Genomic DNA, 54,973 nt, shown 5'->3' on the forward strand with positions numbered 1-54,973 from the left:
CATCAGGGTAAGGAAGTCGCGCGGATAAACGGCGCACTGCCGGCGGGCGAATTTGATCGCTGGCTGCGCAGCCAGCTGCCTGCGCCAGCCTGAAAAAAGACACAAGAAGCCTTCGGCGCGGGCAAACCCGCGCTGCAGGTGTTGTGCTGCGCAGCTGCCACCGCAGCCGCGCCATCAGGACAAAAACCGGCTACAGCTTGGTGACGTCGTCCGCCTGCAGGCCCTTCTGGCCCTGCGAAACGCTGAACTCGACCTTCTGCCCCTCTACCAACGTGCGGTGACCGTCACCGCGAATGGCGCGGAAGTGCACAAACACGTCCGGACCGGACTCACGCTGAATAAAACCAAACCCCTTGGCATCGTTGAACCACTTGACGGTCCCCTGCTCCCGCTCTGCCATTACCGCAATCCTCGTCATACCTGATCAATTCCGTTATCCGCCTGCGGACAACGCGTGCGCGCCCACCGGGGGCATTCACCCGGTGGTCGTTTTTCGAGTCTAGTTCAGAGATTGGGAGCCGCAAGTAGCGCGGCAAGGCAGCAGCCGCCCAATCAGGCGGCTGCAAGGGGGAGGTCAGTTCTGTTCCGGTTGCCCGGCGGCATCGTCAGCTGTTTTCAGGTCTGCATGGCGCAGCACCATGCGATCATGCTGAGCCACACCCAACTGAAACGCCCAGCGTGCATCCGCGTTGACCGTCAGCGGATTTTCCTCACTCTGATCGAGCTGGTCGATAGTCAGCCAGTAGGCCCCGCCGACCTCGTAGAGCGATGCATCCAGCGTGGCACCGGACCAGCTGCCGAGCTGCATGACCAACACCGGCTCACCCAGCTCAAGGGCAGTGCGCGGGGACACGTTCTGCGCCCGCAGATCGGCCAGCGCCAGCACCATCGAGTTCAGCTTGCGCTCCTGACCGGCACCCTCGCCGTCCGCCAGCTTGAAGTTGTAATCACCCTCGCTGGCCTTGTCGAGCCGCAGCTCCTCGCCATCGGCATAACGCCAGTGCGCGGTGGCGACCTGCTCCAGCGGAATCTGGCTGACCTGCAGATCGAGCCAGTCCTGCGGGTTGGCCGACATGCTCAGCGCCCGATTAACCAGCCAGACCTGATCCTCATTGGCGAAACGCACCAGTTGATCACTGCCAACCTTGTTGCCGAAGAGCAGGCCAAAACCGCCTTCAGCGGCCTTGACGCTGACCCCTAGGGCACTGTCGTTACCCTCGCCCTCGGTCAGACCAAGGCGCGCGTGGTAATCGGGGTTGGACGTTTTGGCCTCGATCACCCGCGCCTCGCGCAGCGCCAGCAGCAGCGCTGCCAGACGCTCGCGCTGGAGCGGGAACTGGTCACGATTGGCGACCGTCCAGGCCTCACCATCACGCTGCAGCACTACTTGCTGTCCGGCGCGTGCCAGCTCGATCTGTTCAACCGCCGCCAGCTGCGACAGTTTCGCCTCGTCCAGCAACGGCTGGCTCTGCAGATCGGTCACCCGATCACTATTGCGTACCTGCAGGGCGACCGCCACAAGCGCCGCCGCGATCAGGGCCAACGCGATAAGAATGATCTTGCGCATATCGTCTCCTCAGCGTTTGCGGCGGGCGCGACCCAGCAGCCACCAGAACAGCACACCCAGGGTCAGCAGGGCTGGCACAGCTGCGGTATTGAGCCACTTCAGCCGGCTACCCAGCTCGTCAATATCGGCATTGAGCTGATAGCGCACATCACGCAGTTGCTTGCGAATGGCCAGCTTCTCGTCGAGGAAGGCCTGGATCGCATCGCGCTGCTCGGTGGTCAGCTCGGTCAACTGGCCGGGATCCTGGCTCTGCTGCAACTGCGCGAGTTTCTGGTCGGTCTCGGCCAGCCGTTGCTGCAAGCGCTCCTCGCTGGCACGGAAGCGGCTTTCGGCCTTGCGCTGCAGCTCTTCAACCACGGTGAACGGACGGCTGAAGTCGCCACGCGAACGCACACTGATCAGCGCTTCCGACCCGGACAGGTTATCCAGTGCGTTGACCAGCAGACCGGCGTTCTCCGCCCATGGCTGGGCAATTCGCTGACCGAACAGATCACGCACCTGGGTCCACATGCGGTCGGTCAGCATATCGGTGTCGGCGATAACCACCACATTGATGTTATCTGCCTGCGTCAAGCCGGGCTCATACCCTTCAAGCCCCTGCGGGTAGGCCGATTTGGCCGGCCCGTGCAGACGCGCAGCCAGGGTATAGACGTTGTCGTCCGGCGTGAACGCCTTGAGCAGGTCCTCGGGGTCCTGCAGGTTGGCGAAGGCATCGCTCGGTAGCAACGCACTGTCTTTAGTGCTCTGCAACAGCGGAGTAAAGCGGGTCTCACTGCCCTCGACCGGCACCAGCGCGCCACCGGTCGCGTAGGTCAACAACTGCAGCGGGGCGGTAATGGTATCGTCGGCATCGATTTGCGCGGTTTCCACCTCAAGCCAGCCGATGTGACGGGCCGGGCGCTGACCAGGGCCACGACCAACCGCCATGCCCTGCTGGGCGTCGACCACAACCCTGGTCGGATCATAGGCCACACCCCAGGCCTGCAGCAGCGGCCCAAGATCAGATGCCTTGCCGTCCGCCATGCCCTGAATCATCGCCTCCATGCCCTGATCGGCCTCAGCGAAGGGATCCACATAAGCCAGCAGCTTGCCGCCACGCAGCACAAACTGGTCAATGGCGTACAGCGCCGATTCGGTCAGTGCCTTGGGATGGATCAGCAACAGCACGCCGATATCCTCGGGAATACTGTCGATATCCTCGGCCAGCGGCTTGACCTCGAACACCTGCCGCACCTGCTCAATCGACATCCAGGGAGCAGCGGGCTGCTGGGTGTAGGGGTTCATGCCGCCATCCACCGGCAGGCCGGAGATAAGACCGATTGCCGGCTTGTCGGGCTTGGCCAGGGTGCTGACCAGACGGCTGAGCTCATACTCGAGCATGCCTTCCTGCTCGAGTGCGAAGAACGGAATCACCTCACGCTGGGCCAACTCGTTGGTACCGGCCAGACCGAAGTACAGCGATTCACCGCTGTCGCTCAGCGGAATCGCCTGAAGGCCGAACTCGGCAGCGCGATCCTCGGCCTCGGAGAACGGCTCGGGGTCGATAATGTGCAGACGAATCTGGCCATTGGCGCGGCGCTCATACTCCTTGAGCATTTCCTCAACCCGACGCTGGTAGTTGCGCAGCACGGTCAGGTCCTTGCTCGCCGAGTCGGAGAAAAAGAAGTACAGATCAATCGGCGCATCCAGCTCGTCAAGAATCTGCTTGGTGCCATCGGACAGGGTGAACAGCTTCTGTTCGGTCAGATCCAGTCGCGCGCCGGGCAGCAGCACGTTGGTTGCCATATTGAATGCAAAGAAGGCCAGCAGCAGCACCAGCAGACCGGCACCGGAATACATTAGACGTTTCATAGAGTCAGCTCCTCAGTCGGCCTTTTTCAGGTCGATGACAACCGCCGTCGCGAGCAGCCAGGCGCCCATCAGCGAGAAGAAATACAGCAAATCGCGCAAATCCAGCACCCCCTTGCTGATCGCTTCAAAGCGGGTCAGAAAGCTGAACGAGGCGAGCGTATCGAGCACCCACTGCGGTGCCCAGCCACTGAAGGCGTTCTGCACCATGGATACCCCGCTGACAACAAACAGGAAGCACACCACCACACTGAGAATAAAGGCGATGACCTGGTTCTTGGTCAGTGCCGACATGCAGGAGCCGATGGCCAGATAGCCGCCAGCCATCAGCCAGCTGCCGATATAGCCGGTCAGGATCGCGCCGTTATCCGGCGAGCCAAGGTAATTGACGGTCAACACCATCGGGAAGGTCAGCAACAGCGCGATACCGACGAACACCCAGGCGGCGAGAAACTTGCCCAGCACCATAGCGGCTCGGGACACCGGCAGGGTCATCAGCAATTCGATGGTCCCCGACTTGCGCTCCTCCGCCCACAGCCGCATGGCGACCGCCGGGATCAGGAACAGGTACAGGCCCGCATGGAAGTTGAAGAAGGCGATCAGATCAGCCTGACCCGCCTCATAGAAGCCACCGACGTCAAAGGTAAACAGCGACGCCATGACCAGAAAGATGACGATGAAGATATAGGCCAGCGGCGTGGCAAAGTAACTGCCCAGCTCGCGGCGGAAGATTACACCCAGATTGTTCATACCGACTCCCCCGAGGTCAGACTGCGGAACACGTCGTCCAGACGACCGCGCTCCACCGACAGCTCATTGACCTGCCACTGCTGCTCACGCGCCAGTTGACCGACCGCCGGGAAGATCACCTCACCCGGTTTGGCCAGTACGGTCAACGCAAGACCGTCTGCCGAGCGCTCAACCGCGACCACACCGGGCAGCGATTCGAGCGCAGCGCTGTCAGCGGGCGCAGCGAGCGACAGGGTCACCGCCTGGTGATAGCGCGAGCGCGCTTCCAGCTCGTCAGGCGTACCGTCAGCCAGCAGGCGGCCCTTGCCGATAATCACGGCACGCGAGCAGACTGCACTGACTTCTTCGAGGATATGGGTGGAAATCACAACAATCTTGTTGCTGCCTTCGGCCAGTTGCTGAATCAGCCGGCGAACCTGATGCTTCTGGTTTGGGTCCAGACCATCGGTGGGCTCGTCCAGAATCAGCACCTGCGGGTCGTGCAGAATGGCCTGGGCCAGACCGACCCGGCGCTTAAACCCTTTGGACAGCGTCTCGATCCGCTGGCCGAGCACGTCCTGCAGTTCGACCTGCTCAACGGCGCGCTGCACCTGACGCTGGCGCTCGGCACCAGTCAGGCCACGAACACTGGCGATAAATTCAAGGAAGCCCTTGACGCGCATGTCGCCGTAACACGGAGCACCTTCAGGCAGATAGCCCATCTTCTGCTGAGCCAGCAGCGTCTGGGTCTGAATATCGAAGCCGCAGACCGACGCCGAACCGCCATCAGGCGTCAGAAATCCGGTCAGCATCTTCATGGTGGTGGACTTGCCGGCCCCGTTGGGCCCGAGAAAACCGAGCACTTCACCCGGCTTGACGTCAAACGACAGATTGTCGACGGCGACGTGATCGCCGAAGCGTTTGGTCAGGCTGTTTATGCTTATCATGCCTTTTATTATTCCCCCAGAATGGTCTTTCGCGCGGTCTGCGGCTGGCTTCTGCGGCCAGCGATCGCCCCTGATACCCATGTCGGTTTACGACAATGCAACTGTGCAGTGGTTCACAATCGCGAGAGGCAAAATGCCCCGTCTCCGGCCGGATAAGGATGCGCACGAGGCAGTGACTATATGAATCCCCCCGGTGCATTTCAAGCAACCATTTGCCGGGCGGTGCCGCCGCCGCCATGACAGGCTGCGAGCGGCCGCCAAACCCGCTAAAATCCACCTCAAGCCGCCTTGCGAAATCCGGCTACCGCCCACGCTGCCACAGAGATGTCCATGTCCGCTTCCTATTCCTCATTGTTCGGTCGCCTGCGTTTCGGTCTGGCTCGCCGCCTGCTGTATCTGTGGGCACGCTCGCGCCGGATCGGCGAAGGCGATGACATCGGCATAGACCCGCAGCGACCGGTAATCTATGTTCTGCCCTACCGCTCTCTGAGTGACCTTATCGTCGCCGACCGCGAATGCGTGCGCGCCGGCCTGCCGCGTCCGGTGCGTGTCCCGCTGCCACCGCTCGACGAACGCGAATCCTACGTTTTCCTGAGTCACGAGCGCTCCTGGGTGGGCCGCCCGGACCCACGCGCGCAGTCGCCACGTCTGGGCAAGGTACTGGACTGCGCCCTGAGTGACAGCGCCGATGTTCAGTTGGTACCCGTGACCGTATTCTGGGGGCAGTCACCAGACAGTGAATCATCGCCGCTGAAGTTACTGTTCGCCTGGAACTGGGTGGGCGGCCGCCTGCGCAAGTTTCTCGCAATCCTGCTGCAGGGGCGCAAGGTGCGCGTACACTTCGGCCCGCAGGTGCCATTGCACACACTGCTTGAACCGGGAATGGACCGCCAGCGCGCGATACGCCGGGTCAACCGGGTGCTGCGCGTGCACTTCCGCCAGCAACGCGCCGCTGTGGTCGGCCCTGAGCTGGTTCACCGCCGCACTCTGCTCAAGGGACTGCTGCATGCCCCGCTGGTGCGCGAGGCGATCACCCGCGAGGCCAGCGAAAAGGGGATTGACGAGAGCAAGGCGCAGGCCATGGCCTCCCGCTATGCCAACGAGATCGCCTCGGACTTCACCTACACCATCATCCGCTTCCTTGAGGTAGTACTGAGCTGGTTCTGGAACAAGCTGTACGACGGCATTCGGGTCAATAACATCAAGCCGATCCAGGACATCGCCCGCGGCAATGAAATCATCTATGTGCCCTGCCACCGCAGCCACATCGACTACCTGCTGCTGTCCTACCTGCTGTTTCGCAACAGCATGACCCCGCCGCACATCGCCGCCGGCATCAACCTCAACATGCCGGTAATAGGAGGCATTCTGCGCCGCGGCGGCGCCTTTTTCATGCGTCGCAGCTTCAAGGGCAATCAGCTCTATACCGCCGTGTTCAACGAGTATCTGCACGCGCTGTTCAGCCGCGGCTTCCCGGTGGAATACTTCATCGAAGGCGGCCGCTCGCGCACCGGGCGCATGCTCAGCCCCAAGACCGGCATGCTGGCGATCACCCTGCGCAGCTTCCTGCGTTCCTCGCGCCGCCCCATCGTCTTCGTACCGGTCTATATTGGCTACGAGCGGGTACTGGAGGGCCGCACCTACCTTGGCGAGCTGCGCGGCCAGGCAAAGAAAAAAGAATCGGTCTTCGATATCTTCCGCGTGCTGTCAGCCCTCAAGTTGCCGTTCGGCCAGGTGGCGGTGAACTTTGGTGAACCACTGGCGCTGGCCGACTTCCTCGACCGCGAGCAACCCGGCTGGCGCAACCAGTCGATGGGGCCGGACTACCGCCCGGCCTGGCTGAACGACACCACCAACACCCTGGCCCGCGAGCTGACCAGCGGCATCAGCGCGGCCGCCGACGTCAACCCGGTCAACATGGTCGCGCTGGTCATGCTGTCCACTGCGCGTCTGGCGCTGGACGAGACCTCGCTGGCCCGCTCGCTGGATCACTACAAGGCGCTGCTGCAGGCGGTGCCCTACAGTGGCGGCGTGACCCTGCCGAATATCTCGGGCCAGGAAATGATCGAGCACGTTGAGGCCATGCAGATGATTGACCGCCAGTCCGATGCCCTCGGCGAAATCATGCGGCTGGACGAACCGCAGGCGGTACTGATGACCTACTACCGCAACAACGTCCTGCATCTGGTCGCATTGCCGGCGCTGATTGCCTGCCTGTTCCAGAACAACCCGCGCATGACCCGCGAGCAGATTGAGCGCCTGGTCATGGGTATCTACCCCTATCTGCAGGGCGAGCTGTTTCTGCGCTGGAAGGAGGAGCAACTACCCGGGGTAATTCAGCAATGGATCGACAGCCTGATCGCGCAGCAACTGCTGCGCGAGGCCGATGGCCAGATCCAGCGCCCGGACCTGAGCTCACCCGAGTTTGTCATGCTCAGCCTGCTGTCGCGCAGCATCATCCAGATTCTGGAACGCTTTTATATGGTCGCGGCGCTGCTGCTGAACTTTCCCAATGGCAGTCAGACTGCAGAGCAGCTGGAGGCCCGCTGTACGGTGATGGCACAGCGGCTGTCGATCCTGCACGGGTTGAACGCGCCGGAATTCTTCGACAAGACCCTGTTCCGCCAATTCATCCAGCGCCTGACCGCTGAACAGGTGCTCAGCGCCGACGCCGAGGGCCGACTGAGTTACGTAGCCGGACTCGAAGATATTGCCGAAAACACCGCCAAACGCGTCCTCAGCGCAGAGGTGCGACTGTCGATCCGACAGGTGGCACGCAGCGCCGAAGGCTAAGGCAAGCCGGCAAGCCGGCAAGCCGGCAAGCCCGGCATGACGGTACGTTACTCGAGTTTTTTCTTGCCGTAGATATCGTAGCGACTGGACTGGCCGGCCATCTCGGCGCTGGGGCGCTGGCCGGCAATGGCCGGCGCCTTGCGCGGCCGCTTGACCACGACCCGGTGACTGGCCAGCTGCAGCGCCGCCGCCAACAGCTCGGGCGCGTCATCGTCATCGCCGGCGAGCGGGCGGAACAAGCGCATTTCCTTTTTTACCAGCGCAGACTTGTCGCGGTGCGGGAACATCGGGTCCAGATGAATGACCTGAGGCACCTCCAACTGCCAATCCCCCATCGCGGCAATCGCATCGCAGTGCATCAGGTGCATGCGCGTGGCGATTTCCGCAACCTCTCCCCCTGCCGCACGGGCCCGCTGCAAACCGTCCTCAAGCAACGCAGCGATCACCGGCTGACGCTCAAGCAGCGTGACCTCGCAGCCCAGCGAGGCAATCACGAAGCCGTCACGCCCCAAGCCCGCGGTGGCATCGAGTACGGTGGGCCGGATACTGCCGCGAATACCCACCGCGCGCGCCACCATTTGCCCGGCCCCGCCGCCAAACTGACGGCGGTGCGCCATCGCCCCGTTGACAAAGTCGACCCGCACCGCACCGGGTGCGCCATCTGCAGTGCTGCGCAATGCCAGCCCGTCATCATCGAATTCCAACAGCAACCCCGCTCTGTCCGGCAGATCCGCCAGCACCGGCAACTGCAGCCGCGCCGCCAGCGCCTGGGCAGCGACCTGAAAGCGGCTGTCCCGCCAGTTGACCGCCAGGGTTAGGGGCATGTCGTCAGTCATGAGGTTTCCTGTTGCTATCAGAACAAGCCGCCCTGCTGCGGCATATCGACGGCCTCCTGCTCACCGGGCCAGAGCGGCATCGGTGGGAGGGTCGGCAGCCGCTCGCAGAGTGCGGCGTGAAAGTCTCGGGCCAGCTGAGGAGCGAGCAGGTTATCCGGGGTGTGCATAAACAGCATCGGCTGACGCCCTTCCTGCAGCCACTGCACACACTTGTCGAGCCAGGGCGCCAGTGCCTGCCAGTTGGCAGCCTGCTCCATGCCACCGATAAAGCGCACGCTGGGCCGCTCACTCAGCGCAATGGCGTGCACCGGCAGACGCGGCTTGCGCTGCTTGGCTTCCAGCGTCGACGGATCGGTCGCAGCACTGGCAAACAGGGCGCGGCTGTCAAAACTGATGCGCTCGATACTGCGCTGATGCAGCAAACGATTGAGCTGGCGCTCGGCGTCATCCTTGCGGAAAAAGCCCGGATGTCGCACTTCGACTGCATAGCGGTAGTCGCCCGGCAAGCTATCGAGAAAATCGGCCAGCGTACCCATATCTTGTGGCGCAAAGCGCTCCGGCAACTGCAGCCAGATCGGCCCGAGCCGCTGCTGCAGCGGTGCCAGCCGTTCAAGAAAGGCTTTCAACGCTGGGTGGGCAGGATCCAGCCGACCAGCGTGACTGACCTCCCGCGGCAGTTTGGCGCAGAAATGAAAATCATCCACCAGCAGCTCGGCCCAGCGGGCAACCCGCGCCTCGCTCGGCAACGAGTAAAAGGTGGTATTGCCCTCGACCGCGCCAAACACCCGGCTGTACTGCGCCAAACGCTCATCGGCGTCGCTGCCGCGGGTGTAGAGGCTGCCCAACCAGGCAGGCTCGGCCCAGAGCGGGCAGCCAGTGATGAAACGCATGGGTAGTACGGTCACGACATCAGGCGTAGGTGTCGATGCCGACGATGGTGTCAGCGGCGCTGTCGACCGGCATGTTGACGGTGCTTTGATAGCTGGCGAGTGCCTGATTGGCGCGACCGTAGATCGGCTCATAAGACTCGCGCCGGGCAGGGATATACTCGGCGGCCGGGCTGGAGGTACGGACCACCTGGGCTGGCGGAAGACGCGTCGCGGTTACCCCGGCCTGCTCATTGCCGGGCACGGACGCAGCAGGGCTGCTGCCAGTGGTGTTGGCAACCGCGCGGCTGCTGCGGTCAGGCAGCGATGAGTAAGGGTTGAAACCGTCCAGGCGCACCAGATTAGCTCCAGAGATAATGCCGCCAGCTTACGCCTGGCCTTTTGGCGTGGCAACCTTGTCGCGCAGGTAGACCGGCTGGGCATCGGCCGCATCCAGCACCTCACCGGCCAGCCAGCGTGGCAAGGCCAGGGTAATCAGGTCGACGGCATTCGGCAGCATCTGCGGCCAACTTCGCTCGGCCGAGACCGCCAGCCGGTCGGCGTACTGCCAGCCAGTCCCGGCGCCGGCCACACTGGCTACCCCGTCAGGCAGGCTGACGGCTTCCGGAGGGCAGACCCGCTCGTCGTCCAGTGACTGCATGACGCCGTCCTGCAGGCCGTATAGCCCCCAGTAGACTTCGTCCATGCGCGCATCAATCGCCGCTGCAACGGTCTCGGCGCCATGTTCGCGCCACGCACGCTGGGCCAGCGCAGCCAGGTTGGACACCGCAATCACCGGCTTGTCGGCGGCAAAGGCCAGACCCTGCACCATGCCAGTGGCGATACGCACACCGGTAAAGGCACCGGGTCCGCGGCCAAACACCAGCGCATCGACATCCGGCAAACGCAGCTCGCGCTCGCCGAGCAGCTCTTCAATCATCGGCAGCAGGCGCTGGGCGTGCTGACGCGGAATCACTTCGCTGCGCGCAGTGACGCGGCCGTCATGCAGCAGCGCGGCAGAACAGCATTCGGTGGCGGTATCCAGAGCAAGCAGTGTGGTCATGGTCGGATTCTGAATTCAGGGCCGGGCATTGTACAAAAATGCAAAGACCCGTGCGACCGAAGTCAGCACGGGTCTTGTGGTCAAGCGAGCAGGACTCAGTCCAGCGCGGTGATGACCTTGGCAGTGATCTGCTCGACGCTGCCGATGCCTTCCACCTTGGCGCACTTGGGCGTGCCCTTGGCAGCAGACAGCTTCTGGTAGAAGTCGACCAGCGGCTTGGTCTGGGTGTGGTACACCTCCAGACGCTTGCGTACGGTTTCTTCCTTGTCGTCGTCACGCTGGATCAGGTCTTCACCCGTCACATCATCCTTGCCGGCAACCTTCGGCGGGTTGTGGTCGACATGGTAAACCCGACCGGAACCCGGGTGCACGCGGCGGCCGGACAGGCGGGCAACGATTTCTTCGTCAGCAACGGCAATTTCCAGTACGCGATCGATATCGATGCCAGCTTCAACCAGCGCTTCAGCCTGCGGGATGGTGCGCGGGAAACCGTCAAACAGGAAGCCCTTGGCGCAATCGTCCTGGGTGATACGCTCCTTGATCAGACCGATGATCAGGTCGTCGGAGACCAGGCCGCCATTGTCCATGACTTCTTTCACCTGCTTGCCAAGCTCGGTGCCGGCCTTGACCGCTGCGCGCAGCATGTCCCCGGTGGAGATCTGCGGGATGCCAAAACGCTCGCAGATGAACTGGGCCTGTGTGCCCTTGCCCGCCCCGGGGGCGCCCAACAGGATAACTCGCATGATGTACTCCTCGTCTAACTGAATCCGAGCTGTCAGCGGCCCTAAACCAGCGACCTGCCTGGCACCCGCGCGCGGCGCAGATGCGGAAAAATTCGCACTATCCAGGCGGTGCTGGATCGCAAAGGGGGATCAACATACACGCCCGCGCCGACATGCACAAGACGGACCATTGTCGCAGGCAAACAAGCCATTGAAATACTTGACGATCAGCGCAGCCCATCAAGGCTGCGCGTTCTGTCGTCAGCCGGTATTGCGCATCCCGGCGGCGATGCCGGCCATGGTCACCATCAGGGCACGCTCAAGATCCGCATCAATCTTGTCGCCCTGCGCGCGGGTACGCGCCATCAGTTCGGCCTGCAGCACATGCAGCGGATCGGTGTAGGGGTTGCGAATCGCAACCGACTCACCGAGCGCCGGGTTGTGGGCCAGCAGCACATCGCTGTCACGCAGTTGCAGCACTGCCGCAGTGGCCTGTTCCAGAGCGTCACGCAGACGCTTGCCCAGCGGCCAGAGGTCCTCGCTGGCCAGACGCCGCTCATAGAAGCGGGCAATATCGACATCGGCCTTGGACAGCACCATCTCCAGCATCTCGACCCGTGCCAGGAAGAACGGCCAGTGCGTCATCATCTCGCGCAACTGGTCCTGCCTGCCCGCATCCAGCATCTCACGCAGCGCCTGTCCTGCGCCCAGCCAGGCTGGCAGCATAAGCCGGGTCTGCGTCCAGGCGAAGATCCAGGGAATCGCCCGCAGGGTTTCAATACCGCCCTGACTGCGCCGCTTGGCCGGCCGGCTGCCCAGCGGCAGACGCCCAAGCTCCTGCTCCGGCGTGGCCTGACGGAAGTACTCGACGAATTGTGGCTCACCGCGCACTACACCGCGATAAACCTCGACCGAACGATCCGCCATCTGCTGCATCAGCTCACGCCAGGCCGGTTGCGGTGCTGGCGGCGGCAGCAGGCTGGCTTCCAGCACCGCACTGGCGTACAGCTGCATGCTTTGCACGGCAATGCCGGGCAGACCGAACTTGAAACGGATCATCTCGCCCTGCTCGGTCACCCGGAACTGGCCCCTTACCGAGCCCGGTGGCTGCGACAGAATCGCCATGTGCGCAGGTGCCCCGCCCCGGCCAACCGTACCGCCACGACCGTGGAACAGACGCAGGCGCACGCCGTGACGCTGACAAACCGCCACCAGTGCCTCCTGAGCGCGGTACTGCGCCCAGCCCGCCGCCAGAGTGCCGGCATCCTTGGCAGAGTCGGAGTAACCGATCATGACTTCCTGCTCGTCGCCAACCAGCGCGCGATACTGATCCAGCGCCAGCAGCCGGTCGATGGCGGCGGCAGCGTGATCCAGATCATCGAGGGTTTCAAACAGCGGAGCGACTCGCATCGGCCAGGTGACACCGGTTTCCTTGAGCAGCAGCTTGACCGCCAGCACGTCGGAGGGATGCGAAGCCATGGAGATGACATAAGACCCGAGCAGCTCGCGCGGCTGCTGGGCAACCACCCGACAGGTCGCCAGCACTTCAGCCACCTCCGCAGACGGCTGCCAGGTCGGCGGCAGCAGCGGACGTCGGTTATGCAGTTCCTCGAGCAGGAAGCGGCAGCGCGCCTCCTCGTCCCAGTCGGCGTAGTTGCCCAGCTGCAGGTATTGGGTCAGCTCGCTGAATACCTCGGCATGCCGCGCTGCATCCTGACGAATGTCCAGTCGCACCAGCCCGAGGCCGAAGGCGTTGACCCGACGCAGGGTATCCAGCAGCGGGCCATTGGCGATGCGCTTGAGGCCGAACTGCATCAGCGACCGGTAGCACAGTTCCAGCGGGCCGCGCAGGTCATCCAGATCATGCAATACCTCATCCGGCATGGGCACATCGGCGCTCAGCGACTGCTCCGCCCAGCGTCGGCTGGCCTGCAGCCGGGTACGCAACTGCTTGAGCACCGCGCGATAAGGCTCGTCGACCGAGTTCGCCTGCGCCAGCAGTTCGTCACTGGCGGCATGCATTGACAACTGATTGGTCAGCTCTTCGATGTCGCGCAGGTACAGATCCGCCGCCATCCAGCGCCCCAGCAGCAGCACCTCGCGGGTTACCGGTGCGGTGACGTTGGGGTTGCCATCACGGTCTCCGCCCATCCAGGAGGCAATGCGCACCGGTGCGGCGCGCAGATCAAGATGCTCGCCTGTCGCCTTATGCACATCGGCGTCAAACTGACGAAGAAACTGCGGCAGTGCCTGCCACAGCGAATGCTCGATGACAGCAAAACCCCACTTGGCTTCATCAACCGGCGTCGGACGGGTACGGCGAATCTCATCGGTATGCCAGGCCTCGCTGATCAGGCGGGCCAGATCCTGACGCACCTCACCACGTTCGCTGGAAGTCAGATCGTCGTGATCACCGCGGGCAAGGGCGGCGGCGATGGCGTCGTATTTCTGAATCAGGGTGCGGCGGGTCACTTCGGTCGGGTGCGCAGTCAGCACCAGCTCAATGTCCAGATCATTGACCTGCTGCACGATGGCTTCGGCACTGAAGTTTTCCTGCTTGAGTCGGGCCAGCAGATCACTCACGCAACGCGACTCGAAGCCGAGCGGCTCATCGGCCCGGCGGCGGCGAATACGGTGATGCTGTTCGGCGATGTTGGCCAGGTTGAGGAACTGGTTGAAGGCACGACAGACCGGCAGCAACTGGCTGTCCGGCAAGTCCTGCAGGGCGCTGAGCAACGCTTCATTGGCGGCCTGATCCGCCTTGCGCCCCTGTTTGGCGCCCAGCCGGATGCGCTCGATGCGCTGCAGAAAGTCCTCCCCCAGGTGAGCCTGAATGGTCTGCCCGAGCAGGGCTCCCAGATTGTGGACGTCTTCGCGCAAGCGGGCATCGATATCGGTCATGGACTTACCTCCGAACAGTATGAGCGAACAGCATGCGATGCCCGCCCGTCCCTGACAAGGGGCCAATGGCACTGAAAGCCTGCGCGAATGGTCTATGCTGAGGGTGTCGCCACAAGCGACAGTCAGTCATCAAGGGGGAAAACATGAAGATCCGTGAACTCACCCAGACCTGGGAAAAAACCGCCAAGGGCCGGGTGACCCGCAACAGCTACAGCGTACATCTGTCACTCGAGGACGCGGCCCGCCTGGAAGCGCTGCACGAGATGTATCCGAAACGCCAGATCGAGGACCTGATCACCGACCTGCTCGGCGCCGCACTGGAGGAACTCGAAGCCAGCCTGCCCTACCAGGCCGGCCAGGAAGTCATCGCGGTCGACGAACTGGGCGACCCCCTGTACAAGGACGAGGGCCCGACACCGCGCTATCTGGAGCTGAGCCGCAAGCACCTGCAGGAGTTGCTCGAGCGCCAGCAGGAAACCCAGCATTAAGCGCGGCGACAAACACGGTCACGGCATGCCGTGACCCTATAAGCCTTGCTGCTTGGCGGCATCCCACAGTGCGTCGAGCTCGTCCAGCGAGCGCTCGGCCACCGTAGCTCCCTGCACACGCAGTTGATCCTCGATAAAGCGAAAGCGCCGCTCGAACTTGGCATTGCCTTGGCGCAGCGCGTTTTCCGCATCGACACCCAGGTGCCGGGCCAGATTGACCACGCAGAACAGCAGATCGCCCATTTCTTCGGCAACGGCCTGCTGATGGCCAGCCGCGAGCACTTCACGCACTTCGTCGAGCTCTTCACTGATCTTGTCGATCACCGGGGCCACCTCGGGCCAGTCGAAGCCGGCCGACGCCGCGCGTTTCTGCAGCTTCTGGGCGCGACTCAGGGCCGGCAGCGCCGCCGGTACATCATCCAGCAGTGACAGCTGCTCAGGCCGGTCTGCTTTCTCGGCCCGCTCCTCGGCCTTGATCTGCTCCCAACGCTGCTTGATCTGCTCGGGCGCCAGGGTCAGGGTGCCGGGCGGGGTAAGCAGATTGCCGTCGGGGAATACATGCGGGTGACGTCGCACCAGCTTGCGGGTAATGCCATCGACCACCTCGTTCCAGCTGAAACGCTCTTCCTCGCTGGCCAGCTGGGCGTAAAACACCACCTGAAACAGCAGATCACCCAGCTCGCCGCGCAGCTGATCGAAATCGCCCTGCTCGATGGCATCGGCGACTTCGTAGGCCTCTTCCAGCGTATGCGGCACGATGGTCGCGTAGCTCTGCTCCAGATCCCATGGGCAACCGTGCTGCGGATCACGCAGGCGCTGCATGAGGTACAGCAGATCGTCCAACTGGTAACTCATCCACGACCTTCCTGGCGGTTACGCCGCGCCTCAATCACGTTCGGCAGCTGGCTGATCCGCGTCAACAGGCGACTGAGCAGACTCAGACTCGGGATCTCGATGGTCAGCAGCATAGCGGCGTAGTTATCGTCCTTGTTGGTCCGCGTATTGACCTCCAGCACGTTGATCTTCTCATTGGCCAGCAGCAGCGACACGTCACGCAGCAGACCGGAGCGGTCGTAGGCCTTGATGTAGATCTCCACCGGGTAGGTTTGCACCGGCGCACCACCCCAGCTGACTTCGATCAGCCGCTCGGAGTCCCGATCCTGCAACTGCATGGCGTTGGCACAGTCGGCGCGGTGTACCGTGACGCCACGACCGAGGGTGATATAGCCGATGATCGGATCACCCGGCACCGGCTGGCAGCAGCCGGCCAGCTGGGTCATCAGGTTGCCGACGCCCTGGATGTAGACATCGCCGCGGCGGCCGACCGAAGAGCGGCTCGGTTTCTTCGGAATCAGCTCAAGCTGTTCGCTGTGTCGATCCGGCTCGACCAGTTGCTGGGCCACAGTCACCACATGGGCCAGCCGCATGTCGCCGGCTCCGACAGCGACGAACAAATCTTCCTGACTCTTCAGCCCGAGGCGGTCAATCAACTGCGCATAGTCTGCGCCGTTCAGGGCCATACGGGTCAGCTCGCGCTCGACCATCAGCTTGCCGGCCTGCACGTTCTGCTCGCGGGCCTGTTCCTTGAACCAGTGCTGCACCTTGGCCCGCGCGCGTGACGTGTTCAGGTAGCCGAGGTTGGGGTTCAGCCAGTCACGACTGGGCCCGCTCTGCTTGCCGGTAATGATCTCGACCTGCTCACCGGTCTGCAGCAGGTAGTTGAGCGGTACGATGCGGCCGTTGACCTTGGCGCCGCGACAGCTGTGACCGATCTCGGTGTGTACCCGATAGGCGAAATCCAGCGGGGTCGCGCCCTTGGGCATGTCCAGCACGTGGCCGTCGGGGGTGAACAGGTAAATACGATCCGGCTCGAAATCCACCCGCAGCTGTTCGGCCAACCCGCCGATATCGCCCATCTCCTCGTGCCATTCCAGCACCTGTCGCAACCAGGCGATCTTGTCCTCGTAGGCGTTGGAGCTGCTGTCCGGATCGGTCCCCTTGTAGCGCCAGTGGGCGCAAACACCGAGCTCGGCCTCTTCATGCATGGCCTGGGTACGGATCTGTACTTCCAGCACCTTGCCCTCGGGGCCGATCACCGCCGTATGCAGCGAGCGATAGCCGTTTTCCTTGGGGTTGGCAATGTAGTCGTCGAACTCGTTGGGAATGTGCCGCCAAAGGCTGTGAACTACCCCAAGAGCGGTGTAGCAATCACGCACCTGCGGCACCAGAATTCGCACTGCGCGCACGTCGTATACCTGACTGAAATCGATGCCCTTGCGCTGCATCTTCCGCCAGATCGAGTAGATATGCTTGGCCCGACCGGTAATGTCGGCATGAATCGACGCTTCTTCCAGTGCCTCGCGCAACTGCGCCATCACCGCGTCGATATATTCCTGTCGGTCGAGCCGACGCTCGTCCAGCAGCTTGGCAATCTGCTTGTACTGGGTCGGCTCCAGGTAGCGGAAGGACAGATCTTCCAGCTCCCACTTGATATGACCAATCCCGAGACGATGGGCCAGCGGTGCATAGATGTCGAATACCTCACGGGCAACCCGGTAGCGCTTCTCCTCCGGCGCGTCCTTGACTGCCCGGATGGCGCAGGTGCGCTCGGCCAGCTTGATCAGGGCGACGCGCACGTCATCGACCATGGTCACCAGCATCTTGCGCAGATTCTCTACCTGGGACTGGGTATTGAACATGGCGTTGTTGCCGGGATTCTGCGACACACTGATCGCCGCCATGCGCTGCACGCCATCGACCAGATGGGTGACGGTCGGACCAAACCGGTGCTCGACCTCGGTGAGATCGGTCTTGCGCTCGCGCACAGCGCGATAGACGACTGCGGCGACCAGCGAATCCTGGTCGAGTTTGAGGTCAGCCAGGATTTCGGCCATTTCAAGACCGGTGCGATAACTGCTGGCGCCGTCAGCCCAGATGTTTTCGGCCGCGATCGCCTGCTGCTCAAGATCACATGCCCATTCGCATGCCTCATGCAGCACCTGGGGGTCGCTGAGCTGGGTGCGCTCCCCGATCCTGCTGATCCAGGCGTCGATATTGACGCTGCCGTCCTGATTGATCGGGTGTGCTGCTCTGACCTGTACCATTTTCTTATCCTCGCCCGGAGGCGATCTACTGTCTCCGGAACAATGCCATGGCTTCGACATGGGCGGTTTGGGGGAACATATCCATGATGCCCGCCCTGACCAGGGTATAGCCCTTGCCTGCCAGAATTCCCGCGTCCCGCGCCAGCGTGGCCGGGTTGCAGGAAATGTAAAGTATGCGCGCGACGCCCATTGCTGCCAGATCGGCCACCAGCTGATCGGCGCCATCACGCGGGGGGTCCAGCAGCGCGGCCGTATATCTCTGGGGCGCAGCCGACATTTCAAGGGGCTTCGACAGGTCAGCCGGCAAAAAGTGCACCGCATCCAGGCGGTTTTTGCGCGCATTTTCCTGCGCGCGCGCCACCATCTCTTCACTGCCCTCGATACCCACCACCGAAGCGCCTGCCCGGGCCAGTGCCAGGGCGAAGTTACCGACACCGCAGAACAGGTCCAGCACCGCTTCGCCCGGCTCGATCGCCAGCCAGTCCAGCGCCTGATTGACCATGGCCTGATTGATCTGCGGATTGACCTGGGTGAAGTCACCCGGCGCAAAACCCAGCGTCAACTGCTGATCAGCCAGCTTGTAGGCCGGCTCGGCAGCCGAGCCCAGCGGCACCGCTGCAGCGTCATCGCCCTGCAGCCAGCAGCCCATGCCATGCTGCTCGGCAAAGGCCAGCAATTGTTGCTGATCTTCGGCCGGGAGCGGTTGCAGATGACGCAGCACCAGCGCCGGATGCTCAGCGCCGATCAGCTCGACATGCCCCAGCGTCTCGACAGAGCGCAGCCCGCGCAGCAGCGCTGGCAAGGCCTTGAGCGCCGCCTCCAGCTGCGGCACCAGAACGGGGCATTGCGTTACGTTGACCAGCTCATTGCTGGCGCGTTGACGAAAGCCCACATCCAGCTCGCGCCGCTGCCGATCCCAGCGCAGCGCGATACGGGTGCGCTGGCGATAGCCATAATCCGACCCGGACAATGCCGGCGCCCATTGCTGTGGCTCAACCTGGGCGAAATGCTGCAATTGCTGGGCCAGCGCCTGTTGCTTGATCTCCAGCTGCTGCTGGTGCGGCATGTGCTGCAAGCTGCAGCCACCACACAGTTCGATGTGCGGACAGCGCGGCAGCTGTCGATCAGGGCTGGCCTGCTGCAGGCTTTCCAGCCGCGCCTCAATCAGCTTGCTGCGCGCACGAATCACCCGGGCAGTGACCTGCTCACCGGGCAATCCGCCCTCGACAAAGGTGGTCCGTCCACGCCAGCGACCGATACCGCGCCCGTCGTGGGTCAGACGCTCCAGGGTCAGCTCGATACGCTGCCCGACCGCAGCCGGTGCATCGGCTGCAGCAGTCGTGCGCGACCGTCCGCGACCGCGCTTCACAGTGGACCGTCGTAGACGCCGGTGGACAGGTAGCGATCGCCGCGATCACAGATGATCGCCACGATGACGGCGTTCTCAACCTCGGCACTGATGCGCAGCGCTGCGGCCACCGACCCGCCGGATGACACGCCACAGAAGATGCCCTCTTCACGCGCCAGACGACGCATGGTCACCTCGGCCTCCTGCTGGCCCATATCGATCACACGATCGACCCGGGTGTCGTCAAAAATGGTCGGCAGATACTCCTTCGGCCAGCGACGGATACCGGGAATCGCCGCTCCCTCGACAGGCTGCAGGCCAACAATCTGAATCGACGGATTCTGTTCCTTGAGGTAACGGGAAGTCCCCATGATGGTACCGGTGGTGCCCATCGAGCTGATGAAATGCGTAACGGTACCGTTTGTGTCGCGCCAGATCTCGGGGCCAGTGCCGCGGTAATGCGCCTCGGGGTTGTCCTGGTTGCCAAACTGGTCAAGTACCTTGCCCTGCCCCTCGGCCTGCATGCGCAAGGCCAGATCGCGCGCGCCCTCCATGCCCTGAGCCTGGGTGACCTCAATCAGCTCGGCGCCGTAGGCCGTCATCGCTGCCTTGCGCTCGGCACTCATGTTATTCGGCATGATCAGCACCATGCGGTAGCCCTTGATCGCTGCTGCCATGGCCAGGGCGATGCCGGTATTGCCCGAGGTCGCCTCAATCAGGGTGTCGCCGGGCTGGATATCCCCGCGTGCCTCGGCCCGCTCGATCATCGACAGCGCCGGCCGATCCTTGACTGAACCGGCCGGGTTGTTACCTTCGAGTTTGACCAGGATGGTATTACTGGTATTGCCGGGCAGGCGTTGCAGGCGAACCAGCGGGGTGTTGCCGATGCAGTCGGCAATGGTTGGGTAACTCATGACTCTACCTCGGGGGCCGGTTGACCCGGATACCCGGGTCGTCGAAGCTGTGCTTTTTAACAAGTCGGCCTATGATACCGGCAACGGCGAAGTGGATATAGCTAATGAACGAGATCGGTATCAAGGCAAGGCTGCTGCTGATGACCCTGATCCCCGCGGGGATTCTGGCCACGGCTGTTGGCGCCTATTTCAGCTGGCAGCACCTTGGTGACCTGCAGCAGCAATTGCTCGAGCGCGGGCAGCTCACCGCCGAACACCTGCAAAGACCAGCCACCGAGGCCTTGCTGGCCGGACAGCCGGAGCGGCTGCGCAGCGCTCTGGCAAGCACTCTGAATTATCAGGATGTGCGCGCGGTAGCGCTGTATGACGCTGATCACCATCCACTCGAACACAGCGGCCCGCAGATGTTCATCGCCGATCAGCCAGTACCGGAAACCCCGCTGGCGGCGGGTACCGGCCTGCAGATCCGCAGCGGTGAGCGCAGTACCCGTTTCGTCCTGCCGCTGCAGGCCAGCCCCGAGCTGCTGTCAGACAGCACCCGCACCGATCTTGAGCCGGATGCGCTGATCGGCTGGCTGGAAGTCGAACTCAGCCACGGCAATACCCAGCTGCGTACTTACCAGACCCTGCTCAGCACCCTGGTACTGGTTCTGCTTGGCCTGCTGATCACCAGCCTGATGGTCAGCACCATGGGCCGTCGTATCCTCGAACCGATTGCCGACATCAACCAGGCCATCGCCCGAATCAGCAGGGGCCAGCTTGATGTGCGCCTGCCGAAGCAGGGTGCGCGCGAGCTGGACGATCTGGTCGAGGGCATCAATACCATGGCCCAGGCGCTGCAGAGCGCGCAGGGCGAGCTGCAACAGAACGTCGAGCAGGCCACCGAGGACCTGCGCCAGACGCTGGAGACCATCGAAGTTCAGAATATCGAGCTCGATATGGCGCGCAAGGCGGCGCAGGAAGCCAGCCGGATCAAGTCCGAATTTCTCGCCAACATGAGTCACGAGCTGCGCACACCGCTTAACGGGATTATCGGTTTCAGCAACCTGCTGCAGCGCACCGAGATGACAACGCGCCAGAGCGAATACCTGGACACCATCAGCAAGTCGGCCGGCAACCTGCTGGCGATCATCAACGAAATTCTGGACTTCTCCAAGATTGAAGCCGGCAAGCTGACCCTGGAGAGCATGCCATTCAACCTGCGTGATCAGATCGAAGAAGCGCTGACCATACTCGCACCGGCCGCCCACCAGAAGCAGATCGAGCTCGTCAGCCTGATCTACAGTGACGTCCCGTTGGGCCTCAAAGGCGATGCACTGCGCCTGAAACAGATTCTGTCCAACCTGCTGAGTAACGCAATCAAGTTCACCCACGTGGGGTCGGTTTGCCTGCGAGTTATGCTGGAAGAGGAAAACGACAGCGAGGCGACCTTGCGCATCAGCGTCTCTGACACCGGCGTTGGCCTTTCCGAGGCGCAGCAGAAGTCGCTGTTCCGGGCCTTCAGTCAGGTCGACAACTCGCTGACCAGGCAGACCGGCGGCACCGGCCTGGGGCTAGTCATCACCAAGCGCCTGGTCGAAGAAATGCAGGGCGACATCGGTCTGAATAGCAGACCCGGGGAGGGCTCCGAGTTCTGGTTGACGATCACCCTGAACAAATCCAGCCAGGCCAGCGACGACCTTCCCGTGCGACCATTTTCCGGCATTGAGGTCGCTGTTTACGAGCCCCTCGACCTGACCCGGCAAGCTCTGCTCCACTCACTTGAGGGGCTTGGCCTGCAGGCACGCCTGTACGCCTCACTCAGCGAGCTTGATAGCGACCTGAACACAGCCAACGGTCAGACCATACAGCTCGCCCTGATCAGCAGCGGCAACAATGACTCCGAGTGGACCGAACGCGTTCAGGCAGCCCAGCGCTGGGCCGCCGCCGGGCAGTGCCAGAGTATTCTGCTGGTAGACACGGTCGCGCAACCGGACTTGCTGGATCAACTGCCGCCGGCACACTGCGCGGTGCTCTCCCGTCCACTGTGCCTGCGCAAGCTGTATCGCACCCTTACCCGTCTGCTGTCACCCCGCGCGGGCGTGGCGGCGGAGTCGTCGACACCACTGCTGTCCGAGCGACGCAGCAATCCGGACAGCGTCAGCATTCTCTGCGTCGACGATAACCCGGCCAACCTCAAACTGGTCGAAACCTTTCTGCAGGAAATGGGCACCCGGGTGCGTACCGCCACCAGCGGAGAAAACGCCCTCGATATCCTCGATGAACAGCGCTTTGATCTGATTTTCATGGATGTTCAAATGCCCGGAATGGACGGACGCCAGACAACCGAGGAACTGCGTATCCGCGAAGAGATCAGCCAGCAGTCGGCCACGCCGGTCGTCGCACTGACCGCCCACGCGCTCGCAGATGAAAGACGTAAACTGCTCAAATGCGGCATGAATGACTACCTGAGCAAACCGATCAACCCCGAGCAATTGCGTGACAGTATCTTGAAATGGACCGGTCACGACCTGTCACCCGGCGCTGCACCGAAGTTGGAGGAGCGGCCGGAGCAACCTGCCGACAGCGAACCGCGCATACTGGATCACGACGAAGGGTTGCGGCTGGCGGCTGGCAAGGCAGATCTGGCGCAGGAGATGCTGGATATGCTGATGCAGAGCCTGCCCGGCGACCGCGAGCAAATAGAGCAAAGCTACCGGGCCGGCAACACCGACGCGCTGCTGGAGACGGTGCACCGCCTGCACGGAGCAACCCGCTACTGCGGCGTACCCGAACTGCGAAGACGCTGTCTGCAAGCCGAAACCAGACTGAAGGAAAAGGCGCCCTGCGGCGAAGAAATAGAACGGCTGCTGGAAGCTGTAGACCGCCTGCAGGGCAGCCTGTCAGTCCTGTGACCAGAGGGCAAACGCCAGCGCCTGCTCCCGCTCGTCACTGAGCGAGAGCAGCATGCGCCCGCCGCCGCCGTCCGCCACTCGCTGGGCCGCGGCCCCGCTCAGCACAACGACCGGGGCGCCCAGCGGATCACGGTCAATCTGCATGTGCTGCCATGACAGCCCTCCGGCCAACCCGGTCCCGAGCGCTTTCATGATGGCTTCCTTGGCCGCAAAGCGTTTGGCCAGAAAGCGAGCCGGCTGACCGTGATCGGCAAAGCGGGCGAACTCGTCCGGCGTCAGGATACGCCGGGCAAAACGCTCGCCCTGGCGCCCCAGCGCTGCCTCAATCCGCGACACCAGCACCAGGTCGGTGCCGATACCCCGGATCATCGACCAGACGCTTCCATGATCAGTTGGCGCATGTCACGCACCGCACCGGCCAGACCGGAAAACAGGGCGCGGGCAATAATCGCATGGCCGATGTTCAGCTCATGGATTCCGGGAATCGCAGCAATTGCCTGAACGTTATGATAATGCAGACCGTGCCCGGCGTTGACCACCAGGCCAAGCTTGCGGGCGTAGGTGACGGACTCGCGGATACGCTCCAGCGCCTGCTGCTGCTCGGCCCCCTCGGTATCGGCATAGTGGCCCGTGTGCAGCTCAATCACCGGCGCACCCAGCCGCTTGGCCGCCTCAATCTGGCGCCGGTCCGGGTCGATAAACAGCGACACTTCGCTGCCAGCCGCGGCCAGCCGCTCGATGGCCGCCTGAACGCGCGCCTCGTTACCGCAGACGTCCAGCCCACCCTCGGTAGTGAGTTCTTCACGACGTTCCGGGACCAGACAGACATGTGCCGGACGAATCTGCTCAGCAAAGGCGACCATCTCATCGGTAACCGCCATCTCGAAATTCATTCGCGTCTGCAGCACCTGTGCCAGCAGGTGAATATCACGCTCCTGGATATGACGACGATCTTCACGCAGATGCACGGTAATACCATCTGCCCCGGCCTGCTCGGCTTCAATGGCCGCCTGGACCGGATCCGGGTAACGGGTACCACGGGCCTGACGCAGGGTAGCGACGTGGTCGATGTTGACGCCCAACAGCACGCGATCAGACTGGCTCATGCAAGATTCTCCGTTGACTATGCCGGGCGGCGATCCGCCCTTGACTCAGCGCGGCTCGCCCGTGCGACCCGCGGCAAATAATTGGCGACTGACCAGCGGGCGATCGCCCAGGTGAACAGCCAGCACCTGGCGCATCAGCCGCTTGGCAACCGGCAGCGCGTCGACGCTGGCCCAGTCCAGCGCGGCCATCGCCAGCAACCCTCGCCCGGACAGACCACTTGAGGTGGTATCGACCACCGGATACAAACCCAGATCCGGACTCCAGCGGTACAGGGTATCAGCCAGCACCGGCTGCTGATCGGCGTCCTCGGTCAGACTGAAACCGTAACCCAGCAGTTCCAGCAGACGCCACTCGAATTCACGCAGAATCGGTTCAACTGAAGAAGGCGACGACGCCAGCCGCTCCAGCGCCGACTGATAACCGGCAAACAGCAGCGTCTGAGCGTCACCCGGTGACAGCAGACGAACCAGCAATTCATTGAGATACATACCGCTGAACAGCGCCTGCCCCTGCAGTCGTGCATGAGCACCAGCCACTTCAGCCTGCTGCAGGGTTTTCAGGTCACCGCGGCCGTGCCAGCTGACCAGCAGCGGCACGAAGGGTTGAGGGCGAACACCGCGACCGCTACCCCGCGCGCCCCGCCAGACAACCCGCTGCAGCCCGCCCTGCAGGCTGAGCAGGTCTACCAGTGCACTGGTGTCACGGTAGGGTCTGCTGTGCAGGACGTAGGCAGGCTGCAGGTGCTCGCGCATGCAGGTCAGTCGTCGAAGCGGTAACCCAGCGAACCGAGGGCGCGCTCATCATCAGACCAGCCGCGACGCACCTTGACCCAGAGGTTGAGCATGATCTTGCTGCCGAACAGCTTCTGCATGTCGAGGCGCGCTTCCTGACCGATCTTCTTCAACCGCTCGCCGCCGTCACCAATGATGATTTTCTTCTGCCCTTCACGCTCGACCAGAATCAGCGCGTGAATATGCAGAATGCGCCCTTCCTGCTTGAACTGTTCGATTTCAACCGCGACCTGATAGGGAATCTCGGCGCCCAGTTGACGCATGACCTTTTCACGCACCAGCTCGGCAGCCAGAAAACGCGAGCTCTTGTCGGTCAGTTGATCTTCCGGGTAGAAGTGCCCATTCTCCGGCAAACGCTCGGCAATCAGCGATTCCAAGCGATCGATATTGCGCCCCTGCAGAGCGGATACCGGGACAACTTCGGCGCTGGGCAACTGCTTGGTCAGCCATTCCAGATGCGGCAACAGTTCGTTCTTGTCATCCATCCGGTCCAGCTTGTTAACCACGATCAGCACGGGACAGGTCAGATACTGCACCCGCTCCAGTACCATCTGGTCTTCATCGGTCCAGCGCAACCGGTCAACCACAAACAGCACAACGTCAACATCACGCAGGGCCTGACTGGCGCTCTTGTTCATGAAACGGTTGAGAGCTTTCTCGTTTTCCTTGTGCAAGCCAGGGGTATCGACATAAATCGCCTGCACCGCTCCCTCGGTCTTGATACCGAGCAGCGTATGACGGGTTGTCTGCGGCTTGCGCGAGGTGATGGCCAGCTTCTGGCCGAGAATATGGTTCAGCAGGGTCGACTTGCCGACATTCGGCCGGCCGACAATGGCTACGTAACCGCAGCGGGAAACAGCATCAGTCATCGGCTCGCTCCACACCCAGGGCGATCAACGCCTGCTGGGCTGCCTGTTGTTCTGCAAGGCGGCGGCTACTGCCAACGCCGTAGGTGCGTTCGGCCAGCAATGCGACCTGACAGTCCACCTTGAATGTTCTGCAGTGGGCTTCACCACTGCTCTCGATCACTTCGTAACGCGGCAGCTCGCTTTGACGCGATTGCAGGAACTCCTGCAGCCGTGTTTTCGGATCCTTGTTGTTGTCGACCAGCGTCAGGGTCGCAATATGCTCGCCCAGCCAGTGCAGAATCCGCTCGCGGACCGGTTCGAGCCCGGCATCCAGATAAATGGCACCGATGATCGCCTCGGTTGCATCCGCCAGGATCGATTCGCGACGAAAGCCTCCGCTCTTCAGCTCGCCGGAACCCAGGCGCAGGTACTCGCCCAGCTCAAAGCCCTTGGCCAGCTCGGCCAGGGTTACACCCTTGACCAGGCGGGCACGCAGCCGCGAAAGCTGGCCTTCTCGGGCCTGGGGAAAATGTTGGAACAGCATCTCGGCGGCAACAAAATTGAGAATCGAATCACCCAGAAACTCCAGGCGTTCATTGTTGCACCCACCGAGACTGCGGTGGGTCAAGGCCAGCACCAGCAGGTCCTGGTCCTTGAATTGGTAGCCTATCCTGCGCTCTAGTCGGTCTAGCTTGTTGCTCACTTTAGCGGTCTGATAATGAATGTTTCGTCGAAGTGGACCAGCAGGTCCACTGTATTCAGCAACGGCGCTCGCACTTCGTACTTGAGCACCAGAGTGTAGGCGTTCTGGCCGCTCTGCGTCACCTTGATGGCTTCCTTCGCGTCGATGTCACGAATGCCGTTGAGCTGCATGCCCTTGTCAATGTAGCTGTTCAAGTCACGCAGCGAGTTGATCTTGATGGTCGGATCTTCATTGACCGTGGTAATGATATTGCGCAGCGAATAATGATCCATGTAGATCGGGGTCAGCTTCATGGCAATGATCATGCCGAAGACAATCAGCGCAATAACGGCCAGCCAGCCGAAGAAGGATGCCCCTTGCTGTGAGTGGCGCATGAGAACCTCGTAATCCGTCGTTGATGTTATATCCTGTTCGGCGCACTCAATGGATCAGAGCGACGCTCGAAAAACTGGGCAGATTGCTCAGTTTCGGTTCCGGCCAATGCATCCAGACCGCGAAGGCCTTGCCCACAATATAGTTGTCGGGAACCATTCCCCACAACTCCCTGGGCATATCCGCAGACTGCCAGTAACGGCTGTCGTTGGAGTTGTCGCGGTTATCGCCCATCATGAAATAGTGCCCTTCGGGCACCACCCACTCGTTCGGTCTGGGCGTCTGCGACAGCTGCTTCTGGCGGATCTGATGACTCACCTCACCGAGCTGCTCATTGAAGATAGCCGCCTTTGCCACTGCCTGCAGCGGATGACCATCCGGCACTTCGTCATCCGGCACGATCTCGACCAGTTCGTGTTCAATCTTCTGACCGTTGATATACAGCTGCTTTCCAGCATAGCGGATATGATCGCCAGGCAAGCCGACAACACGCTTGATGTAGTTGATGGCAGGGTCGTTGGGGTAACGGAATACCATGACATCACCACGCTGCGGCTCGCCAATCGGGATGACCTTGGTGTCGATCACCGGCAGGCGAATACCGTAGGCAAACTTGTTGACGAGGATAAAGTCGCCTACGTCCAATGTCGGCTTCATTGAGCCGGAGGGAATCTGGAACGGCTCAACCAGGAAGGAACGCAGGATCAGCACTACCGCCAGCACAGGAAAGAACGACTTGCCGTATTCGACCAGCAGCGGCTCCTTGTCCAGCCGAGCTATGGTCTGAGGGTCGGCAACATCGACCTGGGCTTCATAGGTGGCAATCGCGCGACGACGACGTGGCGCGAGCACGATACGATCAAGCAGGGCCAGAAACCCACTGACGGCAACCGCAATCACCAGCACCAGTGGAAAGTTGATATGCATCATCGTTCGCGCTTACCGTCTCTAGTTGTCGACTTTGAGTACCGCCAGGAACGCATCCTGCGGAATCTCCACACTACCCACCTGCTTCATGCGCTTCTTGCCGGCCTTCTGCTTTTCAAGCAGTTTTTTCTTCCGGCTGGCATCACCACCATAGCACTTGGCAAGTACGTTCTTGCGTAACGCCTTGACGGTTGAGCGGGCGACGATCTGGCCACCAATGGCAGCCTGAATCGCCACATCGAACATTTGTCGCGGAATCAGGTCTTTCATCTTCTCGACCAACTGGCGTCCCTTGAAGGCCGCGTTGTCACGGTGCACGATCAACGCCAGCGCGTCGACCTTCTCGCCATTGATCAGCACGTCAAGACGCACCAGCTTGGCCGGCTGGAAGCGGTCGAAGCTGTAGTCCAGAGAAGCATAGCCGCGGCTGACCGACTTCAGCCGGTCGAAGAAATCGAGTACCACCTCATTCATCGGCAGATCATAGACAACCTGAACCTGGGTACCGAGAAAGACCATGTCGTGCTGCACGCCACGCTTGTCGATACAGAGCGTGATCACGCTGCCGAGGTGATCCTGTGGCACCAGAATGTTGGCACGCACGATCGGCTCGCGCATTTCCTCGATCATCGAGGGGTCGGGCAGCAGCGACGGGTTATCAACGTAGATAACCTCACCGCCCTTCTTCTCCACCTCGAACACTACGGTCGGGGCGGTGGTAATCAGATCCAGATCGTACTCGCGCTCCAGGCGCTCCTGGATGATCTCCATGTGCAGCATGCCGAGGAAACCGATACGGAAGCCAAAACCCAGTGCCTCGGAGCTTTCCGGCTCGAACTGCAGCGCAGCATCGTTCAGCGTCAGCTTCTGCAGCGCCTCGCGAAAATCCTCGAAATCATCAGAACTGACCGGAAACAGGCCGGCATAAACCTGCGGCTTGACCTTCTGGAACCCCGGCAGCGGATCGACATCCGGGGTATTGGACAGGGTCAGGGTATCGCCCACCGGCGCACCATGAATGTCCTTGATACCGGCGATAATGAAGCCTACTTCACCGGCCTTCAGGTCAACAGTTTCGGTATGCTTGGGGTTGAACACGCCGACGCTGTCGACCAGATGGGTCTTGCCGGTCGACTTGACCAGCACCTTGTCACCCTTCTTGATCCGGCCATGCTTGACGCGCACCAGCGACACCACGCCAAGGTAGTTGTCGAACCAGGAATCAATGATCAATGCCTGCAGCGGTGCTTCGATCTCGCCTTCAGGCGCAGGAATGGAGTGAATCAGCGCTTCGAGCACATCCTCGACACCGATGCCGCTCTTCGCCGAGCAGGCAACCGCATCTGTCGCGTCAATGCCGATTACGCTTTCAATCTCGGCCTTGACCCGCTCCGGCTCGGCCTGGGGCAGGTCGATCTTGTTCAACACCGGCATGACCTCAAGGCCCTGCTCGATAGCGGTGTAGCAGTTGGCTACCGACTGCGCCTCCACACCCTGCGCAGCGTCCACCACCAACAGCGCGCCCTCGCAGGCAGCGAGCGAGCGGCTGACTTCGTAGTGAAAGTCCACGTGACCTGGGGTATCAATAAAGTTCAGCTGGTAGGTCTTGCCGTCTTTGGCGGTGTAATACAGCGTGACGCTGTGTGCCTTGATGGTGATACCACGCTCGCGCTCCAGATCCATGGAGTCGAGTACCTGCGCTTCCATTTCACGCTCGCTCAGGCCACCGCAGATCTGGATAAAGCGGTCGGCCAGCGTCGACTTGCCGTGGTCGATGTGGGCAATGATGGAAAAATTACGAATCAGGCTAAGGTCACTCACAGCGCGGATCATCCAGACAGGGTTGCCAGACATGGCGAGACGGGGAGGCGACTCCCCAAAACAGCCCGCGAGTTTACCTGATTAGCAGCCATGTCGCCATCGCTGCAGCCCCCGGTCATCGCCATCTCAAGACCGCTGATGACCGGAAGCCTGTGGCGACGACTTACTCCGCCAGGCGGAAGGTGATGTAACTGGCGCGGCCCTGACGAATCACCCGCATGGAGATAGAGCGATTGTCCGGCAGATCACGGGCAATACGCGTGAAGGTTTCCACCGAATCCACCGAACGATTGTCCAGGTTGGTGATGATATCGCCGGGCCGCAGCCCGACCATCGCACCCGGCCCCCGGCTCACCTCACGGACCACAACACCGGAGTGAATATCCAGGTTCTTCTTCTGGTCATCAGTCAACTCGACGACCGTCACGCCAAGACGGTTGGACGCTGCGCTCGGCGCCTGTTCATTGGTGCCTGTTGCCGCAACCGCATCATCATCCGGCAGCGTGCCAATCTCCATGGTCAGCGTCTTGCGCTGCTTGTCACGCATCACCACCAGCGTTGCGTCGGTTCCGGGACGAACCCGGCCTACCGCATGGGGCAGGTCGGACGAGCGCACCACTTCGTGACCATTGAACTCGAGGATGACATCGCCGACTTTCAAACCGCCCTTGTCGGCAGGACCGCCCGGCATGATCTGGGCCACCAGGGCACCGGCCGGCTTGGGCAGATCGAACGACTCGGCCAGATCCTTGTTGACCTCCTGAATGACGACACCCAGCCAGCCACGCTGGACACTGCCGCTATCCTTGATCTGCTCGACCACGTCCATTGCCACGTCCATCGGGATGGCGAACGAAAGCCCCATGAAGCCACCGGAGCGAGTGAAGATCTGGGAGTTTATGCCCACCACTTCGCCGTCCAGGTTGAACAGCGGACCACCGGAGTTACCCGGATTGATCGCTACGTCAGTCTGAATAAAGGGAACATAATTCTCGTTCGGCAGGCTGCGCCCCTTGGCACTGACGATACCGGCGGTTACCGAGTAGTCGAAGCCGAACGGCGAACCAATCGCCAGCACCCACTCGCCCGGTTTGAGGTCCGCCGACTTGCCGATCTTGACTACCGGCAGGTCGTCACCGGCATCAATTTTCAGCAACGCGAGGTCAGAACGCGGATCAGCGCCGACCAGCTCCGCCTGCATTTCCCGACGATCAGACAGCCGGACGAAAATCTCGTCGGCATCGGCTACCACATGGTTATTGGTCAGCACATAGCCATCACGGGAAATAATGAAGCCCGAGCCGAGCGACTGGGGAGCCTCTCGCTCGCGTGGCGCCGGGGCCTGCGGGAAGCTGCGCTCAAAGAATTCACGAAACATCGGCGGCATGCCCTCCAGATCAGGCATACCCTGCATGCCTGCAACCGGTTGGCTGGATACCTTTTGACGGGTACTGATATTGACGATAGCCGGGGAGGCCTCCTCCACCAGCTCGGTAAAGTCCGGCAAATCCGCGGCAACTGCCAGTGATTGCCACCCCAGGACCAGCACGCTCGCAGTTGCGAGGACCCAACGTCGAACAGACAACATAAGCCTGAATTCTCCTCACCTGTACTCAAGGACCATCTTGCAAGACATCAGCCGTTCAGCCGTCCCTCCTGGACGAGGGGCATCGCCTGCCCGGCAGAACGCAACACCTGCGGCATCAGCTGCGGGTCACGCTGGGCTCGCTGGCCGTGCCAACGAACCACTGCAAAACCGGCGATCAGACCGGATACCGCAGCCAAGATCACCATCGGCTCCGCTGCCCCCAGCGCCTGCGCCAGCAAAGCGGCAGCAAACAATCCGAGCAGTGGAGTCAGATAAACCCAGAGCGCGCCGCGCACGACGGCGTCCTCGGGAATACCGATAAAGACTTCATCACCTATTTGCCAACTGCGATCGGTCAGGGCACGGATAAATCCGCGCCTGGCACCGCTGCCAACCCGTGCGAGCAATGCCTGGCCGCAACCGGCCTTGGCGGCGCAGTTGCCACAGGTGCTGCTGCGCACCGTTTCAACCCACACCGCCCCCTCTTCAACACTGAGGACTCGCCCGCGCTCTTCAATCACTGGGCCATCTCCGCAGTCGCAAAGGGAAAGGACGCGGCGATACGCTCGGCGGTTGCCGGGGGAATTTCACCGACGATGGTTGCCAGATACCCCACACCCTCGACCTGCAATCGACGACTGACAGCCACGGTCGGCCCCAGCTGAGCAAGCAAATCTTCCGCCAGGGCCCCATCACCCAAAGGCTCGACAAACAGGGTAAATCGAGCCAGGCCATCGCTGAAGGCCTGACTCATGACCTGCGGTTCATTGACCGCCAGTGTGCGAACTACCGGCTCGCCGGCAACAAAACCCGGCGGAATCCAGCCAGGCACCCAGCCGGAGGTATCCACACGCTTTTCAAGCGGGTGCTCGGCCAGCGTCAGACAACTCGCTCCCGGTTCGAGCTGCTCGTCCGTCAACTCGGCAAACTGCACATCGGTAAACTGGAAGCGCTCAAGCAGCACATTGCGCTCGTTAATGAGCAGGGACTTGAGCAGCATGCCGGTCTGGTCATCCAGATACAGCTCATAGGCATAACGAAACGCGTCACGGGGCTTCATGGCGATCACCGTAACCGGGCGATCCGCAACCCGGGTGGTGCCCAGCACCTCCAGTGCATACCAGCGTTGCAGCTGAGCCGGATTCAGCGTCGCAGGTGCCTCACCGCGCCAGCCCGACACTGCGGCGAAGGAGCTGGCGCATTGAATCTGTCCGTCACGTCGCACCCATTCCTGCGGCTCGCCGTCGGCGCGCAACATGCGCTCGGTGACGCCATCACCATCGGCGCGGTGCCAGATATGGTGGGTGCTGAAACTGCCGGAGCGCTCGTAGAAAAACGACCCCGAATAACTTTGCTGTCCTGATGCGTCGACCATTCCCTGCAGCCACTGGCCGGCATCGCGTGCCTGAACCAGCGGCGAGATCAGCAGAGCGGCCAGGGTCAGGCCGCTCAGCGAGCATCGACAACCGACCACTAGCGACCTTCCATGCTGGCTGCACGGGCATAAGGAATGAGCTGCGGACTCGCCATCTGCGCACTGGATTCGGCATGCTCACGCAGATAGCGACCGATGCGCTGTTCGTGCCACGCAGACGGCGCTTGAGCAGGCGCAAGAGGCTCTGCACCGGCGTTTCCGGCCTGCGAGTACCCTGCCAGCACCGCACCGGAACGCGCTGCCGGGTTGGCCTGCAGCATCGACGGCGCGGTCATGGTGCCGGCCGTCATCTGAGCACCGCCGGGCGCATCGCCCTGGTTGACCATGCGCACACCGACCAGCACCGCCAGGGTCACCGAAGCGGCCACTGCAACACGGCCCAGGTTGCGCCAGATAGTGGAGACCGGTTTGACATCGGCTGGCGCCGGCGCCATCTGCAGCTCTGGCTCGTCGCGCAGCGCGGCAGCAATACCTGCAGACAGATCAACAGCCCCCTGCCAAGGCTCCTTGTGCATCACCGCACGTGCCACCTGATAGCGCGACCAGGTACTACGCAGTGCCGGGTCCTGCTCAGCGGCCTGGAGAACACGGCGCACTTCCAGCTCGTCAGCCTCGTTATCCATAAGCGCGGAAAGAGACTCCTGCAAGACTTCGCTTCTCATTGCTTTACCTCTGCTGTTGGCCCATCGGGCTCACTGCGTTGCACCCCACCCTGCTACCTAGGCTTCAAGCAGCGGTTTCAGGGCTTTGTCGATTGCCTCCCGCGCCCGGAAGATCCGGGATCGAACTGTGCCTACCGGACAGTCCATCACATTGGCAATGTCTTCATAGCTCAACCCTTCGAACTCGCGCAGGGTCAAAGCCGTTCTTAAATCATCAGGCAACTGTTGCAGCGTTCGGTTCACTACTTGCTCGATTTCGTCGCGCAACATGTCGCGCTCGGGCGAGTGAATATCCTTGAGAATGCTGTCGCCGTCGTAATACTCCGCCTCATCTGCGGCTATATCGCTGTCCGGCGGGCGGCGATTGCGTGCCACCAGATAATTCTTCGCCGTATTGATCGCGATGCGATACAGCCAGGTGTAGAAGGCACTGTCGCCGCGAAAATTCGGCAGCGCACGGTACGCCTTGATAAAGGCCTCCTGAGCCACATCCTGCGCTTCGTGACTGTCATGCACGAAACGGGTCACCAGCGCGAGAATCTTGTGCTGGTACTTGAGAACCAGCAGGTCGAAGGCACGCTTGTCGCCCTTCTGAACACGCTCAACCAGCTGTTGATCGCTCTGCCCCGTCATTGACTTGCCACTCTTCGGAGTCCGCGATCAGCGTTGTTATCGTAGACACAAGATGTAACCAAAAGTTCTCCCCTCACTCAGGTTCAGGACTAGGAGCACGGGCGATGTTAAAAAGTTCCCCCTTGAATGCAATAAGCCATCACTCATATCAACCGCAGTGATGCCCCAGGCACTCCCCCATGGGTGGCAGTATTGTGAGCGACTCGCCTTCTATATACTAGGCCACCTCGACGCAAGCATTGAGCGCAAAGAACGCAATGACTCAACAACGGCAATACGATGTACTGGTCATCGGCAGCGGCGCTGCCGGCCTGACTTTGGCACTGCACCTGGCAAGCGACCTGCGTGTCGCCGTGCTCAGCAAGGGGCAGCTGTCGGAAGGCTCCACGTTCTGGGCGCAAGGCGGCGTTGCTGCCGTGCTTGACGACACCGACACGGTCGATGCACATGTTCAGGATACCCTGATCGCCGGCGGCGGCTTGTGCCATGAAGATGCCGTGCGCCAGATCGTTGGCGACAGCCGCGATGCGATCGGCTGGCTGGTTGAACAGGGGGTCCCCTTCACCCGCGAACGACGCGAGGACGGCAGCGAAAGTGACGATTTTCACCTGACCCGCGAAGGCGGCCACAGCCACCGGCGCATCATTCACGCCGCCGACGCCACCGGCGCCGCGATTTTCAATACGCTGCTGCAGCGCGCCCAGCAGCACGACAACATCGAGCTGCTCGACAACCGCGTTGCAGTCGACCTGATCACCACCCACAAGCTCGGCCGCGACGGCAATCAATGCCTCGGCGCCTATATCCTGAACCGCTCGACGGGCCACGTCGAAACCGTTGCTGCACGCTTCACCGTGCTGGCAACCGGCGGCGCCAGCAAGGTGTATCTGTACACCAGCAACCCCGACAGCGCCTCGGGCGACGGCATTGCCATGGCCTGGCGGGCCGGCTGCCGGGTAGCCAATATGGAATTCAATCAATTCCACCCAACCTGCCTGTATCACCCCAAGGCCAAAAGCTTTCTGGTTACCGAAGCATTGCGAGGTGAAGGGGCGCTACTGCGTCTGCCCAACGGTGAGCGCTTCATGCCGCGCTTCGATAAGCGCGCCGAACTGGCACCGCGTGACATCGTGGCCCGGGCGATTGACCACGAGATGAAGCGTCTGGGGCTCGATTGCGTCTATCTGGATATCACCCACAAGCCGGCCGACTTCATCCGCAGCCACTTCCCGACCGTGCACGAGCGCTGCCTAGCCTTCGGTATCGACATCACCAGGGAACCGATTCCGGTGGTCCCCGCAGCGCACTACACCTGCGGCGGCGTGATGGTCGACAGCAGCGGCAGAACCGACATCGATCAGCTTTACGCCATCGGTGAAACCAGCTTTACCGGCCTGCACGGCGCCAACCGCATGGCCAGCAACTCGCTGCTCGAGTGCATCGTCTACGGCCGCGCCGCCAGTCGTGACATTCTGGAGCAGCTTGACCGCATCGCCATGCCGCAGAACCTGCCCAACTGGGACGAGAGCCAGGTGACCGACTCGGACGAGGACGTCATCATTTCGCACAACTGGGATGAGCTGCGGCGCTTTATGTGGGACTACGTAGGGATCGTACGGACATCCAAGCGCCTGCAGCGGGCCAAACACCGGGTCGACATGCTGCGCGCCGAAATTCACGAGTTCTACAGCAACTACCGGGTCAGCCGCGATCTGCTTGAGCTGCGCAACCTGGCCCTGGTGGCCGACCTGATCATCCGTTCGGCCATGCTGCGCCGTGAAAGCCGCGGCTTGCATTACACGCTGGACTTTCCGGCGCAGCTGGACGAAGCGCAGGATACTATTCTGCAGCCGCCCAGCGCTGGCGACTGAAACGCAGCCGCAGACGCAACCGCCGCAGGCTTTCCTCGGAGGCTGCGTCGGCCGGCAACACGACCGACACCGGGCACCAGCGCCCCTGCTCACGCAACCGAACGACCGTCAGCATGGCACTGACATAGGTATCGCCAAGCAGCCGGGCAGCGACCTCCGAGCCATCACGCCGCAGAATGTGCCAACCGTCGCTGTCAAAGCGCAGACCGGTTACCGAGTGCGGGTGACTCAGGCTGATCTGACGCGGCCAGACCCAGCTGCAGTAACAGGCGACCAGCAACAGACAAAGTAGACTCGGCCAAAGGGGCAGCGCGCTTTGCAACACACCGACACAGGCCAGCAAGCCCATCAACATCAGGGCCAGCGCCAGCCAGCGTGAAGGCTGGCGACGCAGCAAAAGGTATTCAGTCGGGCTGTACACGATCGAGAATCATCTCCACGATGCGCTGCAAATCCGGGTCCTCCGGCTTGCTGCGCTGCATGAACCAGCCGAACATATCCTGATCCTCACATTCCAGCAGCTTCTGATAACGCTGCTTATCGGCTGCCTCCAGCGTCGGATACGCTTCCTGCAGGAAGGGCACCAGCAATACATCCAGCTCCAGCATGCCGCGACGGCTATGCCAGAACAAGCGCTTCATTTCTATATCGGCCGACATCGGCAACTCCACAGTGAGGATTGATCTGCTCGGTAAAAACCGCATTATAACGTCAGGCAACGCCTGACAAGCACCTGCCATGGCCCCTATGATGTACCACCTGAACCATTGGAACAACGACAGGCATGACTCAACTACCCGACCTCGCCGCTCGTTTTACTGACGACCGGGCAGACTGCGCCACCTGCATCAGCATGCTGAGCCACGAAGGCATTATCGCCGTTGAAGGCGTCGATACCGACAAGTTTCTCCAGGGCCAGCTCACCTGCGACCTGAAATCCGTCACCGGCACCACTGCCACCCTGGGTGCTCGCTGTAACCCCAAGGGCAGAATGCAGTCGAGTTTTTACCTGTGGCGAACGGATCAGGGCGTCATGCTGGGCCTTGATCGCCAGTTGATCGCCGCACAGCTCGCCGATCTCGGCAAGTACGCCGTCTTCTACAAATGCGAACTGAGCGACCAGAGTGACAACCGGGTCGGCTTCGGTATCTGGGGCGAAGCCGCCGATGCGGCCCTGCAGAGCTGTGGCCTCGACATGCCAGCCAATGGCACGGTGGCGCACAAGGATGACCTGTTTGCCATCGGCCTGCCCGGCGGCGCCTGCGTCCTGTGGGTGCCGACCGAGCAAGCCGAGTATCTGCTGGACACCCTGTGCCAGCATGCCGATCCGGTCAGCCTGAACCAATGGCAGCTGCAGCGCATTCGCAGCGGGGTCGGCCAGGTCAGCGACGAAACCCGGGAGCACTTTATCCCGCAAATGCTCAACCTTCAGCAGCTCGGCGGTGTAAGTTTCCGCAAGGGCTGCTATACCGGTCAGGAAATCGTGGCGCGCATGCAGTACCTGGGCAAGCTGAAACGCCGCATGTACCGTCTGCTGATGGCCGGAGAAGCACCGCCCTCGCCCGGTACCGAGATCGTCGACCGCGAGAGCGGCAAGGCGGTTGGAGAGGTCGTCATGGCCGCCCGCAGCCATAAGGCCATTGAAATGCTGGCTGTTGTTCAGAAAGATGCGGCACAATTGACCACATTGAGTGCAGGCGATAGCGACGGACCACTGATCAGCCTTGCCGACCTGCCCTATGAACGCGAACTCACCAGCGCAGAAGCCGAATAACAGAGAAACAAGGGACACGAGATGACAGATCTTGCCCAGCGCGTCCAGGACGAGCTGATACAGGCCATCGAGAAAGACCAACTGGTGCTGCCCACACTGCCGGAAGTCGCCCTGCGAGTACGCGAGGCAGCTGAGGATCCGGATGTCAGCATTCCCCACCTGGTGAAGGAAATCAGCAACGACGCGGCCCTCAGCGCCCGACTGATCAAGGTCGTCAACAGCCCGCTGCTGCGCAGTCGTCAGGAAATCACTGATCTGGCCATGGCAGTCAACCGCATGGGCATTACCTACACCGCCAACCTGGCAACCGGTTTGGCGATGTCACAAATGTTCCAGGCGACCTCCGACGTCATTGATCGCAAGATGCGTGAGGTCTGGACCCGCAGTACCGAAGTGGCAGGCATCAGCCACGTGCTCTGCCGTCACTACACCAAACTCAAGCCCGACCAGGCCACGCTTGCCGGCCTGGTGCACCAGATTGGCGTGCTGCCGATTCTGTCGTATGCCGAGGAAAACTCGCAGTTGCTGCGCGACTCCATCAGTCTCAATCTGGTCATTGACCGCATCCATCCGGTTCTCGGGGATCGCATCCTGCAGGCCTGGGACTTTCCGGCACCACTGCGTCACGTGCCCTCGGAGCACCTGGACTTTCAGCGCAACTCGTCCAGCGTCGATTACGCCGACATTGTTCAGGTCGCCATGCTGCAGTCACTGGCAGGCACTCAGCATCCCTATGCACTGATGGACTGGAGCACGATCCCCTCCTTCGCCAAGCTGGGGCTGGATCCGGCAGGCGAGCAGGAAGACGAAGACCTGTCAGCCGAAATGGAAGCCGCCATGCAGCTGCTGGCCTGAGCCAGCAGTGCGAACCTCCGGTTACCGCCGCGTCCACTGCGGCGGTCGCTTCTCCAGAAAGGCATTTACGCCCTCTACCGTATCCTCCAGCTCGAACAGATCGACGAAGCGCTCGCGCTCACGCGCCAGCAGGGTATTGATCGGCTGATCTCTGCCCCCTTGAATCAGTTCCTTGCAGTAACGCACAGCCGCCGGACTCTGCCGCGCAACCTGCGCCGCCAGGTGCAACGCCACGCCCAGTGCCTGGCCCTGCTCAACACATTCCTCGACCAGACCGATGCGCTCGGCACGCACTCCATCGACCCGCTCGCCGCACAGGATCATGCGCTTGGCCCAGCCCTCTCCAACCAGCCAGGCGAGCGCCTGAGTGCCTCCCGCGCAGGGCAGCAAGCCGACGCCCGCCTCCGGCAGCGCCATCTGCGCCTGCCGCTCGGCGATGCGAATATCGCAGGCCAGAGCGCACTCCAGCCCACCCCCCATCGCGTAACCGTTGATGGCAGCAATGGTGACCCCGGAAAAGTCGCGCAGCGCCTCAAATGCGAGGCCGAACAACCGCGCCATCTCCCGGGCGCGGGCAGGATTGCCATCGGCAAACATCTTCAGGTCGGCGCCCGCCGAAAAGAAACGCTCGCCGCGCCCGGTCAGCACCAGCGCATAGATGTCCGGGTCATTGTTGAGATGCCTGAGCAGGTCCGGCAGCCCGTGCAGGGTATCGGAATCCCAGGTATTGGCCGGCGGGTTGTCGATGGTGACCAGCGCCGTATGGCCGGCCTTTTGTACCACCAGCTTGTCGGTGCGCGGCACCAGCGCGGTATAGGGTTGCAGAGCATGTTCCATGACAATCTCCAGCAGTCGTCAGGCAGTTACCGGGGAGGGTCTGGCAAGCTCCAGTCGATGGGTGCCAGTCCGTTACTGACAAGATAGTCGTTCGCTGCGGAAAAGTGGCCGTTGCCGATGAAGCCACGATGGGCGGACAGCGGCGAAGGGTGCACCGAGGTCAGCACACAGTGCCGGGTTCGATCAATCTGCTCACCCTTGCGCTGGGCATAGCTACCCCACAGCAGAAAGACACAGTGTTCGCAGCGCTCATTGACGAGTTCGATCACCCTCGAGGTGAAACGTTCCCAGCCCCGCTTGGCGTGCGACCCGGCTTGGCCCTGCTCGACCGTCAGCACTGCGTTGAGCAGCAATACGCCCCGCTCTGCCCATGAATGCAGGCAGCCGTGCTGCGGTATTGGCAGACCAAGATCGCGATTGATTTCCTTGAAGATATTCTGCAGCGACGGCGGCGTACGCACCCCCGGCGGCACCGAGAAGCTCAAGCCGTGCGCCTGCCCGGGGCCGTGATACGGGTCCTGCCCGATGATCACCACCCGTACCTTGTCCAGCGGCGTTGAATTGAGCGCATTGAAGATCAGCGCACCCGGCGGAAAGACCACCTTGCCCGCCGCCTTCTCGGCCTGCAGAAAATCGCGCAGCTGCTGCATGTAGGGCTGCGCGAACTCGCCCTGAAGGGCATCAAGCCAGTCTGGCTTCAACTGCACTGCCCGTTCCGTCATGGGTTACTCCGCCAGCGGTACCGCCTGATTGACGCAGCGGACCACGCGATCACGGCTATCCCTGAGCACCCCGGAAAGGCCGTTCATATTGCTGGCGTGCAGCACCAGAATGCCGTCGACACATTCGGCCTCGTGCTTGGCCGGATTACGGCGCAGACTGCCCGCCTCCTCCGAACCGACCGTTACCACCCGATAGTCGGCAAGCTCCAGCCCTTCCTCCGGGTTGACGATATTCAGATAGCCGTACAAATGCAGCACGGCGACCGTGGCAATCACGGTGATAATGGCCGTGAGAATGATCGGCAGCTTGTTGATTTCCTGCGCTTGCGACATCGGTTGCTCCAATTACAGAATGTTGGCGTAGTCGGCTTCGACTCGATCCAGACTGAGGTTGTTCAAAAACCCCGAAAAGCACATCCAGGCGCTCAGGGCGTTGAGGTCGGCAAAGGGCGCCGGCAGGTAGCGCGGCGGCACAACCAGCCCTTCGTCCACCAGTTGCCCCAGGGTACGCATATCCTCCAGCGTGGTCTTGCCGCAGAACAACAGCGGAATCTGCTGCAGCTTGCCCTTGCGCACCGCCAGCTGGATATAGTTGTAGGTCAGGATAAAGCCCTTCAGATAAACCAGATCCTTGGTGAACGGCAGACCGTTGCTGGCCGAGCCACGGAATACACGACTGGTATTGTTGTAGCTGTCGTCACGGGAATAGCCTTCGTCCCGATAGAACTGAAAGACATCAAGAAAATCACCACCGGTCTCGGCAATCTGAATCGCCCGGGTACGGTCGGTCAGCTTGCGCAGGCGTGCCGGATAGGAGTTGAACGTCAGGACCTCCATCAGAATGGCCAGCCCTTCCTGGGTCACCGTGGACGACGGCGGTCCCTTGGCCAGGAAGGTACAGATCGGCTGGTGCTGGCCGTTGAGACTGGTTGCCACATGCACCATCCCCTCGTGTACAGCCAGAATGTTCAGGTCACGCTGGTTGAACATCGCATCGCTGCGGATCTTGATGTAGTCGGCACCCGCGGCGGCATCAGCGACGATGCCGTCGGACTCGAACACGCGCACCGCCTGGTCGTCCGGGAACGCCTCGTTCATGCGTGCCTGCAGAATCTGCACCGCGTCGGGCGCAGCGATGGTTTTCGGGTCGCGCGCCAGTTCGGTACGGGCAATGTTCTTCAGCGACTCGCTGAGCATGATGCCCAGGTCGGTCAAGGTCGGATCGCCGGCGTGAAAAGCGTCCGAAGCCGCGCCATAGAGCTCCTGCGAGATCAGTCCAAAATCCTGGGTACCGCGTGCCTCCAGCATGCGGATGACCATGCGGTATTCCCGGCACATGCGCCGCATGATCTGGCCAACCGGGTTGAAGCTGCCCAGCTGGCGAGTGATATCACGCTCGATATCCTGAAAAATCTGCCGCCGTTCAGCCGGATCAAAGCTCAGCGGACGCTGGGCGTAATAGTCCGCATTGACATCAGGCAGCGCCTTGCAGCGCTTCTTGAGGAAGGTGTCACGGATACTGTCGTCCCACTTGATGGCATCCAGCACCCGAATCGGCGCCTGCGCCTCGACAATCCGATCAGACAGACTGCGGATGACCAGCTGATACTGCTCACTCTGTTTCACGGGTGGCTCCCTTTGGTCGCAGCTTCAAGCATTAAGCCGCAAGCTACAAGCTGTCCGTGCATTCACGCAATCTCGCGGACTACGCGGACTACGCGGACTACGCGGACAATCTGATGCTCAGCATAGTCCTGGACAACACGAACTACTTACCGCTTGAAGCTTGCAGCTGGCGGCGTAGCCGCCTACGCCGTTTCTGGCCGCATGTGCGGGAACAGGATGACATCGCGGATCGACGGCGAGTTGGTCAGCAGCATCACCAGACGGTCGATGCCGATGCCTTCACCGGCGGTTGGCGGCATGCCATATTCCAGCGCGCGGACGAAGTCGGCGTCGTAGTGCATGGCTTCGTCATCACCGGCGTCCTTCTCGGCCACCTGGGCGAGGAAGCGTTCGGCCTGGTCTTCGGCGTCGTTAAGCTCCGAGTAGGCGTTGGCGATCTCGCGGCCACCGATAAACAGCTCGAAACGATCGGTGACGTTCGGGTTGTCGTCATTGCGGCGCGCCAGCGGCGAGACTTCGAACGGGTATTCGGTGATGAAGTGCGGCTGCTCCAGCTTGTGCTCGACCAGCTCCTCGAAAATCATTACCTGCAGCTTGCCCAGCCCCTCGTGACCAAGCACCTTGGCGCCGGCCTTCTTGGCGATGGCGCGGGCTTTTTCGACGTCATTGAGATCGTCGGCGGTTATCTCCGGGTTGTACTTGAGAATGGAGTCATACACCGACAGACGCACGAAGGGCTCGCCGAAGTGGAAGACCTTGTCTCCGTAGGGCACGTCGGTGGTGCCGAGCACCGCCTGCGCCAGCTCGCGGAACAGCTCTTCGGTCAGGTCCATGTTGTCGCGGTAGTCTGCGTAGGCCTGATAGAACTCGAGCATGGTGAACTCGGGGTTATGACGGGTCGAGACACCTTCATTGCGGAAGTTGCGGTTGATCTCGAACACCTTCTCGAAGCCGCCAACTACCAGACGCTTGAGGTACAGTTCCGGCGCGATGCGCAGGAACATCGGCATGTCCAGGGCGTTGTGATGGGTCTCAAATGGCTTGGCCGCCGCGCCACCCGGAATGGTCTGCAGCATCGGTGTTTCGACTTCCAGGAAGCCGCGGTCGTTGAGGAACCGACGGATATGCGCGATCACCTGTGAACGCACGCGGAAGGTATGACGCGCTTCCTCGTTGACAATCAGGTCAACGTAGCGCTGACGGTAGCGCTGCTCGGTATCGGTCAGACCATGGTGCTTGTCCGGCAGCGGGCGCAGTGACTTGGTCAGCAGACGCACGTCCTTCATATGTACATAGAGATCGCCCTTGCCGGAGCGCGCCAGAGTGCCTTCAGCGGCGATGATGTCACCCAGATCCCAGGTCTTGATCGCTTCCAGGGTCTCGGCCGGCAGCCCCTTGCGGTCAACATAGACCTGCAGACGGCCGGAACTGTCCTGCAGCACCATAAAGGCGCCGCGGTTGAGCATGATGCGTCCGGCGATCTTGACCGGGATTGCCGCTGCTTCCAGCTCTTCCTTGCTCTTGCCCTCGTAGGCCTTCTGCAGGTCGGCGCACAGGCTGTCGCGGCGGAAGTCGTTGGGGAAGGCGATACCCTGTTCGCGAGCAGCGGCCAGTTTGGCCTTGCGCTGGGCGATCAGCTGATTCTCTTCCTCGTGATGGGCTTGCAGGTCTTGCGGCTGGTCGGTCATGTCAGTGAAATCCCGGAAAAATCAATTCGGTTAGCGGCCCGCAGCGCGGGCCTCGGCGGATTGCCGTGCGGCGCTCGGCTTACAGGCCCTGTTTCAGGCTGGCCTCGATAAACTCGTCGAGATCGCCGTCAAGTACCGCGTTGCAGTTGCTGTTCTCGATACCGGTGCGCAAATCCTTGATGCGCGACTGGTCGAGCACATAGGAGCGAATCTGGTGGCCCCAGCCGATGTCGGACTTGGTGTCTTCCAGCGCCTGCGCAGCCTCGGTACGTTTCATCATTTCCAGTTCGTACAACTTGGCCCGCAACATCTTCATTGCGTGGTCCTTGTTGGCGTGCTGCGAACGCTGATTCTGGCAGCTGACCACGGTGTTGGTCGGGATATGGGTAATCCGTACCGCCGAGTCGGTGGTGTTAACGTGCTGACCACCCGCCCCGGACGAGCGATAGGTATCCACCCGCAGATCCGCCGGGTTGATATCGATTTCGATATCGTCGTCGATCTCGGGTGCAGCAAAAACCGCAGAGAACGACGTATGACGACGGTTGCCGGAGTCGAACGGGCTCTTGCGCACCAGTCGATGCACGCCAATCTCGGTACGCAGCCAACCGAAAGCGTATTCACCGCGAACGTGAACGGTCGCACTCTTGATGCCGGCGACTTCGCCCTCGGACAGTTCAACGATTTCGGCATCGAAGCCATGCTGATCGGCCCAGCGCAGGTACATGCGCAGCAGAATATTGGCCCAGTCCTGCGCTTCGGTCCCACCGGAACCGGCCTGAATATCCAGGTAGCAGTTGTTGGCGTCCATCTCACCACTGAACATGCGGCGGAATTCGAGCTTCTCAAGCGACTCTTGCAGACGCTGCAACTCGCTCACCACATCATCCACCGCGCCCTGGTCGCCCTCTTCGGCGGCCATTTCCAGCAATTCGCCGGCATCCGCCAGGCCGCTGCTCATTTCATCCAGGGTTTCAACGATCTGCGCCAGTGCAGCGCGTTCACGCCCCAGGTTCTGGGCGCGCTCAGGGTCGTTCCAGACACCGGGATCTTCCAGCTCACGCTCTACTTCGGTCAGACGATCACGCTTGTGATCGTAGTCAAAGATACCCCCTGATGGTTTCAGAGCGGCTTCTCAGGTCTTTGATGGTGTTCAGAATCGGATTGATTTCCATGGTGACGAATCCCGGCAGGAAAAAGCCGCCATTGTAGCGGAATTCAGTCGCCGCGTGCAGCCGTCATGCCCGCTGAGCAAAGGCCCGCAGATAAACCAGCGTGCCCAGGCCCCAGAGCGCATTGAGGATGAATCCGATGGCGAAGCGCGGCGCAAACAGCTGCCAGTCCAGACCATAGCCCTTGAGTGGAAATACCAGCAACAGGGCAACCAGAGTCAGCACGATCCCGCCAAACAGGGCCGCCTTGAGCCAGACCAGCGGCTTGCCCATGCGCGCCAGCGCCAGCACCAGAACAATCCCCCAGATACCACCCCAGAATGCCGAGGACACCACAGAGGGCACTGCCAGTGGCGCAACCGGCTCGAGGGAAAACGCAGGGAAAGGCACCACCCCGGCGGCATGCAGCAGCGCCAGTGCAGGCTGATGAAAGCTGAATACCGCAAGAAATCCGGCAATGAACGCAAGCACCCCGTGACGCATGAGACCCCCACTCGATACGCTGAACGTTACAGCACTATAGCAGCCTGATGATCAGCCGCGTTGACGGCAGGCGGCTTGAGCGACAGCCGCTCCAGAACCGGATAGATATCCAGCGCCGACTGCGGCCGACTGAACCAGAAGCCCTGCACGAAGTTGCAGCCCTCGTTGTGCAGAAAATCCATCTGCTCCGGGGTCTCGATACCTTCGGCGATGACATCCATATCCAGCCCTCGCCCCAGGCCGATGATGGCGCGGCTGATCGCCTTGAGGCGCTCATCGTCAGGCGCCCGGGTAATAAAGCTCTTGTCGACCTTGATAATGTGCAACGGGTAGCGATGCAGATACCCGAGCGAAGAGAAGCCGGTACCAAAGTCATCCAGCGCAATGCGAATCCCCATGCTCTCCAGCTCCCGCAGTGCTGCCAGGGTATCGGGGACGTCGCGCATCAGCAGGCTCTCGGTGATTTCCAGCACCAGGCTGGACGGCGGCAACCCGGTTTCCCGCAGGATTTGCGCCACCCGATTGGGGAAGCCCTGTTCCTGCAACTGCCGGCTGGACAGGTTGACCGAGCAGCGCAGGGTGCTGAGCCCTTGTTGCTGCCACTGACGCACCTGGGCACAGGCCTGTTGCAGGACCCATTCACCCACCTCGACAATCTCGCCCGACTCTTCCAGAACCGGAATAAATTCGTCCGGAGACACCAGCCGCGCGCCCTGCCGCCAGCGCAGCAATGCTTCAACACCGACAGCATGGGCACGTCCGGCGGAAACCTGCACGATGGGCTGATAGAACAGCTCGAACTGACGCTGCGCCAGTGCCTCGCTGAGTGCGTTTTCAAGATTCAGGCGCTGATTCACCTCTTCCTGCAGCGCCTCGCTGTAGAGCGCCAGCTGCGACTTGCCGAACGCCTTGGCCCGATACAGGGCAAGATCCGCCTCGCGCAGCACATCCTGCTGGCCACCATGGCCCTTGAGAGGAGCCACGCCGATACTGACGCTGACCGACAAGCGCCGAGAGGCCGCGATGATCGGGTACTGCAATGCGTGCATGATGCGCTTCGCCACCACTTCCGCATCGCCGGCCACGGCCATGTCATCCAGCAACACCACAAATTCATCACCACCAAAGCGCGCCAGGTGATCGCCCGGGCGCAGGCAGCGCTCAATCCGCTTGGCGACCTGAATCAGCACCTGATCACCGACCTGGTGTCCAAGGCTGTCATTGATCAGCTTGAAGCGATCCAGGTCGATAAACAGCACCGCCGCATGACGTGCCCCCGGCTTGGCCTGACGCTGCAGCGCCTGGGTCAGCAGCTGGCTGACCTGCTGCCGGTTGGGCAACCCGGTCAACTCGTCATGCAACACCATGTGCGCCAGCTCCTGCTCGGTCTGCTTGCGCTGGCTGATATCGGTCAGCGACCCGGCCAGCAGGTGCTCGCCGTGCAGATCGGTGGCCGCTACGCCACGGATCATTACCCAGAGCAGGCGCCCCCAGCTGTCACGCATTTCGCACTCGACATGCAGATACGGCTGACGACCATCAAGGTGCGACTGTACCGCCGCAAGGAACCCGCCGCGCTGCAGCTCGGGAATCAAGGCCGCCCAGTCAACCAGGGTACGTGGAGCACGCCCCGCGTCGAGCCCGAGCATGGCCAGCCAGCGCTCCGATACATGCAGCCGATCGTCCTCGACATGCCACTCCCAGAGCCCGTCACTGGCGCCCTGAACAGCGCGGGCATAGCGATCCTCACTCGCCTGCAGCGCCATCTTGCCGGCACTGGAGTAGGTATCGACGGTCAGACTGAGATCAAAGAAGGCCACCTTCAGCAGACTGCCATAGAGCTGTTCGGCCAGCTTCGGTTCATCACGCCACTGACGGTTGATGGCCCGATGCATGAAATCAAGATAGAAGTGAAAGGCCGCCAGATACCACTTGAGATCCACGCCCAGGCGCTCATGGGTCAGCCCCACCAGCAGGCGCAGACGCACGTACTGCAGGTCATACGGGCCACGCAGCAGTTGCCGGAAGTAGGTTTGCTGCTGCCCCTTCAGCGCAGTCAGGCGGCCGGGATGGGAAAGCAACCTGGCCGGCTCGTCAAACTGTTCCAGATGCTGGAGCAGCGCCTCGATGCATTCCGCATGCAAATGATCGAGCGTCGGCAGGTGGGCGCCCAGGCAGTCGAACCCGGTGTCATTAATCAGCAGCAGGCGCAGCCGTTGCCTCACCTCATTGGGGTTCAGCCCAAGGTGACGCTGCATATTCAGCAATTGCTGCTTCAGGTCCGGCACGTCCTTGCCCCCAAGCGCGCCCGACTTATCCTCGGGCAAAAAGAATGGTGATGCATTTGTGATCTCTGTATCACTGCATGAAAACCAAAAGCGCCCGGCAGGTCAATCCCCTGAATACGTCAATCTAGACGTCGCTGACCGGTTCGAGATGACGAACCATCAGCTGCAGGCTCTGACGCCCGCGAAATTCGTTGATATCCAGCGTGTAGGCCAGCAGCACCCGACTGACGGATGCATTGGGCCAGCACTGCGGGTCAATGTTGAAGGCAATCGCATCAAGAGGCTGCGCAGTGCCCGGCACACGCAATACCAGCTTGAGGTGCCGTTCGCCGACCAGCCGTTGCTGCAGCACCTGAAACTCGCCATGAAACAGCGGCTCGGGGAAATGCTGCCCCCAGGGCCCGGCTTCGCGCAGGGAGGCGGCGATATCCATCGACAGATCACTGGCCTGCAGCTCGCCATCGGAGAGCAGCCGCCCGGTCAGATCCTCAGCCTGCAGCTGACGTCGCACTTCAGCATCAAAGGCCGCGGCAAAGGCCGGAAAATCCGCCTCACGCAGTGACAATCCGGCCGCCATGGCGTGACCACCAAACTTGCTGATCAGCTCGGGGTGACGCGCCGCGACCGCGTCCAGTGCATCACGGATATGCAGCCCGTTAACCGAACGCGCCGAGCCCTTGACCATGCCATCTCCTGCATCGGCAAAGGCGATTACCGGGCGATGAAAGCGGTCTTTCAGGCGCGAGGCCAGAATGCCGATCACCCCCTGATGCCATTCCGGGTCGTACAGACACAGCCCGAACGGCAGCGCAGTTTCGTCCAGCTGCATGCTTTCCAGGGTCTTCAGCGCCTGCTGCTGCATGTCGCGCTCGATTGCCTTGCGGTCACGGTTGAGTGCGTCCAGTTCACGAGCCATATCCAGCGCCAGCGACTCGCTGTCAGTCAGCAGGCATTCGATACCCAGACTCATGTCGTCCAGCCGACCGGCCGCGTTCAGACGCGGGCCAACAATAAAGCCGAGATCGGTCGATACCAGCCGCTCGCGCGGGCGCCCGGCCACCTCCAGCAGCGCGCGAATCCCCGGGCGGCAGCGCCCGGCACGAATGCGCGCCAGCCCCTGATGCACCAGAATGCGGTTATTGGCATCCAGCGGCACCACATCCGCCACCGTACCAAGCGCCACCAGATCCAGCAGTTCGGCCAGGTTCGGCTCCGCTCGCCCGGTTTCGGCAAACCAGCCACTGTCACGCAGCGCCGCCCGCAGCGCCAGCATGACGTAAAAAATCACCCCGACGCCGGCCATCGCCTTACTGACAAAGCCACAACCGGGCTGGCTCGGATTGACGATGGCATCGGCTGCCGGCAGCTGTTCGCCGGGCAAGTGATGATCCGTCACCACGACCTGCAACCCGGCCGCCTTGGCGGCAGCAACGCCGTCGATGCTGGAGATGCCGTTGTCGACTGTAACCAGAACCTGCGGCGAGCGGGTCAGCGCTACTTCAACAATTTCCGGCGTCAGACCATAGCCGTACTCGAAGCGGTTGGGCACCAGATAGTCGACCTGCGCCGCACCCAGCATGCGCAACGCCAGCACGGCAACGCTGCTGGCCGTGGCGCCGTCGGCGTCGAAGTCACCCACAATCAGGATCGACTGGCGCGAACGCAGCGCCTGCTCCAGCACCGCGACCGCCCGATCAATACCGAGCAGGCCGTTAAACGGCAACAGAGCCTGCAACCTCCGGTCCAGCTCTGCCTCGTTCAGCACGCCGCGGGCGGCATACAGGCGTGTAAGCAGCGGCGGCAGACTGCCCAGAGCGGGCAGCGCAGGCGGCAAGGGGCGAGTTTCTATCTGCATCGGCTCAACGCTCGCCCTGCAACCATTCGATCGGCAGCTCGTGCTGCAGATCGCCATCGCTGACGTACAGTACGCCATCGCTGATCATCACACCCCAGTCGATGCTGCGCGGCAAATCGGTAGACAGCGCCTGCAGAGGCTCCTCGGGCAGGGCCGCCACATTCAGGTTGGCCAGCGACGCGACAGCAGACAGCTGCTTGCTGATCCATACCCGAGTATTGCCATACACCAGCACCGATACCTTCTCGGCACGGCGCGAACACCAAGTCATGCGATCGGCATCGGGTTGACCAACCTCAATCCAGTGTTCGACCCGGTCATCCAGGGTTTTCAGCCACAGTGCCGGTTCATCAACATCCGACAGCCCGCGACCGAACGTCAGACGCTCGTGGTACCAGAGGGCGTAGGCCAACAGGCGAACCGCCAGCCGCTCTTCGGTCTCCGACGGGTGACGGGCAACGGTCATGCGCACGTTCTCGTACACACCCAGGTCGGTGTCGGTGATATTCAGCTGAACCTTGTAAGGGGTTGCCTGCAGGGCCATCGCAAATGTGTCCATCAGAAAAACGGGCACGCAGTGTAGCGTATTCACCCCGCCAATGCCGTGTGCAGCACAATATGGCAAAACGCCATAAAAACTGGCCAGCGATGCTGCCGAGGGTATACTTGATGCACCCCTAAGCCACGACAGCCGATGATGCTCCTACTCCTTGTCACGCTTGCGATCATTGTCCTGCTGACCGGTGCGGCGCTCTGGCGCGAGCACCGGCGCGCAAGGACCTTTCGCCGGTTGCTGGACCTGTCCCCCAACGGTCTGCTGATCCTGGACCGCCGCCAGCGGGTACGCTGGCACAATCCTGCCGCCGCACGCCTGCTCGACCCCGCTGAGAAAACCGACCCGACCGGCCAACCGATAACCCGCTGGCTACCGATGCTGGATACGCTGCCGGCGCCGATGCAGCGCATGGAGACACTGCTGCGCAGAGGCGACCAGCAAACTCAGCAGGACTTGACCCGGCTGCCCGATATCGGTCGCCAGCGGATACTGCTGCTGCACCCGACGGCAGAGCAGCAAGCCGGCAGCGAGGCCATGGAGCGCTTCAAGCGCAGCCAGTACTTCGCCCGCATCGGCACCTGGGATTGGGATATCGGTACCGATCGACTGTACTGGTCGGAAGCCATCTACGGCATGTTTGGCTATCAACCGGGCGAAGTGACGCCTTCCTACAGCCTGTTCTGCGACAGCGTGCACCCGGAGGACCGCGAGCGGGTCAAGGCCGGCGAACAGCGCTGTATCGACACCGGCGAAAACCACGACGAGGAGTACCGGGTCATCTGGCCGGATGGCAGCGTGCACTGGGTTCGGGAAACCGGCAACGTGGTCAAGAACGAACACGGGCAGCCGGTCAAGATGATGGGTGTCGTACGCGATATCACCGAAGAAAAGCGCTCGGTTCGGGAACTGGAACAGCGCGCCCACCAGGACCCGCTGACCGGCCTGCCCAACCGGCTGATGCTGGAGCAGCGACTGTTTGAAGCCCTGACCAGGGCCAGAGCCCGGCAAACGCGTCTGGCTCTGGTGTTTATCGACCTGAACCAGTTCAAGGCAATCAACGACCAGCTCGGCCACGCCAGTGGCGACGAGGTGTTACTGGCGGTTGCCCAGCGTCTGCGCAGCGCAGTGCGCAGCTCTGACATGGTCGCCAGACTGGGCGGGGACGAGTTTGTCGTCCTGCTCGAGGGGCTATCGCGCAGCAGCCGGGTAACTGACGAGGCCCACCAGATCAGCGAGAAACTGTTTGCCAGTCTCGCGCCGGTGATCACCCTGCAGGGCCGCGACTACCGTATTGGTGCCAGTCTGGGCGTTGCCCTGTTCCCCGATCATGCCGCCACCCTGGACAAGCTGATCCATGCCGCCGACCTGGCCATGTACAGCGCCAAGCGCAGCGGCAACAACCAGTACCGGCTGGGCGAGGATCTCAATACCCACGCCCACACCCTGACGCCCTGATACCAGATTCAGCACCGAAGACGGCCAGCCAGCGTAATCACTCCCACCAGCAGGGCACCGGCGGCCACCCCGAAACCGGCATTGAGCAGGGTTGGCAGCAGACCATCCAGCACGGTGCCGATATAGGGCAGGTCCGCCGCCCGCTCGGCGCTGTCCTCGATCCAGTGATGCACTACCGACAGGCCGTGCGTCAGGATACCCCCGCCGACCATAAACATCGCAGCCGTCCCCACGACCGATAACGTTTTCATCAGCCAGGGTGCCATATCGAGGACGCCCTGCCCGAGTCGCTGCAGCAACGGACTGTCCTTGCGGGTCAGCGCCAGCCCGCCGTCATCCAGTTTGACAATACCGGCAACCAGCCCGTAGACGCCGATGGTCATCACCACGGCAATTCCCGCCAGCACAACCAACTGTTTGACGAAATCGGCGTCGGCTACCGTACCCAACGTGATGGCGATAATCTCGGCGGAGAGGATAAAGTCGGTGCGCACCGCGCCAGCAATCTTGGCTTTTTCCCGTTCAACCAGATCCACCTGCTCGTCCTGCAGCGTCTGCCGGTGCTCGGCCTCGGTGTCATGCAGAAACCGGTGTGCCAGCTTTTCTGCGCCCTCGTAACAGAGAAATGCCCCGCCCAGCATCAACAGCGGCGTGATAGCCCAGGGGGCAATGGCGCTGATCAGCAGCGCCGCCGGCACCAGAATCAGCTTATTGCGAAACGAGCCCCTGGCTACGGCCCACACCACCGGCAACTCCCGTTCGGCCCGCACACCGGCAACCTGCTGAGCGTTAAGCGCCAGATCGTCACCCAGCACGCCCGCCGTCTTCTTGGCGGCAACCTTGGTCATGACCGAGACGTCGTCCAGTACTGTTGCAATATCATCCAGTAACACAAGCAGACTGCTAGCCAATTCATCCTCCTGATCAATTTGATGCACAGCCCCGAGCACAGGCCTGAGGCGCGTAAAAAAAACGGCCTGACGCCGGAGTATTGGTTCAAGTCCGACGCATGTCGGCCGATTCAGTTATACCCTGCAAGCACGCTCATCTATCCGCGCCACCAAGAGGTTGTCATGTTCGGAGCACGTCTCAAAGCAGAGCTTCAACGAAGTCAGCAACTGCTCGCAACCCAGTCGCACATCCTCAATGCAATCCGCAAGAACATCGCCTGGATCGAATTCACCCCAGAGGGCGAGATTCTCGATGCCAACACTGCGTTCCTGAACGTTGTCGGCTATCAGCTTGAGGAAGTGCGTGGCCGCAGGCACAGCCTGTTCTGCGCACCGGAACTGGTCAACAGTAACGAATACCGCCGCTTCTGGCAGCGTCTGGCCAGCGGCGAGAGTTTCAGTGACCGTTTTGATCGCATAGCCAAAGACGGCAAACAGGTTTGGCTGGAGGCGAGCTACATCCCGGTCATTGGCGCTAACGGGCGGGTATCGAAGGTAGTGAAACTGGCCTTTGATATCACCCGGGAAGTACAGGCCGAACAGCAACACCAGAGTCTGCTGAATGCCATCAATCGGTCAATGGCGGTGATTGAATTCACCCGGGACGGCGAGATCGTCACCGCCAATGACAACTTCCTGCGCACCATGGGGTACCGCCTGGACGAGATCAAGGGCAAGCACCACCGGATGTTCTGCAGCCCCGAAGTCGCCAGCAGCAGACAGTACGAGCAGGCCTGGCAGCGCCTGAACCGGGGTGAGTTTCTCTCGGACATCTTCCAGCGCATAACCCGCAGCGGCCAGATCATCTGGTTGCGCGCCACCTACAACCCGCTCTACGACGCCAGCGGCAGGCTCTATGGCTTCGTCAAGTTCGCCAGTGACATCACCGCCCAGATCGAACGCCGCGATGCCGAATCCGCCGCGGCCAAACTCGCCTTCGAGATCGCCGCTGAAACCGATGGCAGTGCGCGCGACGGCGCGGCAACCGTGCAGGAAGCGATCGATGTAGTGCGCTCTATCGCTGGCGATCTGGACAATGTGTCCGAACAAATCAATGCGCTGAACAGTCAGTCCGAGCGCATCAACAGCATCGTTCAGGTCATTCGCGGCATCGCTGACCAGACCAACCTGCTGGCCCTCAACGCCGCCATCGAGGCCGCCCGCGCCGGCGAGCAGGGGCGCGGTTTCGCCGTGGTCGCCGACGAAGTGCGCAACCTCGCCGCGCGCACCGCCCAGGCCACCCTGGAGATCAACGAGGTGGTGCAGCAGAACATGGAGCTGGCCCATCGCGCGGTCGACGGCATGGCCGGCAGCCGCAGCAAGTCGGAACAGGGCGTGGTGCTGGCCAACCGGGCCGGCGAGGTGATGCTGGAGATCCGCGACGAGGCGCAGCGGGTGGTCGATGCCATCGGCCAGTTTGCAGAGGCGATCAAGCACTGAGCAGCGTTCCGCGGCCGCCGCCTTTGCCCTACACTGGCGGCCCAGCCACCGCATCCGGAGCCCGTATGAACGCCGCCAAACCCCTCGCCGGCCTCAAGGTCATCGAACTCGGCACCCTGATCGCCGGCCCTTTCGCCGCTCGCATCTGCGCCGAGTTCGGCGCCGAGGTCATCAAGGTCGAGTCACCCAATGGCGGCGATCCATTGCGCAAGTGGCGCAAGCTCTACGAGGGCACCTCACTGTGGTGGTTTGTGCAGGCCCGCAACAAGCAATCGCTGACCCTCAACCTGAAAGATCCCGACGCCATCGATGTGCTCAAACAGCTGCTCGGCGATGCCGACATCCTGATCGAGAACTTTCGCCCAGGCACGCTGGAAAAGCTCGGGCTGGGCTGGGATACCCTGCATGCACTCAACCCGGGGCTGGTGATGGTGCGGCTGTCCGGCTTTGGTCAGACCGGCCCGCAAAAGGACCAGCCCGGATTTGGCGCCGTTGGCGAATCCATGGGCGGGCTGCGCTATATCACCGGTTTCGAGGACCGTCCGCCGGTGCGTACCGGCATTTCCATCGGTGACTCCATCGCCGCGCTCTGGGGCGTGATTGGCGCGCTGATGGCGTTGCGGCACCGGGAGGTCAATCAAGGCAAGGGCCAGATTGTCGACGTCGCGCTCTACGAAGCCGTCTTCGCGATGATGGAAAGCATGGTGCCCGAATTCGATGTAATGGGCTTCGTGCGCGAGCGCACCGGCAACATCATGCCCGGCATCACCCCCTCCTCCATCCACACCTGCAGCGACGGCAAGGCAGTACAGATCGGCGCCAACGGCGATGCCATCTTCCAGCGTTTCATGCGCGCCATTGGCCGTGATGATCTGGCCGCCGACCCGACCCTGGCCGACAATGCCGGCCGTGACGCCAGACGCGACGAGCTGTACACGCTGATTGACCGCTGGGCCGCCAGCCTGCCACAGGAGCAGGTATTGCAGGTGCTGGAACAGGCCGAAGTCCCCGCCAGCAAGATCTATTCAGCCGCCGACATGTTCACCGACCCGCAGTACCTGGCCCGCGAAATGTTCCTCAACGCCACCCTGCCCGACGGCAAACCGTTCAAGATGCCTGGCATCGTGCCCAAACTGTCCGAAACACCCGGCAGCGCCGAATGGACCGGGCCAGCACTGGGCGAACATACCGACAGCATTCTGCAACGGCTCGGCTACGACGCGACACAGATTGCCGAGCTGCGTGGGCGCGGGGCGATCTAGCGTTACATAAGCAGAGACCCACAAAGCACTGGTCTTGCCTCCTGAGTGATCGGACGCAGAGCGTCCGGACAGGCGCTCCCACGCAGAGCGTCACTAGTGTCCGGGGAAAGTTGCTCATAGCTGAAGGCTCCCCATAGCAACCCTCAATTGCGCGTGGTCCCGCCTTCGCTCGTCAGCCTTCAGCAGCGCTGCCGGCCGCTCGAATAGGCTATATGCAAGGTGAGTGGCAAAC

At 61.8% G+C, this 54,973-nt stretch carries 51 protein-coding genes (1 of these 51 only partly in view); 10 read left to right on the forward strand and 41 right to left on the reverse strand.

Annotated elements, in window-relative coordinates:
* A protein-coding gene (trxC, locus tag AC13EY_RS12490; RefSeq protein ID WP_335600345.1) for a thioredoxin TrxC crosses the window boundary here: on the forward strand, nucleotides 1-93 show its end. The gene continues 339 nt to the left of window position 1, outside the view; only the last 93 of its 432 coding nucleotides appear in the window; its start codon lies off the left edge, out of view; its stop codon occupies nucleotides 91-93.
* Between the two features lie 97 nt (nucleotides 94-190).
* Here trxC and AC13EY_RS12495 read toward each other — a convergent pair whose 3' ends face one another.
* From AC13EY_RS12495 to AC13EY_RS12515, 5 genes are all read right to left on the reverse strand, one after another.
* Nucleotides 191-400, reverse strand: coding sequence for a cold-shock protein (locus AC13EY_RS12495; RefSeq protein WP_088273378.1), 210 nt, complete (start codon nucleotides 398-400; stop codon nucleotides 191-193).
* Between the two features lie 174 nt (nucleotides 401-574).
* Nucleotides 575-1,567 carry a DUF4340 domain-containing protein gene (locus AC13EY_RS12500; RefSeq protein WP_228245136.1) on the reverse strand — a complete coding sequence of 331 codons (993 nt, stop codon included), beginning with the start codon at nucleotides 1,565-1,567 and terminating at the stop codon, nucleotides 575-577.
* A 9-nt stretch (nucleotides 1,568-1,576) separates the two neighbouring features.
* Nucleotides 1,577-3,418, reverse strand: coding sequence for a GldG family protein (locus AC13EY_RS12505; RefSeq protein WP_228245135.1), 1,842 nt, complete (start codon nucleotides 3,416-3,418; stop codon nucleotides 1,577-1,579).
* A gap of 12 nt (nucleotides 3,419-3,430) precedes the next feature.
* Nucleotides 3,431-4,165, reverse strand: coding sequence for an ABC transporter permease (locus AC13EY_RS12510; protein WP_088273375.1), 735 nt, complete (start codon nucleotides 4,163-4,165; stop codon nucleotides 3,431-3,433).
* Entirely contained in the window at nucleotides 4,162-5,091 is a 930-nt protein-coding gene (locus AC13EY_RS12515) for an ABC transporter ATP-binding protein (protein ID WP_335600346.1), read from the reverse strand. Before AC13EY_RS12515 ends, AC13EY_RS12510 begins: the two co-directional genes overlap by 4 nt.
* Nucleotides 5,092-5,421: 330 nt before the next feature.
* On the opposite strand from AC13EY_RS12515, the gene plsB reads away from it, so the two are divergent.
* Entirely contained in the window at nucleotides 5,422-7,884 is a 2,463-nt protein-coding gene (plsB, locus tag AC13EY_RS12520; protein WP_228245133.1) for a glycerol-3-phosphate 1-O-acyltransferase PlsB, read from the forward strand.
* A gap of 47 nt (nucleotides 7,885-7,931) precedes the next feature.
* Here plsB and AC13EY_RS12525 read toward each other — a convergent pair whose 3' ends face one another.
* The 6 genes from AC13EY_RS12525 to ppc form a co-directional block, all read right to left on the reverse strand.
* Entirely contained in the window at nucleotides 7,932-8,720 is a 789-nt protein-coding gene (locus tag AC13EY_RS12525) for a class I SAM-dependent methyltransferase (protein ID WP_228245132.1), read from the reverse strand.
* Nucleotides 8,721-8,737: 17 nt separating this feature from the next.
* The gene (locus AC13EY_RS12530) at nucleotides 8,738-9,610 is read right to left on the reverse strand and encodes a DUF72 domain-containing protein (RefSeq protein ID WP_228245131.1); all 873 of its coding nucleotides are present in this window, start codon (nucleotides 9,608-9,610) and stop codon (nucleotides 8,738-8,740) included.
* Between the two features lie 19 nt (nucleotides 9,611-9,629).
* Complete coding sequence (locus AC13EY_RS12535) at nucleotides 9,630-9,944, reverse strand: hypothetical protein (protein WP_228245130.1); 315 nt, start codon at nucleotides 9,942-9,944, stop codon at nucleotides 9,630-9,632.
* Between the two features lie 30 nt (nucleotides 9,945-9,974).
* Nucleotides 9,975-10,649 (reverse strand): tRNA (adenosine(37)-N6)-threonylcarbamoyltransferase complex dimerization subunit type 1 TsaB, encoded by a 675-nt coding sequence (gene tsaB / locus AC13EY_RS12540; protein ID WP_228245129.1) that lies wholly within the window; start codon nucleotides 10,647-10,649, stop codon nucleotides 9,975-9,977.
* A gap of 95 nt (nucleotides 10,650-10,744) precedes the next feature.
* The gene (gene adk / locus AC13EY_RS12545; RefSeq protein WP_088273368.1) at nucleotides 10,745-11,392 is read right to left on the reverse strand and encodes an adenylate kinase; all 648 of its coding nucleotides are present in this window, start codon (nucleotides 11,390-11,392) and stop codon (nucleotides 10,745-10,747) included.
* A gap of 240 nt (nucleotides 11,393-11,632) precedes the next feature.
* Complete coding sequence (gene ppc / locus AC13EY_RS12550; RefSeq protein WP_228245128.1) at nucleotides 11,633-14,272, reverse strand: phosphoenolpyruvate carboxylase; 2,640 nt, start codon at nucleotides 14,270-14,272, stop codon at nucleotides 11,633-11,635.
* A 143-nt stretch (nucleotides 14,273-14,415) separates the two neighbouring features.
* Between ppc and AC13EY_RS12555 the strand changes: the two genes are divergently transcribed.
* Nucleotides 14,416-14,760: a pilin assembly protein gene (locus AC13EY_RS12555; protein WP_335600347.1), complete on the forward strand. Its 345-nt coding sequence runs from the start codon at nucleotides 14,416-14,418 to the stop codon at nucleotides 14,758-14,760.
* 36 nt (nucleotides 14,761-14,796) lie between these two features.
* On the opposite strand, the gene mazG is transcribed toward AC13EY_RS12555, so the two are convergent.
* From mazG to cysM, 4 genes are read right to left on the reverse strand one after another with little or no spacing between them, the layout of a single operon-like run.
* Nucleotides 14,797-15,615, reverse strand: a complete 819-nt coding sequence (gene mazG, locus AC13EY_RS12560; RefSeq protein WP_228245126.1) for a nucleoside triphosphate pyrophosphohydrolase — start codon at nucleotides 15,613-15,615, stop codon at nucleotides 14,797-14,799.
* Nucleotides 15,612-17,864 (reverse strand): GTP diphosphokinase, encoded by a 2,253-nt coding sequence (gene relA / locus AC13EY_RS12565; protein WP_088273363.1) that lies wholly within the window; start codon nucleotides 17,862-17,864, stop codon nucleotides 15,612-15,614. Before relA ends, mazG begins: the two co-directional genes overlap by 4 nt.
* A 25-nt stretch (nucleotides 17,865-17,889) precedes the next feature.
* Nucleotides 17,890-19,233, reverse strand: a complete 1,344-nt coding sequence (gene rlmD, locus AC13EY_RS12570) for a 23S rRNA (uracil(1939)-C(5))-methyltransferase RlmD (RefSeq protein WP_228245125.1) — start codon at nucleotides 19,231-19,233, stop codon at nucleotides 17,890-17,892.
* Complete coding sequence (gene cysM / locus AC13EY_RS12575) at nucleotides 19,230-20,126, reverse strand: cysteine synthase CysM (protein WP_088273360.1); 897 nt, start codon at nucleotides 20,124-20,126, stop codon at nucleotides 19,230-19,232. Before cysM ends, rlmD begins: the two co-directional genes overlap by 4 nt.
* A gap of 104 nt (nucleotides 20,127-20,230) precedes the next feature.
* Between cysM and AC13EY_RS12580 the strand changes: the two genes are divergently transcribed.
* Nucleotides 20,231-23,020: a response regulator gene (locus AC13EY_RS12580; RefSeq protein WP_228245124.1), complete on the forward strand. Its 2,790-nt coding sequence runs from the start codon at nucleotides 20,231-20,233 to the stop codon at nucleotides 23,018-23,020.
* Here AC13EY_RS12580 and acpS read toward each other — a convergent pair.
* The 13 genes from acpS to rpoE all read right to left on the reverse strand — a co-directional run bounded on the left by acpS (nucleotide 23,009) and on the right by rpoE (nucleotide 33,907).
* Nucleotides 23,009-23,389, reverse strand: a complete 381-nt coding sequence (gene acpS, locus AC13EY_RS12585) for a holo-ACP synthase (protein ID WP_088273357.1) — start codon at nucleotides 23,387-23,389, stop codon at nucleotides 23,009-23,011. The genes AC13EY_RS12580 and acpS overlap by 12 nt on opposite strands.
* Nucleotides 23,386-24,126, reverse strand: coding sequence for a pyridoxine 5'-phosphate synthase (gene pdxJ, locus AC13EY_RS12590; protein ID WP_228245123.1), 741 nt, complete (start codon nucleotides 24,124-24,126; stop codon nucleotides 23,386-23,388). The genes acpS and pdxJ overlap by 4 nt, the downstream gene beginning before the upstream one ends.
* Nucleotides 24,127-24,171: 45 nt before the next feature.
* Nucleotides 24,172-24,879 (reverse strand): DNA repair protein RecO, encoded by a 708-nt coding sequence (gene recO / locus AC13EY_RS12595; RefSeq protein ID WP_228245122.1) that lies wholly within the window; start codon nucleotides 24,877-24,879, stop codon nucleotides 24,172-24,174.
* 5 nt (nucleotides 24,880-24,884) lie between these two features.
* Nucleotides 24,885-25,787 carry a GTPase Era gene (gene era / locus AC13EY_RS12600; protein WP_335600348.1) on the reverse strand — a complete coding sequence of 301 codons (903 nt, stop codon included), beginning with the start codon at nucleotides 25,785-25,787 and terminating at the stop codon, nucleotides 24,885-24,887.
* Nucleotides 25,780-26,469: a ribonuclease III gene (gene rnc / locus AC13EY_RS12605; RefSeq protein WP_228245120.1), complete on the reverse strand. Its 690-nt coding sequence runs from the start codon at nucleotides 26,467-26,469 to the stop codon at nucleotides 25,780-25,782. The genes era and rnc overlap by 8 nt, the downstream gene beginning before the upstream one ends.
* A complete protein-coding gene (locus AC13EY_RS12610) occupies nucleotides 26,466-26,843 on the reverse strand; it encodes a DUF4845 domain-containing protein (protein WP_088273348.1) in 378 nt (125 codons plus the stop codon). The genes rnc and AC13EY_RS12610 overlap by 4 nt, the downstream gene beginning before the upstream one ends.
* 46 nt (nucleotides 26,844-26,889) lie before the next feature.
* The gene (gene lepB, locus AC13EY_RS12615; RefSeq protein ID WP_088273900.1) at nucleotides 26,890-27,768 is read right to left on the reverse strand and encodes a signal peptidase I; all 879 of its coding nucleotides are present in this window, start codon (nucleotides 27,766-27,768) and stop codon (nucleotides 26,890-26,892) included.
* A 21-nt stretch (nucleotides 27,769-27,789) separates the two neighbouring features.
* Nucleotides 27,790-29,589: a translation elongation factor 4 gene (gene lepA, locus AC13EY_RS12620; RefSeq protein ID WP_088273899.1), complete on the reverse strand. Its 1,800-nt coding sequence runs from the start codon at nucleotides 29,587-29,589 to the stop codon at nucleotides 27,790-27,792.
* A 163-nt stretch (nucleotides 29,590-29,752) separates the two neighbouring features.
* Entirely contained in the window at nucleotides 29,753-31,177 is a 1,425-nt protein-coding gene (locus tag AC13EY_RS12625; RefSeq protein WP_228245119.1) for a DegQ family serine endoprotease, read from the reverse strand.
* 47 nt (nucleotides 31,178-31,224) lie between these two features.
* Nucleotides 31,225-31,698 carry a SoxR reducing system RseC family protein gene (locus tag AC13EY_RS12630; RefSeq protein WP_228245118.1) on the reverse strand — a complete coding sequence of 158 codons (474 nt, stop codon included), beginning with the start codon at nucleotides 31,696-31,698 and terminating at the stop codon, nucleotides 31,225-31,227.
* On the reverse strand, nucleotides 31,695-32,651 hold the full coding sequence (locus AC13EY_RS12635; protein ID WP_228245117.1) for a MucB/RseB C-terminal domain-containing protein: 957 nt from the start codon (nucleotides 32,649-32,651) through the stop codon (nucleotides 31,695-31,697). The genes AC13EY_RS12630 and AC13EY_RS12635 overlap by 4 nt, the downstream gene beginning before the upstream one ends.
* Nucleotides 32,651-33,274 carry a sigma-E factor negative regulatory protein gene (locus tag AC13EY_RS12640; protein WP_088273343.1) on the reverse strand — a complete coding sequence of 208 codons (624 nt, stop codon included), beginning with the start codon at nucleotides 33,272-33,274 and terminating at the stop codon, nucleotides 32,651-32,653. Before AC13EY_RS12640 ends, AC13EY_RS12635 begins: the two co-directional genes overlap by 1 nt.
* Before the next feature lie 57 nt (nucleotides 33,275-33,331).
* Nucleotides 33,332-33,907, reverse strand: coding sequence for an RNA polymerase sigma factor RpoE (rpoE, locus tag AC13EY_RS12645; RefSeq protein ID WP_088273341.1), 576 nt, complete (start codon nucleotides 33,905-33,907; stop codon nucleotides 33,332-33,334).
* 257 nt (nucleotides 33,908-34,164) lie between these two features.
* On the opposite strand from rpoE, the gene nadB reads away from it, so the two are divergent.
* Nucleotides 34,165-35,778, forward strand: a complete 1,614-nt coding sequence (gene nadB, locus AC13EY_RS12650) for an L-aspartate oxidase (protein ID WP_228245116.1) — start codon at nucleotides 34,165-34,167, stop codon at nucleotides 35,776-35,778.
* Here the strand turns inward: nadB and AC13EY_RS12655 are convergent.
* Nucleotides 35,747-36,199 (reverse strand): hypothetical protein, encoded by a 453-nt coding sequence (locus tag AC13EY_RS12655; protein ID WP_228245115.1) that lies wholly within the window; start codon nucleotides 36,197-36,199, stop codon nucleotides 35,747-35,749. The two genes, nadB and AC13EY_RS12655, sit on opposite strands and share 32 nt — an antisense overlap.
* Nucleotides 36,183-36,437, reverse strand: coding sequence for an FAD assembly factor SdhE (locus AC13EY_RS12660; RefSeq protein ID WP_088273335.1), 255 nt, complete (start codon nucleotides 36,435-36,437; stop codon nucleotides 36,183-36,185). Before AC13EY_RS12660 ends, AC13EY_RS12655 begins: the two co-directional genes overlap by 17 nt.
* Nucleotides 36,438-36,631: 194 nt before the next feature.
* Between AC13EY_RS12660 and ygfZ the strand changes: the two genes are divergently transcribed.
* A complete protein-coding gene (gene ygfZ, locus AC13EY_RS12665; protein WP_228245353.1) occupies nucleotides 36,632-37,552 on the forward strand; it encodes a CAF17-like 4Fe-4S cluster assembly/insertion protein YgfZ in 921 nt (306 codons plus the stop codon).
* Nucleotides 37,553-37,573: 21 nt separating this feature from the next.
* Nucleotides 37,574-38,407: an HDOD domain-containing protein gene (locus tag AC13EY_RS12670; protein ID WP_228245114.1), complete on the forward strand. Its 834-nt coding sequence runs from the start codon at nucleotides 37,574-37,576 to the stop codon at nucleotides 38,405-38,407.
* Nucleotides 38,408-38,428: 21 nt separating this feature from the next.
* Here AC13EY_RS12670 and AC13EY_RS12675 read toward each other — a convergent pair whose 3' ends face one another.
* The 10 genes from AC13EY_RS12675 to AC13EY_RS12720 form a co-directional block, all read right to left on the reverse strand.
* Entirely contained in the window at nucleotides 38,429-39,244 is an 816-nt protein-coding gene (locus AC13EY_RS12675) for an enoyl-CoA hydratase (protein WP_228245113.1), read from the reverse strand.
* 26 nt (nucleotides 39,245-39,270) lie between these two features.
* Nucleotides 39,271-39,966 (reverse strand): uracil-DNA glycosylase, encoded by a 696-nt coding sequence (ung, locus tag AC13EY_RS12680; RefSeq protein WP_335600349.1) that lies wholly within the window; start codon nucleotides 39,964-39,966, stop codon nucleotides 39,271-39,273.
* Between the two features lie 3 nt (nucleotides 39,967-39,969).
* On the reverse strand, nucleotides 39,970-40,299 hold the full coding sequence (locus AC13EY_RS12685; RefSeq protein ID WP_228245111.1) for a PA3694 family proteiin: 330 nt from the start codon (nucleotides 40,297-40,299) through the stop codon (nucleotides 39,970-39,972).
* Between the two features lie 12 nt (nucleotides 40,300-40,311).
* A complete protein-coding gene (locus tag AC13EY_RS12690; RefSeq protein WP_228245110.1) occupies nucleotides 40,312-41,592 on the reverse strand; it encodes a flavohemoglobin expression-modulating QEGLA motif protein in 1,281 nt (426 codons plus the stop codon).
* Nucleotides 41,593-41,774: 182 nt separating this feature from the next.
* Nucleotides 41,775-43,280 carry a lysine--tRNA ligase gene (lysS, locus tag AC13EY_RS12695; protein WP_228245109.1) on the reverse strand — a complete coding sequence of 502 codons (1,506 nt, stop codon included), beginning with the start codon at nucleotides 43,278-43,280 and terminating at the stop codon, nucleotides 41,775-41,777.
* Nucleotides 43,281-43,359: 79 nt separating this feature from the next.
* A protein-coding gene (gene prfB, locus AC13EY_RS12700) for a peptide chain release factor 2 (RefSeq protein ID WP_228245108.1) occupies nucleotides 43,360-44,455 on the reverse strand; the annotation gives its coding sequence in 2 pieces (ribosomal slippage) (nucleotides 43,360-44,382 and nucleotides 44,384-44,455; 1,095 coding nt in all).
* A gap of 63 nt (nucleotides 44,456-44,518) precedes the next feature.
* On the reverse strand, nucleotides 44,519-44,935 hold the full coding sequence (locus AC13EY_RS12705) for a hypothetical protein (RefSeq protein ID WP_088273324.1): 417 nt from the start codon (nucleotides 44,933-44,935) through the stop codon (nucleotides 44,519-44,521).
* Between the two features lie 26 nt (nucleotides 44,936-44,961).
* The gene (locus AC13EY_RS12710) at nucleotides 44,962-47,223 is read right to left on the reverse strand and encodes a putative bifunctional diguanylate cyclase/phosphodiesterase (protein WP_228245106.1); all 2,262 of its coding nucleotides are present in this window, start codon (nucleotides 47,221-47,223) and stop codon (nucleotides 44,962-44,964) included.
* Nucleotides 47,224-47,347: 124 nt separating this feature from the next.
* Nucleotides 47,348-49,078, reverse strand: coding sequence for a single-stranded-DNA-specific exonuclease RecJ (gene recJ, locus AC13EY_RS12715; protein ID WP_228245105.1), 1,731 nt, complete (start codon nucleotides 49,076-49,078; stop codon nucleotides 47,348-47,350).
* Between the two features lie 4 nt (nucleotides 49,079-49,082).
* Nucleotides 49,083-49,622: a YaeQ family protein gene (locus AC13EY_RS12720; RefSeq protein WP_228245350.1), complete on the reverse strand. Its 540-nt coding sequence runs from the start codon at nucleotides 49,620-49,622 to the stop codon at nucleotides 49,083-49,085.
* A 150-nt stretch (nucleotides 49,623-49,772) separates the two neighbouring features.
* On the opposite strand from AC13EY_RS12720, the gene AC13EY_RS12725 reads away from it, so the two are divergent.
* Entirely contained in the window at nucleotides 49,773-51,089 is a 1,317-nt protein-coding gene (locus tag AC13EY_RS12725; protein ID WP_228245104.1) for a diguanylate cyclase domain-containing protein, read from the forward strand.
* Nucleotides 51,090-51,097: 8 nt separating this feature from the next.
* Here AC13EY_RS12725 and AC13EY_RS12730 read toward each other — a convergent pair whose 3' ends face one another.
* On the reverse strand, nucleotides 51,098-52,000 hold the full coding sequence (locus AC13EY_RS12730; protein WP_335600350.1) for a DUF808 domain-containing protein: 903 nt from the start codon (nucleotides 51,998-52,000) through the stop codon (nucleotides 51,098-51,100).
* Between the two features lie 162 nt (nucleotides 52,001-52,162).
* Between AC13EY_RS12730 and AC13EY_RS12735 the strand changes: the two genes are divergently transcribed.
* Both AC13EY_RS12735 and AC13EY_RS12740 read left to right on the forward strand, forming a co-directional pair.
* Nucleotides 52,163-53,479 carry a methyl-accepting chemotaxis protein gene (locus AC13EY_RS12735; protein ID WP_323133548.1) on the forward strand — a complete coding sequence of 439 codons (1,317 nt, stop codon included), beginning with the start codon at nucleotides 52,163-52,165 and terminating at the stop codon, nucleotides 53,477-53,479.
* Nucleotides 53,480-53,544: 65 nt separating this feature from the next.
* Nucleotides 53,545-54,741 (forward strand): CaiB/BaiF CoA transferase family protein, encoded by a 1,197-nt coding sequence (locus tag AC13EY_RS12740; protein ID WP_335600351.1) that lies wholly within the window; start codon nucleotides 53,545-53,547, stop codon nucleotides 54,739-54,741.
* The last annotated feature ends 232 nt before the right edge of the window (nucleotides 54,742-54,973 follow it).

This window comes from Halopseudomonas sp. L-58 (assembly GCF_056859475.1).

Excerpts from the sequence above, each read along its gene's own strand:
- AC13EY_RS12495 (WP_088273378.1), bottom strand. The coding sequence starts at position 400 with ATGGCAGAGCGGGAGCAGGGGACCGTCAAGTGGTTCAACGATGCCAAG.
- AC13EY_RS12500 (WP_228245136.1), bottom strand. The coding sequence starts at position 1,567 with ATGCGCAAGATCATTCTTATCGCGTTGGCCCTGATCGCGGCGGCGCTT.
- AC13EY_RS12505 (WP_228245135.1), bottom strand. The coding sequence starts at position 3,418 with ATGAAACGTCTAATGTATTCCGGTGCCGGTCTGCTGGTGCTGCTGCTG.
- AC13EY_RS12510 (WP_088273375.1), bottom strand. The coding sequence starts at position 4,165 with ATGAACAATCTGGGTGTAATCTTCCGCCGCGAGCTGGGCAGTTACTTT.
- AC13EY_RS12515 (WP_335600346.1), bottom strand. The coding sequence starts at position 5,091 with ATGATAAGCATAAACAGCCTGACCAAACGCTTCGGCGATCACGTCGCC.
- plsB (WP_228245133.1), top strand. The coding sequence starts at position 5,422 with ATGTCCGCTTCCTATTCCTCATTGTTCGGTCGCCTGCGTTTCGGTCTG.
- AC13EY_RS12525 (WP_228245132.1), bottom strand. The coding sequence starts at position 8,720 with ATGACTGACGACATGCCCCTAACCCTGGCGGTCAACTGGCGGGACAGC.
- AC13EY_RS12530 (WP_228245131.1), bottom strand. The coding sequence starts at position 9,610 with ATGCGTTTCATCACTGGCTGCCCGCTCTGGGCCGAGCCTGCCTGGTTG.
- tsaB (WP_228245129.1), bottom strand. The coding sequence starts at position 10,649 with ATGACCACACTGCTTGCTCTGGATACCGCCACCGAATGCTGTTCTGCC.
- adk (WP_088273368.1), bottom strand. The coding sequence starts at position 11,392 with ATGCGAGTTATCCTGTTGGGCGCCCCCGGGGCGGGCAAGGGCACACAG.
- ppc (WP_228245128.1), bottom strand. The coding sequence starts at position 14,272 with ATGACCGATATCGATGCCCGCTTGCGCGAAGACGTCCACAATCTGGGA.
- AC13EY_RS12555 (WP_335600347.1), top strand. The coding sequence starts at position 14,416 with ATGAAGATCCGTGAACTCACCCAGACCTGGGAAAAAACCGCCAAGGGC.
- mazG (WP_228245126.1), bottom strand. The coding sequence starts at position 15,615 with ATGAGTTACCAGTTGGACGATCTGCTGTACCTCATGCAGCGCCTGCGT.
- relA (WP_088273363.1), bottom strand. The coding sequence starts at position 17,864 with ATGGTACAGGTCAGAGCAGCACACCCGATCAATCAGGACGGCAGCGTC.
- cysM (WP_088273360.1), bottom strand. The coding sequence starts at position 20,126 with ATGAGTTACCCAACCATTGCCGACTGCATCGGCAACACCCCGCTGGTT.
- AC13EY_RS12580 (WP_228245124.1), top strand. The coding sequence starts at position 20,231 with ATGAACGAGATCGGTATCAAGGCAAGGCTGCTGCTGATGACCCTGATC.
- acpS (WP_088273357.1), bottom strand. The coding sequence starts at position 23,389 with ATGATCCGGGGTATCGGCACCGACCTGGTGCTGGTGTCGCGGATTGAG.
- pdxJ (WP_228245123.1), bottom strand. The coding sequence starts at position 24,126 with ATGAGCCAGTCTGATCGCGTGCTGTTGGGCGTCAACATCGACCACGTC.
- recO (WP_228245122.1), bottom strand. The coding sequence starts at position 24,879 with ATGCGCGAGCACCTGCAGCCTGCCTACGTCCTGCACAGCAGACCCTAC.
- era (WP_335600348.1), bottom strand. The coding sequence starts at position 25,787 with ATGACTGATGCTGTTTCCCGCTGCGGTTACGTAGCCATTGTCGGCCGG.
- AC13EY_RS12610 (WP_088273348.1), bottom strand. The coding sequence starts at position 26,843 with ATGCGCCACTCACAGCAAGGGGCATCCTTCTTCGGCTGGCTGGCCGTT.
- lepB (WP_088273900.1), bottom strand. The coding sequence starts at position 27,768 with ATGCATATCAACTTTCCACTGGTGCTGGTGATTGCGGTTGCCGTCAGT.
- AC13EY_RS12625 (WP_228245119.1), bottom strand. The coding sequence starts at position 31,177 with ATGTTGTCTGTTCGACGTTGGGTCCTCGCAACTGCGAGCGTGCTGGTC.
- AC13EY_RS12640 (WP_088273343.1), bottom strand. The coding sequence starts at position 33,274 with ATGAGAAGCGAAGTCTTGCAGGAGTCTCTTTCCGCGCTTATGGATAAC.
- rpoE (WP_088273341.1), bottom strand. The coding sequence starts at position 33,907 with ATGACGGGGCAGAGCGATCAACAGCTGGTTGAGCGTGTTCAGAAGGGC.
- nadB (WP_228245116.1), top strand. The coding sequence starts at position 34,165 with ATGACTCAACAACGGCAATACGATGTACTGGTCATCGGCAGCGGCGCT.
- AC13EY_RS12660 (WP_088273335.1), bottom strand. The coding sequence starts at position 36,437 with ATGTCGGCCGATATAGAAATGAAGCGCTTGTTCTGGCATAGCCGTCGC.
- ygfZ (WP_228245353.1), top strand. The coding sequence starts at position 36,632 with ATGCTGAGCCACGAAGGCATTATCGCCGTTGAAGGCGTCGATACCGAC.
- AC13EY_RS12670 (WP_228245114.1), top strand. The coding sequence starts at position 37,574 with ATGACAGATCTTGCCCAGCGCGTCCAGGACGAGCTGATACAGGCCATC.
- AC13EY_RS12675 (WP_228245113.1), bottom strand. The coding sequence starts at position 39,244 with ATGGAACATGCTCTGCAACCCTATACCGCGCTGGTGCCGCGCACCGAC.
- ung (WP_335600349.1), bottom strand. The coding sequence starts at position 39,966 with ATGACGGAACGGGCAGTGCAGTTGAAGCCAGACTGGCTTGATGCCCTT.
- AC13EY_RS12685 (WP_228245111.1), bottom strand. The coding sequence starts at position 40,299 with ATGTCGCAAGCGCAGGAAATCAACAAGCTGCCGATCATTCTCACGGCC.
- lysS (WP_228245109.1), bottom strand. The coding sequence starts at position 43,280 with ATGACCGACCAGCCGCAAGACCTGCAAGCCCATCACGAGGAAGAGAAT.
- AC13EY_RS12705 (WP_088273324.1), bottom strand. The coding sequence starts at position 44,935 with ATGCGTCACGGGGTGCTTGCGTTCATTGCCGGATTTCTTGCGGTATTC.
- recJ (WP_228245105.1), bottom strand. The coding sequence starts at position 49,078 with ATGCAGATAGAAACTCGCCCCTTGCCGCCTGCGCTGCCCGCTCTGGGC.
- AC13EY_RS12720 (WP_228245350.1), bottom strand. The coding sequence starts at position 49,622 with ATGGCCCTGCAGGCAACCCCTTACAAGGTTCAGCTGAATATCACCGAC.
- AC13EY_RS12725 (WP_228245104.1), top strand. The coding sequence starts at position 49,773 with ATGATGCTCCTACTCCTTGTCACGCTTGCGATCATTGTCCTGCTGACC.
- AC13EY_RS12735 (WP_323133548.1), top strand. The coding sequence starts at position 52,163 with ATGTTCGGAGCACGTCTCAAAGCAGAGCTTCAACGAAGTCAGCAACTG.
- AC13EY_RS12740 (WP_335600351.1), top strand. The coding sequence starts at position 53,545 with ATGAACGCCGCCAAACCCCTCGCCGGCCTCAAGGTCATCGAACTCGGC.